This is a genomic window from Glycomyces endophyticus (assembly GCF_039531525.1).
Classification (GTDB): domain Bacteria; phylum Actinomycetota; class Actinomycetes; order Mycobacteriales; family Micromonosporaceae; genus Glycomyces; species Glycomyces endophyticus.
The window spans coordinates 114,059-169,865 of record NZ_BAAAQF010000006.1 but is presented as its reverse complement, the minus strand read 5'-3'; the positions used below and the strand labels follow the sequence as shown (position 1 = coordinate 169,865).

Here is a 55,807-nt window from a genome sequence, read left to right as displayed (position 1 = left end):
TGGCCGGTGCGATGACGGGCTTCGAGAACGGCCCGTACGTGTGGGTCTTCCTGCTCTCGGGCGCGTGGCTCGACTTCCTGGTCTGGCTCATCCGCCCCGAGCTGCGCCGCCGCCGCGACCTCATCGTCCTCGCGGGCGCGTGGGCGGTCCCGGTGTGGGCGGCGTTCATGATCGCGACCGGCGCGCACGCCGGGACATGGCCCGTCGCCGAGATCGGCCTCGGCGCGCCCGTCGTGGCCGCGGCCGCCGGGTGCCTGTTCATGCTGGTGGTCCAGCCCGAGCACCGCGACGCGGTCCGCCGGACCCCGGCCGAGCCCTCGCCGTTCGACGACGTCATCGCCCGCGCGAAGGCCATGACCGCGAACCGCCCGCCCGAGCAGTAGGCGCCGCGGCCGCCGGCACCGGTCGGCGGCCGCGCCCCGCTACCGCAGCGCCGCGAGGCTCGCGGCCATGAGCTCCGCGGAGATGAGCGCGGTGCTCGTGCCCTTCGTGCGGCAGGCGTAGGCGCCCGCGATCCGGCCCGCGTCGAGCGCCGCCGCGAGGTCGCGGCCCTGGCCGCGGGCCCACAGCAGCCCCGACACGAACGCGTCGCCCGCGCCGTTGGAGTCGACCGGCGCCCACGACGCCCACTCGGGCGAGACCGCGCCGAGCTCGGCGACCGGGTCGATCGCCCGGTACCGCTCCACGGACCCGCCGCGTTCGAGGACGTACCCGCCGTGCTCGCCGTCGGTCGCGATCACCACCGAGGCCCGGCCGTGGTCGACGATCCAGCGCATCGCCCGCTCCGGGTCGCCGCCGAGGCGCGCGGCCGAGAGGGTCACCAGGTCGGCGCGGCGCGCGAAGTCCTTCTGGTGCTCGGCCTCGCCGTCCCAGCCGTGCAGGTCGGTCGAGACCGTGACGCCCTCGGGGATCGCCGCGAGCACGTCGCGCGTGTGGTTGGGGATCGACACGTGGACGTGCTTCGCCTCGGCCACATGGGGTCCGAAGAACGACTCGGGCATCCGCAGGCCGGGGTCGTGGCGGTAGTCGTAGAACGAGTAGCGCCGGCCCCCGGCGTCGACGAGGTTCACCGACCGCGACGTCCCGTTCGGCGAGACCAGGAACCGGAAGTCGAGGCCGTGCTCCTCGTAGTGGCGGCGCACCAGCGCGCCCTGCTCGTCCTCGCCGATGTAGTCGATGAACCGCGTGGCCAGGCCCAGGCGCAGGCAGCCGAGCGCGACCCCGTTCCCGGTGTGCGCCACGTAGTCCCGGATCGGCTCCACGCCGAGGGAGTCGCCCTCGCCGATGGCGATCTCGGGGACCCGCACGATCGTGTCGACGCCGACGCCGCCGACGACCAGGATGTCGAGCATGTATTTGCTTCCTTTGCAATGTATTGCGGAAATCTCTGGAATGAGTTGCGAAGGCAACCTTAGGGCAGTCGCTGTGCCAGGGTCAATGCCGATTCTCATCGATAGGGGGGACGCAATGGTCAAGCTGGCCGTGATCCATTATTCGCAGACCGGGAACGTCTACGAGATGGCGAGGACCGCCGCGTCGGTCGGCGAGGACGCCGGCGCCGAGGTCCGCCTGCGCAAGGTCGCCGAGCTCGCGCCGCCCGAGGCGATCGCCTCGAACGAGGCCTGGGCCAACCACTTCGAGGCCAGCGCCGAGGTCGCGGAGGCGACCCTCGACGACCTCGACTGGGCCGACGCGGTCCTGTGGGGCACGCCGACCCGGTACGGCCTGCCGACCTCGCAGGTCAAGCAGTTCATCGACATGACCGGTCCGCTGTGGCAGCAGGGCAAGCTCGCCGACAAGGTCATGTCGACCTTCACGTCGACCCAGACCAGCCACGGCGGCCAGGAGTCGACAATCCTGGCGATGAACAACACGTTCTACCACTGGGGCGCGGTCATCGTCAGCCCCGGCTACACCGACCCGCTCCAGTTCGACGTGGAGATCGGGAATCCCTACGGCGCCAGCCACATCGGCCTCAAGGGTCCGGTGAGCGAGAAGAACCGCACCGCGGTGGCGATCCAGACCCGCCGGGTCCTGGACATCGCGAGGCGGCTGCACGGCTGAAGGCGCGGCGGCGGGCCCCGGGGCGCATCGCCCCGGGGCCCGCAGCCGTCCGGTTCACCGGGCCTCGACCACGCCGCGCCGGATCGCGTAGGCCAGCGTCGCCGCGGCCAGCGCCGGGCCCCAGACGTAGAACGGGAAGGCCCACACCATCTCCAGGGCGTCCTGGCGGACCGACAGGGCCACGAACGGGACCGACACGAACGTGAACAGCGCGGCCACCACGGTCGCGGGGACGATAGCGACCTTCGGCGGCACCGGGCGGCCCTTGACCACCGGCATCCAGAACGGCCAGCGGGTGCCCCACCGGTAGGTCATGCCCAGGCACAGGACGCCGCCGCCGAGGGCCGCGAAGCCGAGGCACAGGCCCCACACGCGGGTGGCGGGGTCGATCATCGACGAGTCGAGCGGGCCGCCCATCCACGCCCACGGGGTCAGCCACGTCATGCGGGTGAGCCCGTAGGGGAGTGCGCAGGCGAACGCGATCCAGCTGGCGGCCCGGCCCCAGCGTGCGGCCCGCTCGGGGGCGAGCCAGGCCGGCGCGGGGCGGCCCTCGCGCCCGCGGAGGACCAGGGACAACGTGAGGGCGCTCCAGATCGCGCCGCCGGCGACGACCCAGGTCTGGACCAGCATGTAGACGCCGATCTCGGCGACGCTGGCGCCGAGCATCCGCAGGAACTCGCCGACGGCCGCGTAGTCGACGACGCCGGTGAGGCCGAGGGCGACGAGTGCCGCGAGGACCGCGGCGGCGGCGATGAGGCGCCCGGCCGCGCCGCGGGCGAGCATGACCGGGACCGCGGCGACCACCAGCGGCAGAAAGAACGCGCAGAGGTACCCGGCGAAGGCGATCGGCGAGGTGGTGCTCAGGAGCATCCCGAAGACGACCGCGTACAGGGCGGTGAGGGGCCACAGGCCGGGGCGGGCGCGGGCGGCGAGGAGGCCGAGGACGCCGGCGGCGGCCAGGGCGGCGGGCGCGGTCCAGGCCGGGACCGCGTCGGGGAGGGTGAACGTGGGTTCGTACAGCTCGTGGCTGAAGGGGCCGCCGGCGGGGTCGAGGAGCTGCCAGAGGCCGATGGGGATCGCGGTGAGCGACCAGAGGAACGCCGCGGTGGCGGCGGCGCGCCCGGTCCGCTGCCGGGGCCGGGTGGTGGGTGCCGTTGTCATGCCTTCAGCCTCGCCGCCGCCGGGCTCCGGTTCCTCCCGCGCGGGGGCGAGCGGCCTCCCCCGCGCGGGGGAACGCGCCGGGGGAGGGGCCCGGCGGCGGCGGTGCGCGCCCGAAACCGACCGAAACTCGCGCTTCCCTTCCCCGCAAAGCGATTGCAATACCGGATCGGGAAGGTCACGGAGCCATCACAAACAGGAACGGGTGTGGTCACGGTGTCTGGCATAGCCCCCCGGCCTGCCATAGGGTGTAACTCGGATCACGTCAACCTCCATATCCACCTGCGGATCCATCTCGAACACTCAATAGGAGAAGAAATGGCTCGCTTTCCCCGAGCACTGCTCGCTGTAGCCACCGTCGGTGTCACGGCGTTCTCGCTCGTCGCCTGTTCCGACGACGACGGCGGCGACGACACGTCGACCGGTGGCGCCTGCACCGAGAGCGACGAAGGTCTGAAGGTCGGCACGATCCTGCCGCAGACCGGTTCCCTGGCGTTCCTCGGCCCGCCCGAATTCGCCGGCGTCGACCTCGCCATCGAGGAGATCAACGAGGCCGGGGGCGTGCTGGACAACTGCGTCGAGGTCTTCCACGAGGACTCCGGCGACACGTCCACCGACATCGCCACCCAGGCCGCCGACGCCCTCATCGCGCAGGGCGTGCACGCCGTCATCGGCGCGGCCTCCTCGGGCGTCTCCTTCCAGTTCATCGACAAGCTCTACGAAGAGGGCATCGTCCAGGTGTCGCCGGCGAACACGTCGCCCGACTTCACCTCGTACCCGCGCGGCGACTACTACTTCCGCACCGCGCCCTCGGACATCCTCCAGGGCCGCGTCCTCGCCGACACGGTCATCGCGGACGGGCACGAGAAGATCGCCATCCTGGCCCTCCAGGACGCCTACGGCACCGGCCTGGCCGACGCGGTGGAGCAGAACATCACCGAGTTCGGCGGCGAAGTGGTCCTGAAGACCATCTACGACCCGACCGCGACCGAGTTCTCGGCCGAGGTCAGCGCGGTCGCCGAGTCCGGCGCCGACGCGGTCGTCCTGGTCACCTTCAACGAGATCGTCAACCTGGGCCCGGCCCTCGCCGAAGGCGGGCTGAGCGCGCAGGACCTCGGGTGGTACCTCGTCGACGGCAACCTCGCCGACTACTCGGAGACCTTCCCGGAGGGCTTCCTGGACGGTGCCAAGGGCACCTTCCCTGGCGCGGACACCGCGGGCATCCAGGAGCGCCTCCTGGAGATCGACCCGGACCTGACGGACTTCACGTACGGTCCCGAGTCCTATGACGCCACCTCCCTCGTCGCGCTCGCCGCGATCGCGGGCGACAGCATCGACTCCGAGACGATCAAGGACAACCTGGTCGACGTCTCCGGCGGCGGCACCAAGTGCACCGGCTTCACCGAGTGCTACGAGCTGCTGGCCGAGGACAACACGGCGGACATCGACTACGACGGCTACTCCGGCCCGATCGAGTTCTCGCCGGAGGGCGACGTCACCGCCGCCACCATCGGCGTCTACCAGTACCTGCCCGACAACACCTACGAGAACCTCGAGTACCGCTTCGGCGAGCTGAACTAGCTCTCCAGGCGCACACCGAAGAGCCCCCCGGGACCACAGGACCCGGGGGGCTTCTCCGTGCGTTCGTTCGAGGCCTGCGGGCCGGACCGGTCGTCCGGCCCGCAGGCAAGTGCTCTAGCCCGCGCGCCCGAGGGTGCCCAGGTACAGCTCGACGACCTTCGGGTCGTCGATCAGGCCGTCGCCCGGACCGGTGTAGGCGCTGCGGCCCTGGTCCAGCACGTACCCGCGGTCGCAGATCTGGAGGCACCGCCGCGCGTTCTGCTCGACCATGACCACCGTGACGCCGGTCTGGTTGATCTGCTTCGTGTTGAAGAAGACCTCGTCCTGCATCGCGGGGGACAGGCCCGCCGACGGCTCGTCGAGGAGCAGCACCGACGGCTCCATCATGAGCGCCCGGCCCATCGCCACCATCTGCCGCTCGCCGCCCGAGAGCGACCCGGCCCGCTGCGCGCGCCGGTCCCCGAGCACCGGGAACAGGTCCGTCACGAACCCGAACCGCTCCTTGAACGCCTTGGGCCGCAGGAACACCCCCATCTCGAGGTTCTCCTCGACCGTGAGCGCCGCGAACACGTTGTTCGTCTGCGGCACGAACCCGACGCCGAGCGGCACCAGCTGGTGGGCCTTGCGGTTCGTGATGTCCTCCCCGCGCAGCACCACCTTCCCGGAGGTGATGCCGACCAGGCCGAACATGGCCTTCAGCAGCGTCGACTTCCCGGCCCCGTTGGGGCCGATGATGCCGACGAGCTCGCCCTCGTTCGCGTACAGGTCCGTCGCGTTCAGGATCGACACGCCCGGGATGTACCCGGCGACGACCTCGTCGGCGCGCAGGAGCGCCTCGCCGGAGGCCGCCAGGTGGCCCTCGCGGCTGCACACCTCGGTCGCCGACTCCACGCTCTCGTCGATGGGGGCGCCCGTCGGGCCGATCCCCTCACTCGTCTCGTTGTCGCTCATGTCGTCTCCTAATGCTGGGCCGCGTCGTGGTGGGCGCCCAGGTACGCGTCGATCACCCGCTGGTCCGCCGAGATCTGGTCCGGCGTCCCCTCGGTGATGAGCTGGCCGGCCGCCATGACGGCCACCCAGTCCGCGATCTCGTGGACCATGTCCATGTCGTGCTCGACGAACAGCACGGTCATGCCGTCCTCGCGCAGGTCCTTGATGTGCTCCAGCAGCGACTGCTTCAGCGCCGGGTTCACCCCGGCCATCGGCTCGTCCAGCATGATCATCTTGGGCCGCAGCATGAGCGCCCGCGCCATCTCCAGGAGCTTGCGCTGGCCGCCCGAGAGCTCGCCGGCGTAGTGCTCCTGCTTGTCGATGAGCTTGAACCGCTCCAGGAGCTCCAGCGCCCGCTCGCGGTTCTCGGCCTCCTGCCGCTTCCACAGGGACGGGATGAGCCCCGCCCACATGCGCTCGCCGATCTGGTCGGCCGCGCCGATGAGCATGTTGTCCAGCACCGTCATGCGCGTCAGGGCCTTCGTCAGCTGGAACGTGCGGACCATGCCCGCCCGCGCCACCTGGAAGGACCGCATCCGGTCGGCCCGGTTCCCGTCGAAGTCCCACGAGCCCCGGCTCGGCCGGTCGAACCCGGTGAGCAGGTTGAAGAACGTCGTCTTCCCCGCCCCGTTCGGGCCGATGAGCGCGGTGATGGTGCCCCGCTGGATCTCGATGTGCTCGACGTCGACGGCCACGAGACCGCCGAACGCGCGCCGCACGCCGGTCGCCGACAGGATCGCGTCCTGCTTCGGCGCTCCCGGCTCGGGCGGCACCCCCGCGAGCGCGGCGCCTGCGGCGGCCTTGCCCGCCTTCTCCTTATCGGACATCGAACAACAGCTCCTTCCGGTTGCCGATGAGTCCCTGCGGCCGGAAGATCAGCAGCAGGACCATCCCCAGGCCCAGCAGGAGGAACACCAGCGGGCCCACCTGGGTCATCTCCAGCACGCTCGGGGAGATGACGTCGGCGCGGATCGCCTCGCTCAGCCCCTGCGAGAGCATGTTGTAGAGGAACCAGAACAGGGCCGCGCCGAGGACGGGCCCGAAGACCCGGGCGGCGCCGCCGAGGATGAGGACCACGTAGAAGTAGAACGTGAAGTCCGTGGTGAACGTGTCCGGCTGGACGTTGGCGCGGCTGAGCGCGAACACGAAGCCCGCCACCGCGCCGATGATGCCGCCCAGGACCAGCGCCTGCATCTTGTACGCGAAGACGTTCTTGCCGAGGCTGCGCACGGCCTCCTCGTCCTCGCGGATGCCCTTGAGGACCCGGCCCCACGGGCTGTGCACGAGCAGCGCCAGGATGCCGCAGAAGAACAGCACCAGGGCCCAGCCCACGATCATGATCCACGTGTCGCGGTAGGAGTACTGGAGCTCGAAGATCCCGAAGTCCACGGCCAGGCGGCCGTTGTCCATCGACACGAACAGGAACGACCACGTCGACCCGCGGTCCCAGGGGATGAGGGCGAAGAACGACTCCGAGAAGCCGCGCATGCCGTCCGAGCCGCCGGTGGTGTCGGACCAGACCGTGGCGCGGGCGAGCCGCCGCACGATCTCGGCCGCCGCGATCGTGACGATCGCGAGGTAGTCGGCGCGGAGCCGCAGGGTGGGTATGCCCAGCAGCAGCGCCATCACGACCGCGGCCCCGAGGCCGACGACGATGCCCCACCAGAACGGCAGGCCCCACGCGACGACGCTGAGCGCCAGCCCGTACGCGCCCATGGCGGCGAACGCCGCCTGGCCGAAGTTGAGCAGGCCCGTGTACCCGAACTGGAGGTTCAGGCCGATCGCGCCGAGGGCGTACACGAGCATCGTCGGCCCGATGGCCTGCGTGAGCGCCTGGCTGAATACGAATTGCCAATCCATCGCGGCCTCCTAACCGATTCGCTCGCGGCGGCCGAGGATGCCCTGCGGCCTGGTGAGCATGATGATGATGAGGACGGCCAGCGCGCCGACGTACTTCAGCTCGGGCGCGACCACCAGGGTCGACATCTGCACGAACACGCCGATGAGCATCGCGCCGACGAACGCGCCGAAGGCGGTGCCGAGACCGCCGAGGACGACCGCGGCGAACACGAGCAGCAGCAGGTGCTGGCCCATGTCGAACTTGACGCCGTCGCTGATCGACAGGAACACGCCGGACATGGCCGCGAGCGCGCCGCCGATCGTCCACACCAGGCGGACGACCTTGTTGACGTCGATGCCCGTGGAGGCCGCGAGCGACGGGTTGTCGGCCACGGCGCGGGTCGCCTTGCCGAGCCGGGTGAACACCAGCGCGAGTCCGACCAGGATGCACACGGCGAGGGCGATGAGGCCGGTGACGACCTCCTTCGGGGTGATCACGAGCCAGCCGAAGTCCCAGGGGGTCTGGCCGACGTACTCGGTGTACCGCAGGCGCTCGCCGCCGATGAAGAACAGCGTCGCGTTGCGGATGAGCAGGGCCACGCCGATGGAGATGATCATCATCGAGACCAGGCCGGTCCCGCGGCGCCGCAGCGGGGACCACAGGCCCCAGTCCTGCGCCCAGCCGAAGGCCGCGCCGAGGACCACCGCGGCGATCGCGGCGAGCCACACGGGGACGCCGAACGTGACGTTGAACAGCAGCGCCATGACGCCGCCGAAGGTGACCAGGTCGCCGTGGGCGAAGTTGGTGAGGCCGGTGGTGCCGAACACCATCGACAGGCCGACCGCCGCGAGGGCGATCATGAGGCCGAAGTGGAGGCCGGAGACCAGGAGGCTGATCGCGCGGGTCGCCCCGCCCTCGCCCTCGACCTCGCTGACCTCGTCGGCGGCCGCGTCCTCGGCGGCGCCGTCGTCGCCTTCGGAGGACTCCTCGCCGGGCTCGCCGCCGCTCTCGGTCTCGGAGGGCGTGCCGCCGCCGGGGCTCTCACCCGGGGTGCAGCCGTCGACCTGGGTGTCGAGCGGGAACAGTGCGGTGCGGTCGCCGGTGACGGTGACCTCCAGCTGCGGCTTGCAGTTGCGCACGACGAGGCCCTCGGGCAGGGTCGACTCGTCGAGGGCGACGACGTAGTCGCCTTCGGCCTCCAGCGGCACCGCCCAGGTGCCGTCCTCGGCCGTCACGACCGTGGCGATCTCGGTGCCGTTCGCGTCGGTCACGGTGATCGACACGCCCGGTACGGGCTGCTCCTGCTGGTCGTCGAGTGTGCCGTGGACGCCGAGCGCTTCCTGTGCGCTCGCGCTGCTGCTCACCCCCAGACACAGCAACAGGCCGGCCAGCGCAGCCGACAGCAGCATCAATGCTCGTCTCAATGGGCCCCCTCGGGAGGTTTGGGCGTCGGAACCCGCCGCGTGCAACGTTCGAGAAACACGAAACGGCGGGAGTGAGTCGGATCTTAAAGAGACCTGGCTTACAACAGCACCTGTCGTTATAGAACCGTTGCAAATGTGGCGCGAATGTTACCGCGGCGCCGCCAGGGGCTCCTCCGTCGTGCCATGTGGCCGTTTCGGTCTGGTTCGGCACCAGTGAACACTGCATGGCGTTTCGCCCCTCCACCGCACCCCTGTATCGGCGGCCCGGTGCCCTGGGGCCACCGCGCCGATACTGGGTGTGAGAGGATATTGCCCGCTCGGGGCAGTAGCTCAGCTGGTTAGAGCAGGGGACTCATAATCCCTGGGTCGCGGGTTCAAGTCCTGCCTGCCCTACGACCACGTGCGTCTGAGGCCCCGCGCCGGCGCGGGGCCTTCTTCGCATACGCACCGCTTCCCGGGATTGCCCGAATCCGTTATGGTCGGAATCCGCATCAGTCCCTCCGACCCGGGAGCAGCACCCCATGGCAGAGCCTTCCAACGCCTCCGACATCACGACCTACGACGACCCTTCGCAGAAGGGGAACTGGACGAAGGCGGGCGAGGCGACCCCCGGCGTCAAGCAGTACCTGAACAGCGCCGGCGTCATCGAGCGGGCGATCGCGGAGGACGAGGTCTCCGCGGGGAACGCCGCGGTGACCGTCATGGCGGACATCGGCTCCCTCGCGCTCGAGGGCGCCGCCGCGTACGCGAACCCCCTGGGCATGCTCGTCAACGTCGGCCTCGACTTCGTGCTCGGTTTCTTCGAGCCCGCGAACAAGCTCCTCACCTGGCTCTCCGGCGACCCCGACAAGATGAGCGAGCTCCAGGAGCGGTGGCGCCAGTTCAAGGACGTCCTCATCTCCCTCCAGGGCGACGTGGACGCGGCCTGGCAGGACGCGCTGAAGACCTCCGACTCGCCGACGACCGAGGCCGCCAAGGACAAGGTCAACGGCATGGCCGCCGCGCTCGGCGGCATCGCCAACGCGATCTCGCAGCTCGAGTCCCACATCGGCATGGCGCAGATGCTGTCGAAGGCGGTCTACGAGCTCATCAAGGCGCTCCTGTCGGCGCTCATCGAGCAGGTCATCATCTACGGCCTGTGGGCGATCGCGGCGTCGTGGGCGTCCGGCGGCGCCTCGATCGCGACGTTCATCATGTGGGTGACCCGGTCCACCGCGATGGAGACCGCGACCATGGCCATGCGCGTCTCGCTCGCGAACTTCACCGGCAGCCAGCTCGCGCACCTCGGCACCGAGATCCTCTCCTCCACGTTCCGGCAGTCCTCGGCCGAGATGCTCCAGTGGGCCGGCGGCATGATCACCAACTGGGCCGGCGGCACCCAGGCCACCGGCGCGCCCGGCCGCGGCAACACCACGCCCGCGTCCGACAACCCCTCCGGCGACATGGCGACCTACACGAGCGTCGAGCCCGACGAGTTCGACGGCGTCGCCGACAAGCTCAAGGCCCTCCAGGGCAACGCCGACTCGCTGTCGCAGGCGGTCAACAGCGACACCGAGACCGACTTCTTCACGTGGGGCCTCGCCTGCAAGGGCTGGGTCGAGGGGTACAACTCGAACCGGGTCGAGCTCGCGGGCGACGTCGCCCTCATCTCGCCCGCGCTCGAGGGGAACGCCACGCGGTTCACGGAGGTCGCGACCGCGTACCGCGACGCCGACATCCAGGCCGCCGAGGACATCAAGGTCGCCGGAGGGAAGTAGTGCAGGACCTCGACCGCAAGGCCATCCCGAAGGACCTCGCAGGGTCCTACCGGCGCAACGGCGGCTTCTACGCCGACGCGCTGGGCCGGCCGCTGCGCTCGAAGCCCCTGCTCCACCGGGACGGCGCGGTCGAGGCACTCCCGTCCCCGCACCCCGCCTCCACCGGCCGGCCGCTCCCGCCGGAGGGCTCGGGCGTGCTCGAACTGGTCCTGGACGCGGCCGCCACCATGCCGGTCGCGGCCGTGGACGGGACCCCGGTCGCCGTCGGCGACGGCACCGTCCACGTCGTGCTGCCCGCCGGCCCGCACGCGGTCGACGTGCAGAGCGGCACCGCGTCCAGCCCGGTCGTCGTCGAGATCGAGGACGGCCGGACCGCGACCCTGGTGTGGCGCGAGGAGGCCGACCGGCTGACCGTCCACTTCGGTCCCAAAGTGGTCGATGCGTCGATCCCGGTCTCCCGCGTGTACCTGTACGAGTGGGCCGTCGTGACGACCGTCGTCTGCGGCCTGCCGCTCGGCGTCGTCAACCTGTTCAGCCTCGACTCGACCGCGAGCCGCGTCGTCCTCGCCGTGGTCGCGGTCCTGATCCTGGCGCTCGTCCCGCTGGCCCCGTGGCGCCGGCGCGAACGCGCCCGCCTCGCCGCGATCCGCCTCGAGCACCAGGGCCCCGGCATGTCGCGGCCGGTCCGCCACCCGTGGGACGGCCCCGACGCCGCCGACCGGCCCGCGCTCGTCGGCGACCGGCCCGCGTCCCTCCCCGACCACGCCCCCGGATACGGCGCGCTCCTGTTGCGCGCCAAGGCCCACCGGCACCTGTGGCGGGACGGCGACGGCGTCGTCGCCCGCGACGCCGAGCTCGCGGGCCTGCGGGCCGCGCCCCCGCGCGTCCGCGTCGACGGCCTGGAGCTCCCCGCGACCTGGGGCAACTGGTGGTACCCGGTGCGCCCGGGGACCCACACCGTCGAGTTCGAGGCCGACGGCGCCGCCGAGCGCCTCGAGTTCACCGCCGCGGAGGGCGCCGCCACCGCCGTCCGCGCCGAGGCCCACCTGTACGCCCACCGCGAGGACGACCGCATCGTCCGCGAGGCCGCGAGGCTGCGCCTCGAACCCGAGGCGTTCCGGCCCGAGTGGATGCACGACCCCGAGAAGCGGCTCGCGTACTGGAACTGACGTTCTGAGAGAGGAGAGCCGTCATGTACGGCGACATACACAGCAAACTGGCCGAGGCCCAGCGGCTCGCGGCCGAGACCGAGGCCGAGGCGGTGTCCGAGGACGGGGCCGTCCGCGTCGTGGCCGGCCCCGGCGGCGACGTCAGGATCATCGACCTGCGCATGAACGCGTTCGAGCTCAGCGGCTTCGAACTCGGCGAGATCACCACCGCCGCGGTCAAGGCCGCCACCGACGAGGCCGACCGCGAGCTCTCCGAGGCGATCCGCCGCACCCTCGCCGACGTGTTCGCCGCCGAGCGCGAGGAGCGGCAGTGAGCGACCAGCAGCGGCCCACCCCCGACCAGATCATGGCCGAGTTCGAGCGGATGCGCTCCGAAGCCGAGGCCACCCTCCAGCGGTACGAGCAGGTCAGCGCCGAACTCGGCGCCGACGCCGTCGAGGTCGTCTCCGAGGACGGCCTCCTCAGCGTCAGGCTCGACGCCAACGGCAAGGTCGACGCCATCGTCATCAACGAGGGCGCCATGCGCCACCGCCAGTCCATCGGCCCCGCCACCGTCGCCCTCATCCGCCGCGCCCGCGACCTCTACGCCCTCAAGACCGCCGAGATGGCCCGCCGCCTCGTCGGCGACAAGATCGACGTCGACGCCGTCCTCGCCCAATACCTCCCCAAGGACGGCCAAGGCCCCGGCCGCACCCCCCGCTGACCGAACCGACGAAGGCCCCGCCTACGGCGGGGCCTTCCTCGATCCCGAACGCCTGCAACGGTCCCGGTCGCCCGGCGACCTGGTCAGACAAGCTTTTCCAGATAGATCAGCTCGACGCCGGTCACTCCGGGGACGCGTCGGAACTCGCTGTACCCGCAGCGTTCGTACAGGCGGAGGTTCCTCTCGCTCTTGAACCCGGTGAAGAGCTCGAAGCGCCTGACGTCCCGCGTGGCGGTGGCCTCCAGAGCCGAGATGAGCCTCGTGCCGAACCCCTGGCCCTGGCGGTCCGGCGCCACGGCGAAGCGGCCGAGGCACAGACTGGCCTCGTCGACGCGGGCTCGGCCCGTGGCGACGATCCGCCCGTCCACCACCGCCTTGACGACGGTCGAGGCGGCGATCGCGGCGGCGACCTCCTCCAGCGTCTCGGTCAGCGGCGGCAGGAACGGCTCCCCGTAGAGCTGCGCCTCGGCGACATACGCCGCACGCTGCAAGGTGAGGATCTCGCCCGCATCCGCGGCGTCGGCCGCGGTGAAGAGGGGTTCGCGCATGTGCGGAGCCTAGGCCAGGCCCCGCACATGCGACAACGCGAATTCCGCGACTACCAGGGGACCGTGGTGTCCGCGTGGTATTCGAGGCCTTCTTGGAAGAAGCCGCCGTTGGGGCCGTCGTCGTCGAGGAGGGCGAGGTCGATGGCGACCTTGGCGGAGAGGGCGGGGTCGCGCCAGCCCTGGTTGTGGTTGAGGTCGGTCTTGGTGTAGCCGGGGGTCATGGCGTTGACCTTGACCGGGCCGTCCTTGAACTCCTTGGCGTAGGAGACGGTGAGCATGTTGAGGGCGGACTTGGAGGCGCCGTAGGCGCCGGCCTGCATCTGGGCGAAGTCGTGGTCGCCGGTCATGAAGGTGAGGGAACCGACCTCGCTGGAGATGTTCACGATGCGGGGGGCCGCCGACTCGCGGAGGAGCGGGAGGAAGGCGTTGGTCACCGCGATCACGCCGATCACGTTGGTCTCGAAGACCTTCCGCGCGGTCGTGGTCGTGAGCTCGCTCGTGTTCCAGCCGCCGTCGGCCAGGGCGATCCCCGCGTTGTTCACCAGGATGTCGAGCGACTCGACCTGCGCCGCGGCCTTCGCGATCGTGTCCTCGTCGGTGACGTCGAGGTGGAGGAACTCCGCGTCCACGCCTTCACCGCGGAGCTGCTCCACCGCCGCCTCGCCCAGCTCCACCGAGCGGGCCGCCGCGTAGACCTTGACGCCCTTCGCGCCGAGGCCCTTGGCGATCTCGTATCCGATTCCCTTGTTCGCGCCCGTGACGAGCGCCGTCTTCTGTGCCATGCACCGAGCCTGCGCCCGATTCCGGGACCTGCAAAGAGCACTGCTTATGGTGGTACATCCGGTACCTGGTTCCGCGGCGTGAAGCGGGGGATCATTGGCGCATGGACCGCCAGCAGCTCGCCGACTTCCTCCGCACGCGCCGTGCGGCCATCACGCCCGAAGGCGTCGGGCTGCCCAGCGGGCAGCGCCGGCGCACGCCGGGCCTGCGGCGGCAGGAGGTCGCGCAGCTCGCGGGGATCTCCGTGGAGTACTACATCCGCCTCGAGCAGGCGAGGGGCCCGAAGCCGTCGCGGCAGGTGCTCGGGGCGCTGGCGCGGGCGCTGGTGCTCGACCACGACGAGCGCGCGCACCTGTTCCACCTGGTCGACGAGCTGCCGGAGTCGGAGTGCCGGACCGCGGTCAAGGAGGTCCCGGCGGCGATCCGGAACCTGCTGGACGGGCTGAACGACTATCCCGCCTACGTCATGGACGCCTGCTACGACATGATCGCCTGGAACGACATGGCCGAGCGCCTCATGGGCTACCTCTCCGCCCTCGCGCCCGAGCAGCGCAACGTCCTGCGCACGAACTTCTCCAGCGGCGACGTGTCCGCGCGGCTCGCCGACCCGGCCGTGCGCCGGTTCCTCGCCGACAGCGTCTCCGACCTGCGCGCCTCGCTGGCGCGCAACCCCGGGGACCGCAAGCTCAAGGGCCTGGTCGACGAGCTGCTGCGCACCAGCCCGGAGTTCGGGGAGATGTGGGCCGACCACCGGGTCGCCCCGCGCCGGGCCCAGACCAAGCGGGTCGTCCACCCCGAGGTGGGCCCGCTGGAGTTCGACTGCCAGGTCCTCGACGTGCCGGGCACCGGGATGCGGCTGGTCATGTATGTGCCGCAACCGGACTCGGACACGGCGAAGGCGTTCCGGAGATTGGCGCAGCTCACTCCCGCAACCCCCGGTTCACCCGCGTAACGCGGCGGCGACGGACATCACCACGACTTTTCACCTCAGGGACTTTTACTCGTGCGGCGAGTGTTATTACGCTTAGACGCGGAGGAGCCAACCTCCGATCTTGATCAGCGACCGGTACGGCAAGGAAGCAGCCGGTGACAGCCTCAGCGTTCTCACCTCCTTCTCATTCCACCGGAGCCGCACTCATGCGCATGCCACTCTTCGCCATGTCCATCGGCGCGTTCGGCATCGGCACCGCCGAGTTCGCCATCATGGGCATCCTGCCCCAGGTCGCCGCCTCCCAGGGCGTCTCGCTCGCCCAGGCCGGCCTCGCCGTCTCCGCCTACGCGGTCGGCGTCGTCCTCGGCGCGCCCCTGCTCACCGTCGCCACCACCCGCGTCCCCCGCAAGCCCCTGCTGATCGGCCTGATGCTGGCCTTCGCCGCCGCGAACCTCGCGACGGCGCTCGCGCCCGACTTCGGGTTCCTGCTCGGCTCCCGGTTCGTCGCGGGCCTCCCGCACGGCGCGTTCTTCGGCGCGGCCGCCGTCGTCGGCGCCAGCCTCGTGTCCTTCGACCGCCGCGCCCGCGCGATCTCCGGGATCATGTCCGGCCTCACCGTCGCGACGATCATCGGCGTGCCGATCAGCGCCCTGCTCATCGGCCAGATCTCGTGGCGCTGGATCTTCGCGGCCGTCGCCGCGCTCGGCCTGGTCGCCGCCGCCGCCATCTGGGCCACCGTGCCCGACACCCGCGGCGTCATCGTCCAGACGAAGGCCGCCGACGAGATCCGCGCGATCCGCAGCAAGCGCGTCCTGCTCCCGCTCGTGACCGGCGCGGTCGGCTTCGGCGGCATGTTCGCGGCCTACACCTACCTGACGCCGATCCTCGAAGACGTCACCGGCATGAACGCCCTCGCCATCGCGATCACCCTCGCGGTCTTCGGCATCGGCCTCACGCTCGGCAACGTCCTCGGCGGCCACGTCGCCGACAAGGCCCCCATCCCGGGCCTGTTCGCGGCCTTCGCCACGATCGCGACCGTCCTCCTGGCGATGTACTTCACCATGAGCAACCCGGCCCTCGCGATCCTCGGGGTCCTGCTCATGGCGACCTCGTCGTCGCTGGTCGGCCCGATCATGCAGCGGCTCCTCCTCGACGGCGCCCACGAGGCCCCGTCGCTGGCGTCCTCGCTGCACCACGCGGCCTTCAACCTCGCGAACGCCAACGGCGCCTGGCTCGGCGGCCTCGCGCTCACGCTCGGCCTGAGCCTGACCGCGCCGATCCTCGTCGGCGTCGGCCTCGCGCTGGCGGGCCTGGTGCTCTCGATCCCGCTGGCCCGCGCCCACGCCGAGGCGCAGCTCCCGGCGATCGCGCCGGCCGAGCTCGTGACCGCGTCCTAGACGGCACGGCGAAGGCCCCTCGGAACTCGTTCCGAGGGGCCTTCCGCATACGTCAGGGGACCAGGACGACCTTGCCCGTGGTGCCCCGGTTCTCCAGGGCCCGATGGGCTTCGGCGGCCTCGGCCAGCTTGAACGGGTGCACGGCGGGGCGCAGCCGCCCGGCCGCGAGCTCGGCCAGCGAGCGCCGCTCGAGCGCCGGCAGGCCGCCCATCTTCGCGACGATCTTGGGTCCGAGCGCGCCGGAGACGGACAGGCCCCGGCCCACGATCTCCTCCACGGTGGCCTCGGTCGCCTTCCCGGCGGACCAGCCGAACACGACCATCCGAGCGCCGAACCCGAGCCGCTCGAACACGGCCCGGCCGACCTCGCCGCCGACCGAGTCGAAGAACAGGGTCGCCTCGCGGCCCTCCAGGGCCCGGTCGAGCACGTCGGCCCAGTCCGCGGCCCGGTAGTCGATCGCGGCGTCGGCGCCGTTCGCGGCGACCTGCCGCACCTTGTCGGCTCCGCCGGCCAGGCCGATCACATACGCGCCGGCGTGCTTCGCGGCCTGCACCAGGAGCGTCCCGATGCCGCCGGCGGCCGCGGGCACGATCACGACGTCGTCGGCCTGCACGGGCCCGACCGAGAGGATCAGCAGCGCGGTGCGCCCGGTCCCGATCATCGCGACGGCCTCGCCGAAGTCGACGCCCTCGCCGATCTCGTGCACCGACTCGACCTCGCGCACGGCCTGCTCGGCGTACCCCTGGGAGGCGAAGCCGAGGTGCGTCACGACCCGCTTCCCGATCCACGAGGGTTCCACGCCCTCGCCCACGGCGTCGACGATCCCGGCCGCCTCGCGCCCGGGGGTCGTCGGCAGCTCCGGCAGCGGGTACGGGCTGTCCTTGTCGCCGTTGCGGAACACCGTGTCGAGCAGGTGGACGCCGGCCGCCCGGACGGCGATGCGGACCTGGCCGGGGCCGGGCTCGGGGTCGGCGACCTCCTCGTACACGAGGACCTCCGGGCCGCCGAACTCGTGCTGTCGGATCGCGTGCATGTCGCTCGCCTCTTTCCATGTCGGTGGGTGTGCCGCAACCCTATGGGCCCTCCGACTGGCCCCGCATCCGTCGACCGACTGGAGCGTCAGTCGCGCCGGTGGCGGCCCCGCTGCGGGTCAGTCTCTTCCGACAGAGGCAGCGGGTTGATGCCGCAGGCGCGCAGCACCCCGCCGATGTCCCCGGGCAGGTCGACGCCGGTCCAGTGCGCCTGGAGCAGTGCCTTTTCTTCGGAGGTGAGAATTCGCTGCGTGATCCGATTCGCGTGCTTGACGATGAGGATCGAATCGACCTGGATCACGGCTTCCTGCTCATACCGGAGCGACATGATGAGCTGAGATACCGCGTCGACAAGGCTCCGGTCGACCTGCTCGTACAGCCGTCCTGTGCCGAAGGCCGCGTCCATGGCCGCGGACAATTCCATCGCGCGAGACTCCCGGTGGTTTCCACGGGGAGTGAGCCGAAATCGCTGGAAGAATGATCCGGTGACAGGAGGGTCGGTCTCGGAGATCTCCAGGCCCAGTGCTTTCAAGACTCGCCGATAGGCGGAGAGGGCAGCATCGCTTCTCTCCCCTTCCCCTAGGAAAATCACGCCGTCCGAGAGACCGTCAGCGCGCCGCCGCCCCAAAGGCTGGTACTCCGCGACCGGTCCGTGTTCAAGGGGCGCCTCCCGCTGGAACGCCCGGCTGCCGATCGGCCGCGGGTCGAGGTTCAAGGCGGTGAACAGGGCCGCGGCCTGCGCGCGGTGCGCCTGGGCCGCTTCGGCGTCGCCGGCCGCGGCGTAGGCGTCGGCGAGCGCGGCGAGGCTGCGGGCCTGGCGGAGCGGGTCGGGCATGGCCGCGAAGACGTCGACGGCCTGGCGGCCGTACTTGACGGCGGCGCGCATCCGCCCGTCGGCGGCGAACAGCCGGCACAGCACGCGGGCCTTGACCGCGAGGGTCTCGGAGGTCTCGTACCGGCCCAGGCCCTCGACCTTGACCAGTGCGTCGCGGGCGGCGTCGAACTGGCCGGTCTCCAGGTACAACTCGGCAAGCGCGTACGTGTACAGCAGCTGGTGGCGCCAACTGCTCACCTGTTCGACGAGTTCGAGTCCGCGCAGGAGTGCGGCCTCGGCGCGGGAAAGGTCGCCGTCGGCGCTGTGGACTGCCGACTGCCGGAAGTACAGTCGGGCCCGGTAGTACTTGGACGGGTGTCCGCGGAGCATCTCGCCGATCTCGCGGCACAGCTCGTCGGCGGCGGAGATGCGCCCGAGGTCCACGTACAGGCCGGTGAGCGTCAGCAGCGGGTACACGGTGGTCGGGCCCTCGGGGGCGGCCGCGTCGAGTTCGCGGGCCTTGAGCAGCAGCGCCTCGGCCTCGGCGAAGATCCCCATGTGCCGTAGCACCGTGCCCAGCGAGGTGAGGACCTCGACCTGCACGTACCGCTTCCCCGACGCCTCGGCGGCGACCACGGCCTCGCGCAGCAGCGACACGGCCTCGCGGTACCGGCCGAGCTGGATCAGCGTCGTCGCGAGGTCGTTGCGGGCCTTGCCCGTCGCGTCGCCGTGCGGGGTGCGCCGCAGGTTCTCCAGGGTCTTCTCGGCGAACACCTTCGACTGGTGCATCTCGCCGGAGGCGTACGCGACGGCGTCGGCGAGCGCGTACGCGCGCACCGCGTCCATCGGCTCGGCCGACTCCACGCCGGTCTCGATCGCCAGCTGCGCCACCTTCGCCAGCTCGGGCAGCTCGTACGGCGAGTCCGAGCTCTCCTCCCGGTATCCGGCGTCGGCGAACGCGACGAGCCGGGTGAGCAGGCGCGACACCGTGGGGTGCCCGTTCCATTCGAGGAACACCGCGACGATGTTGCGGTACTCCTCGACCGGGAGCCGCGAGGTGCCCTTGGCGTACCACTCCACGACCTGCTCGCGAAGGCGCTGGAGCCCGGCCGGGTCGAACGCCGCCTCGGCCTTCTGCCGCGCGTACTCGCGCACGAGGTCGTGGAACCGGTAGCGGCCGGGCCGGAACTCCTCGACCCGGTGGGCCGCCACGAGGTTGGCGAGGATGCGCTCGGCCGCGGCGGGTTCCCACGTGACGAGCGCGCACGCGAGCCCCTTCGAGAAGTCGGTCCCCGGCAGGCACGCGAGGTTGAGGTACAGCAGCTCCTCTTCGGGTTCGAGGGCCTGGTAGGACAGGTCGAACGCGGCTGCGACGGTCATCGTCGGGTCGCCTTCGACGGCGAGGTGCGCGAGCCGGTCGCGTCCTTCGAGCGCGGTCGCGGTCTCGGCGAGGGTGGCCTGCTGCCCGTCGAGGTTGGTGCCGACGATCCGCAGCGCGAGCGGCAGGCCCGCGCACAGCTGCACGATCCGCTGCGCCGCTTCGGGTTCGCGCGCGACCCGTTCGGCTCCGATGAGGCTCTCCAGGAGCCGCACGGACTCGTCGGCGTCGAGCGTCCCCACGGTGACCTGCCGGACGTCGCGCAGCGCGGCCAGATCCGGGAGGCGCGACCGGCTCGTGACGACCGCGACGCATCCGGCCGTCGCCGGGAGCAGCTGGAGCACCTGCTGGGAGTTGCGGGCGTTGTCGAGGATGACGAGGGTCCGGGTGTCGGCCAGGCGCGAGCGCAGCAGCGCCGACGCCTCGTCCGCGTCGGAGGGGATCGCCTCGGTCGGGACTCCCAGGGCCCGCAGGAACCCCGCGAGCGCGTCCAAAGGTGTCAAAGGCGCGGCCCGGTCGAAGCCGCGCAGGTTCACGTACAGCTGCCCGTCGGGGAACTGCTCCCGGACCCGGTGCGCCCAGTGCAGGGCGAGGGTCGTCTTCCCCGACCCGCCGATGCCGGACAGGACCGCGACCTGCGGCCCCGGGCCCAGGAGCGCGTCCAGTGCCTTGAGCTGGCCGGAGCGGCCGGTGAAGTGGACCGAGTCGGCCGGGAGCTGCGCGGGCGCGGGGAGGCGGCGGCGTCCCGCGGCCGGGGGCGTCGCGGCGGCCTGGAGCCCGGGGTCGTTCCGCAGGATCGCGGTGTGGAGCTCCTTGAGGCGCTGGCCGGGGTCGATGCCGAGCTCTTCGGCGAGCTGGCTCCGGATGGCCTCGTACGCGTCGAGGGCCTCGGCGGGCCGGTCCTCGCGGTACAGCGCGGTCATGAGCAGTTCGGCGGCGTGCTGGCGGTACGGGTGCCGGTCGAGGACGCGGCGCAGGTCGGCGACCACCGAGACGCCGGTGGCCAGTTCGAGTTCGAGTTCGGCGCGGGACTCCTCGGCGGCGGCGCGCTCCTCGTCCCAGCGCAGCGCCCCCGCCTCGATGAAGTGGCCGCTCAGCCCGGCGAGCGCGGGGCCGCGCCACAGGTCGAGGGCTTCGCGGAGGCTCTCCAGGCCCGCTTCGGGTTCGGAGGCGGCGACCTGCTCGCGGGCGATGCGGGCGGCCCGCTGGAACCGGAGGGCGTCGAGCTTCTCGGGGCGCACGCGCAGCCGGTAGCCGTCGCCGACGGTCTCCAGTTCGCTGGTCCCGGCCCGCAGCAGGAGGCCGCGCGCGGTGGCGACGGTGTTCTGGATCTGCCGCTTGGCCGTCGCGGGCGGGTCCTCGCCCCAGACCGCGTCCACGAGGCGGTGCAGGGGGATCACGGTGCCGGGCTCCAGGAGCAGCACGGCGAAGAGCCGGGGGAGGGTCCGGCCCGTGAGCGCAACGGGGCGGCCTTCCCACGTCAGTTGCAGCGGTCCGAGGATGCCGAAGTCCAAGGGCGCCACCTCCCAGGGGAGTCGAGGTGCGGCGGTTCGGAATTAGCGGATCGCTCCAGTCTATGGGCATTTGCTGATCATTTGGGAACGCTCGCAAGGTGAATCGCTCAGTGAACGAGCGGTGGCGCTCAGGAGGCGCGCATGCATGCGCAGCCTGCTCGTGAAGGACTCGTGAACCTGTTGACATGCGGTTATCGGATTCTCGACACAACGAGCACCTATCCGAGGAGGACCGATGTTCACGACACAGCGTCCCGAGGCGCAGACGAGTCCCAGAGAGGCCCGCGCCCGATTCCGCCAGGGGCTGGTCGCGCACACCAGCGGCTGGTCCCACGGGTTCGTCCAGGCCAACCTGGTGAGCGTGCCGCGCCGCCACGCGATCGCCCTGCGCCGCTTCGCGGTCCGCAACCCGCGGGCCTGCCCCCTGCTGGACGTGGTCGCCGCCGGCGACTACTGGACCGACCTCGCCGTCGGCGCCGACCTCCGCCGCGACCTGCCCGCCTACCGGGTGTGGAGCCGCGGCGAGCTCGTCGCCGAGCCGTCGAGCGTGGTCGACTACTGGGGGAGCGACCTCGTGACGTTCCTCGTCGGGTGCACGTTCACGTTCGAGCCGTTCCTGGAGCGGGCCGGCATCCCCCTGCGCCACCTGGAGCAGGGCGTCAACGTCCCCATGTACCGCACCAACCGCAAGGCCCTGGGCGCCACGCGCTTCCGCGGCCCCGTCGTCGTCTCCATGCGGCCGGTCCCCGAGCACCTGGTCGACCTCGCCGCCGGGATCACCATGGACATGCCGTACGCCCACGGCTCGCCCGTCCACGTCGGCAGCCCCGCGGCCATCGGCATCCGCGACCTCGACCGGCCCGACTTCGGCGAGCCGGTGCGCCTGCACCCCGGCGACGTCCCGGTGTTCTGGGCCTGCGGCGTCACCCTGCAGGAGGCCGTCGTCAAGGCGAAGCTCCCGTTCGCGATCTCCCACGCGCCCGGGCACATGCTCATCACGGACCGGCGGGCCAGGCCCAACGGGACCGGCGAGATCAGGATCATCCGGTGAGCGGCGGCACGGTCACACCGCGCCCGCCGAGGCCGCGGCCGGCTCCGGGAGGCGGAACATTCCCAAAAACCGCTCCGCCATCGCCTGATCGCCCTGGACGGTGACGCGCCCGGCGTGCATCGACACGTCGAGGCTGCGCCCGCCGAGGGTGAGCCGCTTCAACGTCTCCGCGTCGGTGCGGATGACCGCGTGCGGGTGCTCGGGCCGGCCGGGCGCGAGGATCAGCTGCGCGTCGATGATCTCCGCGATGAACGGCCGGTCCCCGACCCACAGCTCGAACGCCGCGTCGAAGCCCTGCGCCGCCTGCGGCATGAACAGGCTCCGCATCGACAGGATCAGCGCGTCGGCGCCCATCGGCGCGTCGAGCGGGAACGCCGCCGACCGCGCGCCCCAGCGCAGCAGCAGCACGATCGCCCCTTCGAGCTCGCGGCCCCACTCGGTCAGCTCGTACACCTTCGACGCCGCCGGGGGCGGCAGCCGCCGCTTCCCGATCACCCCGGCGGACTCCAGCTCCCGCAGCCGCTGCGAGAGCACGTTCGCGCTCGCGCCGTGCAGGCCCGAGCGGAGGTCGGTGAAGCGCTTGGGGCCGAGCAGGAGCTCGCGGACGATGAGGAGCGACCAGCGCTCGCCGACGAGGTCGAGCGCGTGGGCCGCGGGGCAGCCTTCGCCGTAGGTGCGCACCGGTGGCCTCCAGAATTCCTGCGGGGGAGCGAACCCGCAGGTGAATCGCAATGCGGTAGTTCCCGTTCATCCTATGGTCCCGTTCCGCGAGCGACAAGTCCTGGTAAATGACCGGAAGATCTCGGAACGGTAACGTGAGGTCGGTAAAAGATGGGTTACCGAGCGCCCGTCGCGCTTGCGGCGGCGCGGATCGTGCGGCACCATTCAGGGCGTGCCTGAACTGACCGCCTCCTCGCTGATGGAGCACCACGAAGCCGCCAAGACGCTCGTCTCGCTCCTCGAAGGCAACGGCCGGTTCGTCGCCGGCGAGCCGCGATACAAGCGCGACATCACGTCCGCGCGACAGCACGCGCTCGGCCAGACGCCGACCGCCGCCGTCTTCACCTGCATCGACTCGCGCGTCACCGCTGAGTCCGTGTTCGACTGCGACTTCGGCCAGCTCCTGGTCGTGCGCACCGCCGGCCACGTGCCCGACCGGGCCGCCGTCGGCTCCCTCGAGTTCGCCGCCGCTGAACTAGGCGTCTCCCTCGTGATCGTCCTCGGGCATGAGCGCTGCGGCGCCATCAACGCCGCCCTCCACGCGGTCGAGGACGACACCCACGACCCGCGATCCGACTACCTCGTCGAGCAGCTGTGGCAGCCCGCCTCCCAGGCGCTCGCCGAGGCCTCGGAAGGCGAGGACGCGGCCCCGAAGGCCCTGCGCCTCCAGGTCCGCCGCACCGTCGCCGACCTCGGCCGCCGCGCGAACCTCGACGGCGTCCTCATCGCCGGCGCCGTCTACGACCTCGACACCGGCGAAGTGACGCTCATCGAGGAGAACTGACCGCCCGCGGCTGTCACAATCGGGGTATGAGCGACCAACCCTTGACCGGGGCCGAGATCGAACTCGCCCTCTCCGAACTGCCCGGCTGGAGCCACGAGCACGACCACCTGGTCCGCACGTGGACCTTCGACGGCCACCTCCAGGCGCTCGCCGCCGCCACCGGCGTCGGGCTCCTCTCCGAGCGCCGCAACCACCACGCCGACCTGACCATCGCCTACAACCGGCTGACGGTCTCGGTGACCTCGCACTCGGCCGGGAACAAGGTCTCCGCCAAGGACACCGACCTCGCCGGCGCGGTCGCCGAGCTCCTCGACTGAGGGCCGCACCCGCACCACCCGCCCCGCACCGGAAACCAATGTGTACGAACGGTGCGGGCGGGGAACCCCCGCGGGCAACACGACCCCGGGAGCACGTCATGGACGCTTTCGCCATCCGCCCCACCCGAGCGCACCGTCGCATGGCCCTCTACCGGCTGTCCCAGGCCCGCAGGCGCGGCGCCATCGACGACGCCGAGTACCAGCTGCGCCGCCAGCTCGCGCGCCGAGCCGAGACCCTCGCCGACCTCCAGGCGCTCCTGGAGGACTTCGCCACCGACTACGAGCAGGGCCGCGACCACTGGCGCTACGGGCGCTGGCGCCGCCCCGTGCGCGAAGGCCACGAGCTGGAGATCCAGCGCTTCATCGGCATCGCGATCATCGTCATCGCGCTCGTGGTGGTCTTCGCCGTCGTCTACGGCGTGATCGCGGTCGTCGACCGCGTGAACTGAACCGGACGGCGCTGCCGCATCGGCCTCGGCAGCGCCGCCCGGCGTCTCACTCAGGCGCGGTGAGCGCCTGAAGCTTCTCCTTGAGCCCGTCGAGGGCGTCGATGATCCACGGCATCTCCACCGGGTACCTGGACACGAGGGCCGCGAGGCGCTCGGAGTCATTCTCCCCGTAGATCCCCGTGACGGCGACCCGCACCGTCAACGACTCCGGGTCGTCGCCGAACGCGCTGCCCGGCAGGACCACGATCCCGAACCGCTCCAGCAGGACCCGCGCCAGGTCCGCACTCGTGGCGATACCCCAGCGCGCCGCCAGTGAATCCCGCAGCGGCCCGAAATCCGGCCACACGTAGAACCCGCCCTGCGGCGGGGCCACCTCGCACCCGGCTGCGGTGAACACCTCGGCGACGGCCGTCGCGACCGAGCCGTGCAGGCGCCGCGCCAGCGCCACCCGCTCGACCAGCTCCTGCGGGTCGGACCAGGCGTACGCGGCGGCGTGCTGCATCGGCATCGGCGTCGAGGACCACAGCTCGGAGGCGATGCCGCGCACCGACTCGCGCAGCCGCTCGCCCAGCGGCGAGTCGGGGAAGCGCGCCGCGCCGACCCGCCAGCCGCCGAGCGCGTAGTTCTTCGACAGGGACGTGGTGGTCACGGTCCGCTCCGGCGCCCACGCGGCGGGGGAGGGGAACGCGCCCGGCTCGAACACGAGGTCGCGGTAGATCTCGTCGGCGGCGATCACGAGGTCCAGCTCCCGCGCGGCCTCGCACAGGGCCTTGACCGACTGCTCGGAGGCGAGCCGCCCGGTCGGGTTGTCCGGCAGGGTCACCACCACGATCCGCGGGTCGCGGCCGGCCCGGCGGGCCTCGCGCACGGCGGCGGTCATGGCCTCGGCGTCGGGGACGCCGCCCTCGCCCGCGGGCACCGGCACCCGGATCGGGTCGCGGCCGAGGAGCTGCGACTGAGCCGCGTACGACACCCAGGCGGGCTTCGGCAGGACCACGTCGCCCCCGGCGGCGTGAAGGAGCGCGAACAGCAGCGGCTTGGAGCCGGGGCCCAGGAGCACCTGCTCGCCGCCGGTGGGGATCGCGCGGCGCGTCCAGTACCCGGCGGCGGCGTCGCGGGCCGCGTCGATCCCGGCCACGGGGCCGTAGGAGATCTGCCCGGCGGCCTGCACGAGGCGCTGCCTGAGCAAGGGGTGCACGGGGATTCCCGCTTCGCCGAACCCGAGCGCCAGCACCTCCTGCCCGGCGGCGCGGCGCGCGGCGATGGCTTCGTTGGCGGCGAGGGTGGCGGAGACGGTCACAGAGGACTCCTCGTTGGAACGGTGTTCGGACGGACACCACCCTCCTCTTCGGGGAGCATCATCGCAAGTATTTCTACCTTTCGCCGAGGATAAGATTTGCTTATGCTCGACGTACGCCGCCTGCGCCTCCTCTACGAGTTCGCCGCCCAGGGATCGATATCCGCAACTGCCGTGGCCACCGGCCAGACCGCCTCCGCGGTCTCACAGCAGTTGGCCGCCTTGGAGAAGGACACCGGCGTGGCCCTTCTCGAACGCACCGCCCGCTCGGCCCAGCTGACCGACGCCGGACGCCGCCTCGTCGAGCACACCGCCCGCATCCTGGAGGCCATCGACGCCGCCGAGACCGACCTCGCCGCCGAGTCCGCCGAACCGCGCGGACGCGTCACCCTCACCGCGTTCCCCACCGTCGCCGTCGCCCTGGCGGGGCCGATCGTGCGGCGCCTGCGCCGCCACCCCGAGCTCCAGATGGTGCTGCGCCAGCAGCACACCGTGTCCGAGTCGCTGGCACGCGTGCGCTCGGGCGAGATCGACCTCGCGCTCATCGACGACTGGTCGGGCCAGCGCCGCCCGGCCGCCGTCGGGCCGCTGACCTTCCACCACCTCGTGAAGGACCCGCTCGTCGCGGTCCTTCCCGCACGGCATCCCCTGGCGGAGAAGGAGGTCGTGTCGGCGCACGCGCTGGCGGGGGAGCCGTGGATCGCCTCGCCCGCGGGCGAGCCGTCGCGCTCGGCGCTCGACCGGCTGTGGCGCGCGGAGGGGATCTCCGCCCCGGTCTCGGAGTTCGAGGGCCTCGACACGATCCTCACGCTGGTCGCGAAGGGCCTCGGCGTCACCGTCGCGCCGTGGATGGCCGCGGCCGAGCGCCGCGACGTCGCCGTGCGCGCCATCGCCGAGGAGCTGCCCGGCCGCGACGTCTACGTGGTCCACCGGACGGCGTCCACGGGCCGCCCGGCCGTCATGACCGTCCTCCAGGCGCTGCACCAGGCCGCCCGCAAGCTCATGACGGCGGCCGAGCGGTTCTGATGTGTCGTACCCCCGCGGCACCCTTGCAGTAGGGGTACCGCGGTCCGACACCCCCGACCTCGGGACCGGGCGCGACGCCGCACCCCCGCGTCATCCTTGTGTGAGAGGGCAGTGGCCCGGCCTCGGCGCGCGGTCAGCCCAGATGCGAAGGCGGGTACGGCGACTCCTCGCCGTCCCACCCGCTGCCCTCGGGCTGCGGCTTCGGGCGGGGCCGCTTCGGCTCCTTCTCTTCGGGCTCCTTCGGCTTCGGCCGCCACCGCACCAGGTACGCCGCGAGCCAGGTCGTGATCGGCACGGCCGCGATGAGCCCGAGCGTGCCCGCGACCGACCTGACGATCTCCGTGGCGATGGTCTGGCTCGTGAGCACCTGCTCCAGCGGCCGGTTCGCCGCGGCGATGAGCACCAGCAGCGGCAGCGACGCGCCCGCGTACGCGAGCACCAGCGTGTTCACCACCGACGTCAGGTGGTCGCGCCCGACCCGCATGCCCGACTTGAACAGCCGCGCGTGACCCCAGCTCGGATTGGCCTTCGCGACCTCGTCCACGGTGGCCGCCTGCGAGACCGTCACGTCGTCGATGACGCCGAGCGCGCCGATGAGGATGCCCGCGAGCAGCAGCCCCGACATGTCGATCGGGTACTGGAGCGAGAGGTTCGTCGTGTTCTCGTCGAGGACCCCGTTCAGCTCCGCGAGGTTCACCGCGGCCTCCGCGAGCAGCACCGTCAGCACCAGCGAGGCGAGCGTCCCGACCACCGCCACGGTCGTCGTCCGGTTCCAGCCGTGCGAGAGGTACAGCGACACCAGCATGATCGCGGCCGCGCCGACGATCGCGACCATCACCGGCGAGGACCCGTCCAGGACCGCCGGGACCATGAACAGCAGCACGATCGCGAACGTCAGCCCCAGGCTCACCAGCGACCGCAGCCCCTTCCAGCGGCCGAACGCGACCACCGCCAGCGCGAACGCGATCACCAGCGCCCACAGCGCGCCGGCCCGGTCGTGGTCGATGACGTGGAACTGCTGGCCCGACACCGCCTCGGGCGTGTAGATGAGGATGACGTCGTCGCCCACGGCGACCACGGGCGCGCCCGGACCGCTGGGGATGTCGGTGACGACCTCCTCGCCGCTCCGGTCCCCGCTGGTGAGGCGCACGACGACCTCGCCGCACACGGTGACGACCTCGGCCTCCTCCGGCGTGCACTCGGTCTCGGCCACGGCGATCACGCGGCCGTCGACCTCGGTCCCGTACTCGTCGGTCTGCGCGTCCTCGACCCCTTGGGGCCACAGCAGGACCAGGCCCAGGATCGTGGCGACCGCGGCCGGGACCAGGATCCACAGCGCGGCGCGGGGGACGGCGTCGTCGGGGACGGCATGACTGTGACTGTGCTTCACCGGATCGTGGTTCACGTCGGTGAGCTTACGGTCCCCCGGCCGCCCGGGCGCGCAGCAGCGCGCCATGGGCGGCCACAGCGGACAATCGCTGTCAAACCGTCTCTATCACCTGCGAATGTTCTCTGTAGCGCTCCAGTCGCTTTGTGTCAGTTCGTCACACGTCTACGGGATCGACCCACCGGACCGCGGAGTAATTGCGCCACAAGTGGAGCAGTGCCGGGTCTCCGTGAACGGCGAGGTCGTCGAACGGCAGCCGGTTCCACAGCGCCAGGTACAGCAGCTCCACCGGGCCCTCGATGACGCAGTGCGGGGACTCGACCTCGCTGAACGTCACGAGCGGACCCGTGTCGGTGGGGTGCACGTACCAGTCGCCGCGTCCCGGCGGCAGATCGGTGGCGTGGATGTGGAGCACTGACGGCCGCAGTGCCCGCACCCTGCTCGACGGGCGGCCGTGGAACCCCAGCAGCAGCTCGTCGATGCCGTCGGCCGCGAAGTCGCGGCCGACCGGTGATATCTCGTCGCCTCGCGCCTGTTCGGCGTCGACGCGGTGGATGGTCGTCTCGTGGGCCTGTCTGCGGACCCAGAAGCGGCGTGAGGACTGAGCGGGGAACACCTGCCAGCACTGGAGGTCGTCGGGGGCGGCCTCCAACACGGCAGCGAGCCGCAGGAGACCCTCTCTGACCCAGTCGACCAGCAGGTCGTCATGGGGCGTGGGCCCCACGATCCGCTGGAAGTCCTGCTTGCGGGGATCGTAGGGCAGGGCTCCGCCCACGATCGCCGCCGCCCAGCGATGGACGGTCCCGATATGGGTCAAGAGATCCTTGACGATCCACCCCGGGCAGGTGGGCACAAGCGCGTTCAATGCGAGTTCCCCACCAGCGACAGCGATCCGCTCCCCTTCGGTCCGCAGCACGTTGATTTGATCGCCGATGTTCATCCCCTGAAGTTTCGCACCTGTGTCGTGAATTACGCAAGTTCGGCTCATGGACCGATACAGAAGCGTTAAACCTGCCCAGCACTGGCGAGACGGACGCGAATCGCCCTCCGGCACACGCGGAACTCCAGCGCACTCCCGTTCGGGGCGTAGGTTCGAGGGATGCAGCACCGGCTCATCGTCGTCACCGACCGGCACGGGTGCCCGCGCCCGCTGGTCGACCAGGTCGCGCTCGCGCTGCGCGGCGGACCGTTCGCACTCGTCCTGCGCGACAAGGACCTCCCGTGGGAGGAGCGCCACCGGCTGGCCGCGGAGGTCGGCATCATGGTGGCCGAGGCGGGCGGGGTCCTCATCGTCGCCGACCCCGAGGGGCCGGTCGCCGCGGCGCACCTCTCCGCGCGCCGGGCGGTGCCCGATCCGCGGCCGGTGCTCGTCGGCCGCTCCGTCCACGCCGGCGAGCCGATCGACCCCGGCCTGGACTACTGCACCTACTCCCCGGTGTGGGCCACGGACTCCAAGCCCGGGTACGGCCCGGCGGTCGGGCCCGCCGCGCTGGCCGACGTCTGCGCGGCGAGCCCGGTACCGGTGTACGCGCTCGGCGGCGTGACCGGGCCCGACCGCGCCCTCGCCGCCCGGGAGGCGGGGGCGGCGGGGGTCGCGGTCATGGGCGCGGTCATGCGCGCCGAGGAACCGGAGCACGAGATCCGCGCGCTCCGGGGCGCCCTGGTCTAGAGCCCGCTCTAGCGGTCGAGGCCGTTGGCGCCGATGACCTTCGAGTAGTACTTCGCGCTCGCCTTGGGCGTGCGCTGCTGGGTCGCGTAGTCGACGTGGACGATGCCGAACCGCTTGTCGTAGCCGAAGGCCCACTCGAAGTTGTCCATGAGGGACCAGGCGGTGTAGCCGCGCACGTCGGCGCCCGCCTCGATCGCGTCGTGGACGGCCGCGATGTGCGAGCGCAGGTAGGCGACGCGCTCGACGTCGTCGATCTCGCCGTCCGCGCCGGGCCCGGTCGGGTACGCCGCGCCGTTCTCGGTGACCATCGTGGCGACGCCGTAGTCCTTGTGGATGCGCACCAGCAGGTCGGTCAGGCCGGTCGCGTCGATCGCCCACCCCATGTCGGTGAACTCCAGGCCCTCGGGGGTCCAGCCCTCGACGCCGACGGTGCCGGGGCCGACGGGGCTCTCGGGCTCCTCGGGGTTCATGCGGAACCAGGACGGGCTGTAGTAGTTGACGCCGAGCAGGTCGATCGGCTGGTTGATCTGTGCCAGGTCGCCGTCCTGCACGAAGGACCAGTCGGTGTGCCGCCGGGTCCGCTCGATCACGTCCGCGGGGTACTCGCCGCGCAGGATCGGGTCGAAGAAGACGCGGTTGGCGATGCCGTCGACGATCCGCACCGCCTCCTCGTCGCCGCGGCAGTGCGTCGGGTTGAGCACGATCGAGACCTGGTCGGCCCCGGCGGCGCGCAGCGCCTGCACCGCCAGGCCGTGGCCGAGGTTCAGGTGGTGCACGGCCGCGAGCGCGGCGGCGGGCTCGGTGCGGCCGGGCGCGTGGTGGCCGTTGCCGTAGCCGAGGTACGCGGCGCACCACGGCTCGTTCAGGGTCCACCAGGTGTGGACGCGGTCGGAGAGGCGCGCGCCGACGATCGCGGCGTACTCGCCGAAGCGCTCGGCGGTCTCGCGCGCGGGCCAGCCGCCGCGGTCCTCGAGCGACTGCGGGAGGTCCCAGTGGTAGAGCGTCGGCATCGGCTTGATGCCGGCCGCCACGAGCTTGTCGACGAGGCGGTCGTAGAAGTCGAGGCCGGCGGGGTTGGCAGGGCCCGAGCCGTCGGGCTGGATGCGCGGCCACGCGATGGAGAACCGGTAGGTGTCGACGCCGAGGGAGGCCATGAGCGCCACGTCCTCGTCGAGCCGGTGGTAGTGGTCGCAGGCCACGGCCCCGGACTGCCCGCGCCAGGTCTTGCCCGGCGTGGCGGAGAACGTGTCCCAGATGGACGGGCCCCGGCCGTCCTCGTTCGCCGCGCCCTCGATCTGGTACGAGGCCGTCGCGGTTCCCCACAGGAATCCCTCGGGGAAGGTCAGCTGCGTCATCGGATGGCACCTTTCTCCGCCGCGCAGCCGGGTGGGGGCGCGGCGCGGATGGAAACGAGTTGCCGGGCGCTGGAATGATACGTCATTGGTATCGCTCCCATCGACCGGGTGCGGACAGATATCGATCCAATCGCACCCGGTAACGATTCAGCAATGCACACTTGACATTCAGTGTTACCCAGAGCACCATTGCCAGCGTCGCCCCAACGGCGGGTGAGGCAGTCCCTACCTGGGGCGGAAGTAGTGAGAGCGCTTCCTTTCAGGCGGGGACAGGGAGGCAGTCGGACTCGCCGGGCGCACGAAACCTGCGAAGAGAGGGAAACCCCGATGAGCAAGACCCGACGTATCTCCTGCCTAGCGGCTGCCGCCAGCGTCCTCGCGCTCGCCGCGGCGGCGTGCGGCGCTCCCGAGGAGGAGGAGAACGACCGCGGCGCCGTCCCGGACGACGCCACCGACTGCGCCAACTACGAGTCGTACGGCGACCTGGAGGGCCAGACCGTCACGGTCCTCGGCTCCATCCGCGACGCCGAGGCCGACGAGATGGTCGAGGCCTGGGAGTACTTCCAGTCCTGCACCGGCGCCACCGTCGAGTACGAGGGCACCGGCGAGTTCGAGTCCGACATGGCCGTCCGCGTCGACGGCGGCAACGCGCCCGACGTGGCGCTGTTCCCGCAGCCGGGCCTCATGTCCAACTTCACCGACACGCTGGTCCCCGCCTCGGAGGAGCTCACCGCGCTCACCACCGAGGGCTGGACCGAGGACTGGGTCAACTACGGCACCATCGACGGCACGCTGTACGCCGCGCCGCACTCCTCGAACGCGAAGTCCTTCATCTGGTACTCGCCGACCTTCTTCGCCGACAACGGCTACGAGGTCCCGGCGACCTGGGACGAGCTCATCGCCCTGTCCGACCAGATCGCCGCCGACGGCATGACCCCGTGGTGCGCCGGCTTCGAGTCCGGCGGCGCCACCGGCTGGCCGGGCACCGACTGGATCGAGGACATCGTCCTCCGCGAGAGCACCGACCTGTACGACCAGTGGGTCAGCCACGAGATCCCCTTCAACGACCCGCAAATCATCGCGGCGATCGAGAAGGCCGGCACGGTCCTCGGCAACGAGGAGTACATCTACGGCGGCACCGACACGATCAGCGCCACCGCCTTCCAGGAGGCGGGCTTCCCGATCCTCGACGGCGGCTGCGCGTTCATGCGCCAGGCGTCCTTCTACGGCGCGATGTGGCCGGCCGACACGAACGTGGCCGAGGACGGCGACGTGTTCGCGTTCCGCTTCCCGGAGACCAACGAGGGCGACAACACCATGCTCGTCGGCGGCGAGTTCGTGGCCGCGTTCTCCGACTCCGAGGCCACCGAGGCGTTCCGCCAGTTCCTCGCCTCCGAGCTCTACCACAACGCCCGTCTCCAGACCGGCCCGTGGAGCACCGCCCGCCTGGGCGTGGACCCGGCGAACGCGACGACGCCGATCAACCAGTTCGCGACCGAGATCCTGACCGACCCGGCCGTCACCGTCCGCTTCGACGGCTCGGACCTCATGCCCGGCTCGGTCGGCGCGTCCTCCTTCTGGACCGGCATCATCCAGTGGGTCGACGGCGACAAGACCGCCCAGCAGATGGCCGACGAGATCGAGGCGTCCTGGCCGTAACCGGCCGGTGCGACTGAACGAGAAGCCGAGCGGGGCCCACCGGCCCCGCTCGGCCCATTGCCCGGACACAACTGGAGCCGCTCGACGTGAACTTCTCCGCTTACATCGACCGATTCGGCCTGCTCGCCGTCGGCCTGGTCGCCTTCGCGGCGGTCCTCCTGGCCCTCTACGGCTTCGCCGAACTCGCCTCGCGACGCGACCGCAACCGCGCGGTCGCCTTCGTCTTCCTCGCCCCGGCCGTGCTCTTCCTGCTCGTCGGCCTGGTGTACCCGGCCGTGCGCACGGTCGTGATGTCGTTCTACGACGCGAAGTCCGAGAACTTCGTCGGGTTCGACAACTACGTCTGGGCCGTCACCGACCCCGACGCCCTCCAGATCCTCGTCAACACCGCCATGTGGATCGTCATCGTCCCGATGGTGTCGACCGCCCTCGGCCTGGTCTACGCCGTCCTCATCGACGGCCGCGCCGGCGAGAAGGTGTACAAGGCGCTGGTCTTCCTGCCGATGGGCATCTCCTTCGTGGGCGCCTCGATCATCTGGAAGTTCGTCTACCAGTACAACGGCGCCGGCGGGGAGCAGATCGGCCTCCTGAACCAGGTCATCGTGTGGCTCGGCGGCTCGCCGGTCAACTGGCTCAACGAGTCCCCGTGGAACAACCTGCTGCTCATGGTCGTCCTCGTGTGGATCGAGGTCGGCTTCGCCACGGTGGTGCTGTCGGCCGCCCTCAAGGGCGTGCCGACCGAGATCGTCGAGGCCGCCCGCATCGACGGCGCGAGCCCGTCCGAGATCTTCTGGAACGTCACCGTGCCGTCGATCCGCTCGGCGATCATCGTCGTCGCGGTCACGGTCTTCATCGCCACGCTGAAGCTGTTCGACATCGTCCGCGCCATGACCCAGGGCCACCACGGCACCGACGTCCTCGCGCACAACATGGTCGAGCAGGCCTTCCGCCTCTTCGAGCGCGGCCGCGGCGCCACCCTCGCCGTGCTGCTGTTCCTGCTCGTCGTCCCCGTCGTCATCTACCAGGTGCGGAACATGCGCCGACAGGAAATGGAGACCCGATGAGCACCCGCACTGCCGACCAGGCCGTCCGTATCGGCGAGACCCGCGGCGAGCGGCTGCGGCGCGTCCTCTCCAGCCGCGCCGCCAGCGTCGTCGCGGTCCTCATCGCGGCGCTGTGGACGATCCCGACGCTGGGGCTGTTCATCTCCTCGCTGCGGCCCGACGAGGACATCCGGACCACCGGCTGGTGGAACTTCTTCGCCGACCCGGGCTCGATCTCGCTCTACAACTACAACTACGTCCTGTACTCGGACTCCCAGGGCGGCGGGCTGATCATCAACCTGATCAACACCGTCGTCATCACCATCCCGGGCGTGGTCGTGCCCGTCGCGTTCGCCGCGATGGCCGCCTACGCGCTGTCGTGGATCAAGTTCCGCGGCCGCAACCTCCTGTACGTGGGCATCTTCGCCCTCCAGGTGGTGCCGCTCCAGATGGCGCTGATCCCGCTGCTGTCGATCTTCAGCTCGGGGCTCCACATCGGCGGGCTGACGCTCATCCCGGCCTGGGACCTCGAAGGGGTGAACACCATCGTCCAGGTGTGGATCGCCCACTCGATCTTCGGCCTGCCGCTGGCGATCTTCCTGCTCCACAACTTCATGCGCGAGCTGCCCGGCGACGTCATGGAGGCCGCCCGCATCGACGGCGCGAGCCACTCGCAGATCTTCCGCAAGGTCGTGCTGCCGCTGGTGACCCCGGCGATCGCGTCGATCGCGATCTTCCAGTTCCTGTGGGTGTGGAACGACTTCCTCGTCGGCCGCACCTTCGCGCCCGGCGAGGCCACGCGCCCGCTGACCGCCGTCCTCGGCGACATGGCCGGCACGTGGGGCTTCGGATGGACGCGGCTCCCGGCCGCGGCCTTCATCGCCATCATCGTGCCCCTCGTGGTGTTCCTGCTGCTCCAGCGCTACTTCGTGCGCGGGCTGCTCGCGGGCTCCGTCAAGGGCTGACGAACGCGGCGAGGCGGGGAGGGGCGCTCGCCCCTCCCCGCCTCCGCGTTACCGGGCCCCCTGCCACAGCTGCTGGAAGAAGTCCGCGTACAGGTCCGCGACGGCCTGGTTCGACACCCGCATCAGGTTGTCGTCGGCGTGCTTCATCGCGTTGCCCTGGAGGTTGTGCGTCCCGGTCCACACCACCGCGCGCCGCGTGCCGTTGAACGACGCCTCGGCGACGATGAACTTGTTCCGGTGGTCGTCGTGGACGCGCACGTTCGCCCCCCCGAGCTTGTCCTCCAGCCATCCGGGATCGCTCGTGTCGGCGTCGAGGACCACGACCCGCACCTGGCAGCCGAGCCCCTGGATCCGGTCGAGCTCCGCGCGCACCGCGGGCCGGTTCGACTGGAAGTTCGCGTGGCCCACCAGCACCCGGTCGCCCGCGGCGCACTTGGTGATCTCCGCGAGCTGCTCCGCGACCGGGTCGGGCCCGCGCGGGAACACCCACGCCCGCGCCAGGTCGCCGGTGGTCCCCTTGTTCTTGTCGGTCCAGCCGTCCCAGCTCCCGGCGTACAGCCGGCCCCAGTACGACGTGTAGAAGTCGTAGAGCTGGCGGTCGCCGTGGACGCCCAGCATGTTGTTCGCCTGCGTCGTGTGCGAGCGCACGAAGCTCAGGCTCGTCACGAAGACCTTGGGCTCGCCGTCCTTCTCGATGAGGAAGAACCGGTTGTGGTCGGGGCCCTTGCGCGTCCCGTCCGCGTTCGGCAGGCACCCGCCCTTGCACTGCTTCACCTTGATGCCCGCGGCCTTGAACTTGTCGATCACCGGGTTGTTCGCCGAGGGGTTGCCGCTGAGCTGCCCCACGACGGCCCGCACGTCGGCGCCGCGCTTCTTGGCGTTCACCATCGCGTCGGCCAGCGGCGTCACCGGCTTCGCGAGCGACCACTGGTACACGGCCGCCCGCACCGTGTCGCCCTCCCCGGTCGCGTTGATCTGCCTCACCAGCTCGTCGATGATCGTCGCGTCCTTGACGGTGCCGCCCGGATCGGTGCGGCACACGGTGTAGCTGCCCGTGCGCGTGCATCCGAGCGACGCCGCGGACGCCGGCGCCGGGACGGCGGCGGCGATCACGAGCGCGCCGGCGGTGGCCAGCGCGAGGAGGGTGCGGTTCATGCCAGGACTCCCATCGGTCGTACCTGGACATGAAGATGTCACGTCTTACGTGACGGGGGGAGACTTCTGTCGGCTATAGGACGTTCGGCGAGGTAGGGCGGTCACGGCCGTGTAATTTCCACGAGGGCGAAATAGCGCAGTTGTCAGGCGGATTCCTGGAAACGTCGGTCGGATAGCCGACGATCTCTCGACAATTGAAGGACCAACCCGGAACTCGTCGTAAGGAGAAAGCCATGAGCTCGTTCGCGGCAAGTGATCTTCCAGAGGAGTTCCGCCACTCGTTCACTGAGCAGGCGGTCCAGCAGCCCGACCACGCCGAGCCCCAGGTCCTCGCCGAGGACCAGCCCCGCCAGCCCGAGCTCGCGGGCAACGCCTGGCTCCTGCTGGGCATCCTGCTCCTGGTCGCCGTCGGCGTCCTGATGCTGCTCATCTTCGCGTCGGGCGGCAACGCCGACTCGTCGATGATGCTCTAGCGCGAGCACAGCGAGACCCCTCACTGCGGTCGCGTCCGGATGGCCGTCGCCTTCCGGCAGTGAGAAGATCGTCCACGTGGAAACCTGGCGCGGAATAGACGCGACTCCCGAGGGCTGGCCCGCATCCGTCGTGGCCGTCGGCGTGTTCGACGGCGTGCACCGCGGCCACGCCGCGCTCGTCCGCACAGCCGCGAAAGCCGCCGCCGAGCGCGAGGCCCGCTGCGTCGTCGTCACCTTCGACCCGCACCCGACCGCCGTGGTCGCGCCGCACGCCGTCCCGGCCCGGCTCGCCTCCCTCGAACGCCGCATCGAGCTGCTCGGCGCGCTCGGCGTCGACGCGGTGTGCGTGCTGCCCTTCACGAAGGAGCTCTCGAAGCTCAGTCCCGACTACTTCGTGCGGCACGTCCTCGTCGGCGCGCTGCACGCCAAGGCCGTCGTCGTGGGGGAGAACTTCCGCTTCGGCCACAAGGCCGCCGGCGACGTCGCGAAACTGGCCGAGCTCGGCGCGGAGTTCGGCTTCGAGGTGCTCCCGCAGGCGCTCACCGCCGACACCGAGGCGTACTCCTCGACCCGGGCCCGGGAGCTCGTCGCCGCCGGCGACGTGGCCGCCGCCGCCGAGGTCCTCGGCCGCGACTTCGGCGTCGAGGGCACCGTCGTCCACGGCGCCGGGCGCGGCGGGACGGCCCTGGGCTTCCCCACCGCGAACCTCGACGTCGCCGAGGGCACCGCGATCCCGGCCGACGGCGTCTACGCCGGCTGGTTCTGCCGCGACTCCCGCCGCCACCCGGCCGCGATCAGCGTCGGCACGAACCCGACCTTCGAGGGCTCCGCGCGCACCGTCGAGGCGTACCTGCTCGACTTCGACGGCGACCTCTACGGCGAGCGCGCCCGCCTCGACTTCACCGCCCGCCTGCGCGGCCAGGTCGCCTTCGACGGCGTCGAACCGCTCATCGCGCAGATCGAGACGGACGTCGCAGACACCCGCCGGGCCTTGGAGCTGGACTTATACCGGTGATACGGTATGGAGCGCAATCAAGAGACCAGCCTGCACGACACCGCGGACTGGCCTGACTCGAAAGAAGGGGTGTTCGAACATGGCGCTCGACGCTGTCAAGAAGGCCGAGATCATCAAGGAGTACGCCACCGGTGAGGGCGACTCCGGCTCGACCGACGTGCAGGTGGCGATCCTGACCCACCGCATCAAGGAGCTGACCGCTCACGTCCAGGTGCACAAGCACGACCACCACTCGCGTCGTGGTCTGCTGCTGCTGGTCGGCAAGCGCCGCCGCCTCCTCAAGTACCTGAAGAAGGAAGACATCGCGCGCTACCGCGGCCTCATCGAGCGCCTCGGCATCCGCGACAACGCCTAAGCAGCGACTTGACGAAGGGAGCGTCCCGCGAGGGGCGCTCCCTTCTCCGTACCCCCGCCCCCCAGGACGCGTTATCCCGCCTCACTTTCGCTTCGCGGCTGCCGCCGCGTCGGCCGGGTAACGTAGGGTGGGCGTTGAGCACACGCTCCACCGCAGCGCCTCGCGCGAGGCGCGGCGCGGCCCGCCTGAGACCGCACCGGTCCTCGGTAGTGGCATCCGGAACGCCCCTCGCAGCAGGGGCCCGACTCCGAGTGCTTCGATCGAAGACCGGAAAGCGTGGCGGGAAACGCGCTGTTCCGAACTACACAAGGAGATCGACACTCTATGTCCGATAACGACCGGACACCCGAGGCGTTCAACCTCGGGGATCACCACGCCACCGCCGTCATCGACAACGGCGCGTACGGCACCCGCAAGATCGTCTTCAGCACCGGCCGCCTGGCGAAGCTCGCCCAGGGCTCGGCCATCGTCCAGATGGACGACACCGTGGTCCTCTCGACCACCTCCGCGTCGAAGAACCCGAAGGACCACTTCGACTTCTTCCCGCTGACCGTCGACATCGAGGAGCGGATGTACGCCGCGGGACGCATCCCCGGCTCGTTCTTCCGCCGCGAGGGCCGTCCCAGCGAGAACGCCATCCTCATCTGCCGCCTCATCGACCGCGGCCTGCGCCCGTCCTTCGTGTCGGGCCTGCGCAACGAGGTCCAGGTCATCGGCACGATCCTGGCCGTCGACGCCAAGGACGAGTACGACGTGGTCGCCATGAACGGCGCCTCCATGTCGACGCAGCTCGCCGGGCTGCCGTTCTCGGGCCCGCTGGGCTCGACCCGCGTCGTCCTCATCGACGGCACCTGGGTCGCGTTCCCGACCCTGGAGCAGATCGAGAAGGCCACGTTCGACATGGTCGTCACCGGCCGGGTCCTCGACTCGGGCGACGTCGCCATCATGATGGTCGAGGCCGAGGCCACCGACAACACCCTCAACCTCATCGCCTCGGGCGGCACCAAGCCGACCGAGGAGGTCGTGGCCGAGGGCCTGGAGGCCGTCAAGCCGGTCATCGCCGAGCTGGTCCGCGCCCAGGCCGAGCTGGCCGCCGTCGCGGCCAAGCCCGTCGCCGACTACCCGCGCTTCCTCGACTACCAGGACGACGCGTACGCCGCCGTCGAGGCCGCCGTCTCGGCCGAGCTCGACCAGGCGCTGCAGATCGCCGACAAGACCGACCGCCAGGACGAGCTCGACCGCGTCAAGTCGGTCATGCTCGAGAAGCTCGGCGCCGACTTCGAGGGCCGCGAGGGCGAGCTGTCCGCGTCGCTCCGCTCGCTCACCAAAAAGCTGGTCCGCAAGCGCGTGATCAACGAGGGCGTCCGCATCGACGGCCGCCTGCCCGCGTACATCCGCCCGCTGGGCGCGGAGGCCGGCATCCTGCCGCGCGTCCACGGCTCGGCCCTGTTCGAGCGTGGCGAGACCCAGATCATGGGCGTCACCACGCTGAACATGCTGCGCATGGAGCAGGCCATCGACACGCTGTCGCCGGTCAGCAAGAAGCGCTACATGCACAACTACAACTTCCCGCCGTACTCGACCGGTGAGACCGGCCGCGTGGGTTCGCCCAAGCGCCGCGAGATCGGCCACGGCGCGCTCGCCGAGCGGGCGCTCGTGCCGGTGCTGCCGAGCCGCGAGGAGTTCCCGTACGCGATCCGCCAGGTCTCCGAGGCGCTGGCGTCGAACGGCTCGACCTCGATGGGCTCGGTCTGCGCGTCCACGATGTCGCTCATGAACGCCGGCGTGCCGATCAAGGCCCCCGTCGCGGGCATCGCGATGGGCCTCATCTCCGAGGAGACCGAGGAGGGCACCAAGTACGTGACCCTCACCGACATCCTCGGCGCCGAGGACGCTTACGGCGACATGGACTTCAAGGTCGCCGGCACCGCCGAGTTCGTGACGGCCCTCCAGCTGGACACCAAGCTCGACGGCCTGCCGTCGGACGTGCTGGCGCAGGCGCTCCAGCAGGCCAACGACGCCCGCAACGCGATCCTCGACGTCATGCTCGACGCGATCAGCGAGCCGGGCGAGCTGGCGAGCACCGCGCCGCGGATCACGACCCTGAAGATCCCGGTCGACAAGATCGGCGCGATCATCGGCCCGAAGGGCCAGACGATCAACCAGATCCAGGACGACACGGGCGCGGACATCACCGTCGAGGACGACGGCACGATCTACGTGTCGGCGGAGAACGGCGAGGCCGCTCAGGCCGCGGTCGAGACGATCAACGCGATCGCGAACCCGACCCTCCCGAACGTGGGGGACCGGTTCCTGGGCACGGTCGTCAAGACCACCGACTTCGGCGCGTTCATCTCGCTGGTGCCGGGCCGCGACGGCCTCCTGCACATCTCGAAGGTCGGCGACGGCAAGCGCGTCGAGCGGGTCGAGGACGTCCTGGGCGTCGGCGACAAGATCGAGGTCGAGATCGGCGACATCGACAACCGCGGCAAGATCTACCTCGACAAGGTCTACCCGGAGGGCGAGGAGCCCGAGGGGTACAAGAAGGGCCGCCCGGCCGAGCGCAAGGAGTCCCGCGGCGAGCGGGGCGACCGCGGCGACCGCGGCCCCCGTCGCGACCGCGAGCGCTCCGGCGAGCGCGGTGGCGAGCGTCGCGACCGGCCCGAGCGGGGCGAGCGCTCTGAGCGCCCCGAGCGCGCCGCCGAGGGCGGGGACGGCGAGCGCCGCCGCCGCCGCACCCGCCGCACTGACGACGCCGGAGGCTCGGAAGAGTAGATGAGTCGCTCCCAGACTCGCACGCTCATAGACGACCCGCTGGGCGGCACGGTCAAGCTGACCGTGCTGCCCGGCGGTTTGCGTGTGCTGACCGAAACCGTCCCCACCATGCGCTCGGCCTCGGTCGGCGTGTGGGTCGGGGTGGGGGCCCGCGACGAGGCCCCCGAGCTCGCCGGCGTCTCGCACTTCCTGGAGCACTTGCTGTTCAAGGGCACCGCGAAGCGCACGGCCACGGAGATCGCCGAGGTGATCGAGGCCGTGGGCGGGGAGTCGAACGCGTACACCGCGCGGGAGCTGACGTGCTTCTACGCGCGGGTGCTCGACGACGACCTGCCGATGGCGGTCGACGTCCTCGGCGACGCCATGTGCTCCTCGCTGGTGACCCCCGCCGACGTCGAGGTCGAGCGCGACGTGATCCTGGAGGAGATCGCCGCGTCGGCCGACGAGCCGTCCGACGTCGTCCACGAGCTGTTCTCGCAGGCGCTGTTCGGCTCCGGCCCGCTCGGGCGCGACATCGCGGGCGACCCGAAGACCGTGCGCGCGCTGACCCGCGCGCAGATCAACGACTTCTACCGGCACCACTACCAGGCCCCGAACCTGACGGTGTGCGCCGCGGGCGGCGTCGACCACGGCGAGACCGTGAAACTCGTGCAGGAGGCGTTCGGCCCCCTGCTGGGCGGCACGGCCGTGCCGCGGCAGCGCCGCCACGACGAGTCGGTCCTGGCGGCGCCGCGGCCGCTCCTGGTGGAGCGCCACGACACCGAGCAGGCGCACCTGGTGGTCGGCTGCCGCACGTTCTCGCGGCACGACCCCCGCAAGGACGCCTTCGAGGTCCTCAACAACGTCCTCGGCGGCGGCATGTCCTCGCGGCTGTTCCAGTCGGTGCGCGAGAAGCGCGGCCTGGCGTACACGGTGTACTCGTTCACCTCGTACTTCGCGGACACGGGCATGTTCGGCGTCTACGCCGGCTCCAACCCCGACAAGGTCCACCAGGTGCGCGAGCTCGTGAACGCGGAGCTGGAGCGGATCGCCTCCGAGGGGATCACCGACGACGAGCTCGTGCGCGGCAAGGGCATGAGCCGCGGCGGCATGGTGCTGTCGATGGAGGACTCCGGTTCGCGCATGAACGCGCTGGGCCGGGCCGAGCTGCTGTACGGCGAGCACCTGAGCCTGGAGCGGGAGCTGGCGGACATCGAGGCGGTCACGTCCGAGCAGATCCGCTCGGTGGCCGCGGAGATCCTGTCGCAGCCGATGACCACCGCGGCCGTGGGGCCGTTCGACCAGAAGGACTTCCGATGATCAGGGTCGGCGTACTCGGCGCCCGGGGCCGCATGGGCCGGGCGGCGTGCGAGGCGGTCGACGCCGCGGACGACATGGAGCTGACGGCCACGGTGGGCCGCGACGAGTCCCTGGACAAGGTCGCCGGCGTCGACGTGGTCGTGGACTTCACCCTGCCGGGCGTCGTCATGGACAACCTGGCCTGGTGCACCGACCGCGGCATCCACACGGTCGTCGGCGTCTCCGGGTTCGACGCGAAGCGCCTGGACGCGGCCCGGGAGATCCTCGCGGCCGACCCCGAGGTCGGTTCGGTGATCGCCCCGAACTTCGGGATCGGCGCGGTCCTGATGATGCAGTTCGCGGCGAAGGCCGCCAAGCACTTCGACTCGGCGGAGATCATCGAGGCGCACCACCCGCGCAAGGTGGACGCGCCCTCGGGCACGGCGGTGCACACGGCGCGGCTCATCGCCGCGGCGCGCGCGGACGCCGGGCTCGACGCGATGCCGGACGCGACCGAGACGGACCCGCAGGGCGCGCGCGGCGCCGACGTCGACGGCGTGCACATCCACGCGGTCCGCTCGGCGGGGTACGTCGCGAGCCAGGAGGTCCGCTTCGGCGGGCCCGGCGAGCGGTTCGTCATCTCGCACGACTCGCTCGACCGGGAGTCGTTCATGCCGGGCGTGCTGCTGGCGATCCGCGAGGTCGTCAAGCGCCCGGGCCTGACCGTGGGCCTCGACGACCTGCTCGATTGAACCGACTCGACACGCATGAAGGCGCCCGCCGGAAACGGCGGGCGCCTTCGCGTCTGCGCGTTACTCGGCGGCGGTGCCGGTGTCGGACACGGCCGCGTCCTCCTCCTCGGCCTGCGGGGTCGGGCTGGTGGTCGGCTCGGCGCCGCCCTGGCCGCCGTCGGTCGTCGGGGCCTCGCTCGGCGTGGAGGCGTCGGAGCTGGGGGAGGTGGACTCGCTCGGCTCGGGTTCGCCGGACGGCGCGTCGGAGGTGGGCGCGTCGGTCGGCGCCTCGGAGGCGCTCTCGCTCGGGTCGGCGGAGTCGGTCGAGGTCGGGTCCGTCGTCTCGGTCGGGGTCTCGCTGACGGTGGTCTGCGTGTCGTCGCCGATGAAGCGGCCGGGGTCGCCGGTGAAGACGCCGAGGAGGAACAGCGTGCCGACGGTGATGCCGAAGACGAGGACGCTGGAGACGAGGATCGCGATCAGGGTGCGCTTGCGCGACTGGGACCGCGTGACGTGGCCTTCGGGTTCGAGGTCGGGGACGTGCATCGGGACGGTGTCGTCCTGCGTCGAGTGGAGCTGGTCGGCCTCGGGGACCTTCGCGGTGGCGGTGGCGCCGCCGGGTTCGAGCTCGACCGTGGCCGCGGTGGCCTTGCCGCGCGCGGTGGGGGCCATGGCCGCGATCTGGGTCTTGATCCGCTCGCCGGTGCTGCGCATCGCCCGGAGGATGAGGACGGCGCCGATGGAGGAGCAGATGCTGAGCACCGCGGTGCCCGCGACCGTGCCCCAGATGTTGAGGAGTTTCGCAAGGAGCGCGCCGACGACGGTCGCTCCCGCTGCGGCCAGGACCTGACCGATGCTCAACTCCAGGCCGGGCTCTTTCTCCTTGCGGCCCTTGCTCTCCGAGCGGTACTGAGTCAACGGCCCTCCCCCTGGGCGTTATCGATCCGTGATGCGGGCGGACTCACCAGGATACGGGCCGTGCACGGGACGACTACGGTTTGTGCCCGAACTAACGGGACCCGCGGGCGGTGCCGGTGGAGTGCCGCCGCAGGGCCCGCCACTGCCACAGCCACAGCAGCGCGACGACGGCGGCGAGGGTCGCGACGCCCGCCGCGGCGAACGCCCAGCCGTTGCGCTCGACCGCGGTCGCGCGCAGCTCGTAGTCCTCGCCCGGGGCCATCGTCCAGGTGACGGTGCGGCCGTCGAGCTCCCCGTTGTGGTCGGTGACCCGGGCCGGGAAGTTCACGCTGATGAGGATCTCGGCGTCCTCGAACGCCTCCGGGTCGATGAACCCGGCCGCGCGCAGGTCCCAGTACCCCTCGAGCCCGTACTCGCGCCCCTCGTGGGAGATGCGCAGGTATCCCCACTCGTCGCCGCCGAACTCCGCGAAGTCGGACAGCGGCCGGTCGGTGAACGTCGCGGTCTGCCCCTGGAAGCCGTCCTCGGTGTACGGGGTCCGCTCGGTGCCGGGCACGCCGTCGAGGAGCGCGTCCAGGAACGCGTCGAGCTCCGACCGGTTCAGGCCCTCGTCCTGCGCCCGCTCCAGGAACTCCTCGCTCCACGCCGCGGTGAACTCCCCGCCCACCGTGTCGTCGGGCCGGACCTCTAGCCCCAGGTCGAGCCGTACGCACCCGGAGGCCGCGACCAGCAGTCCCACCGCGGCCGCCGCCCCGAGCACCCGGCGCGCATGTACTCCCAGCATGGTCCGAGCCTAAGCCCGTGAATCGGACGAAACAGCGCTTTCGCGCACGCGAGGCCGCGAATTGTCGGACCCCCGTGCCAGGGTGTCGACCCGGGGCCCTGCGAACGGGAGTCCCCGGCTCCGCCCCTGCCCGCGAACCGGCGGCGAGGCGACCACCGCGGCCCGCCGGAGCCGCCGGTCCGCGCCGCTTCGCACCGCCGCGGCCTCTCGCCCTCCGCCGTGCCCGCTAGTCTGTGGGGGAGGAGGACCCGTGTGCGCAGTCGATGAGGCGACCCTGGCGTCGCGACCGGACCCCGAGACCCCGCGCCGGCGCGGGAACCCCGTGAAGCGCTGGGTCACCGGTGCCGTCGCGCGCCCCTGGTTCGCCCCGATCGCGATCCTCGCCTGCTTCGCCGCGGCCGCCGCCGGCGTCGTCGCGACGAACCCCACCGACGACACCGGGCCGACCAGCTGCCTCTTCAAGCTCGCCACCGGTTTCGACTGCCCCGGCTGCGGCGGCACCCGCGCGTTCTACTACGTGCTCACGCTCAACCTGCCCGAGGCCGCGCGGCACCACGTCATGGCCGTCTTCGCCGCCCCGTTCATCGCCTGGATGTTCCTCGCCTGGGCCGTCCCGCGGCTGGCCCCCAGGCGCACCTGGCGGCTCCCGACCTTCCACCTCACCCCGGGCCTGCTCACCGTCTTCCTCTCCGCCTGGGCCGCGTTCACGATCCTGCGGAACCTCCCGTGGGAGCCGTTCACGTTCTTCTACGTGTAGACGCGAAGCGGCCCGGCCGCCCCTGCGCATCTGCTCGGCTGGCGAGCTGCGCCGGAGTGACCGGGCCCCTCGTGGGTGTTGAATCGAAGTCCTAGGCGAACGCGCTCGCCCGGTGCAGGTAGATGTCGCCCGACACCGAGCGCGCCCGCACCTCCAGGCTCGTGCCGTCGCTCGACGGCGCCGGCGAGGTGTCGCCGGTGGCCAGCTCGGAGGTCACCGAGCCCGCCTTCGCGTCCAGGTCCACCCAGATGTCGGTGCCGGGGACCACGCCGAGGCTGATCCGCCCCGAGACCGTGTTCGCCTTCACCGAACCGGAGCGCAGCGCCCCGAGCTCGATGCCGCCCGACAGGGTGTTCACGTTCGCGTTCGAGTCCAGCCGCTCGGCCGTGATCGAGCCCGCCACCGTCTTCGCGGAGAAGTCCCCGCCGACGTGGTCGGCCTTGACCTGGCCCGAAGCGGTGTTGGCGCGGAAGTCCTCGGTCGCGTCGATGACGCTGATCGAGCCCGACACGGTGTTCGCCTTCACGCTGGTCGCGCTCTCCACGGTCGCCGACCCGGCGACCGTGTTGATCGAGACCGCGCCGAGCTTCCCGTGGAGGCTGATCGGCGCCGAGGTCGTCTTGACCGACACCTCGGAGCGGACCGGGACCCGCACCGACAGGTGCACGCCGATCTCCTTGCGGAAGAACCAGTTCTGCGGCTTCTCCGGGGCGACCACCCGCAGATGGCCGTTCTCGAACGACACGCTCGCGAGGTCGGCCGCGTCGCCGTCGCCGTCGGCGCGGCGCTGCGCGGGCTTCACCTCGACCAGGACCGTGTCCAACTCGTGCGCGGTGACGGTGACCGAGCCGTCGGCGAGGGTGATCGCCGCCGTGACCGGCCCGTCGTGGGTGAATTCGGTGTACTCGTTCATCCTTGGTGCTCCTAAGCCCGGGCGTAGCCGGTGATGCGCTGGCTGTACTTCGCGCCGGCGGGCTGGCCCGAGGTGCGCGAGGCGTGGACCGCGTTGTTGATCGCGCGCACCAGCCAGGCGTTGACCGAGGCCCCGTCCTTGGAGGCGACGCGTTCGACGTCCTCCTTGAGCGACTCCGGCAGGCGCAGCGTGATGCGGGCGACGTCGTCGTCCACCGGTGGCGCCGGCGGCGGCGCGGCCTCGGCGGTCTCGCCGCCGCTGACGCGCAGGTCGACCTCCTTGCCGCGCACCCGCAGATCGACCGACGCCGAGGAACCGGCCTGGTCGAGTCCGGCGGTGATCTCGGCGGCGGCCTCGGAGAGGGCCTCCATGAGCGCCAGGCGCGCACCCGCGTCGAGCGCTTCCGACAGCAGTTCCGCAGTCCGCGCGGCGTCCTCCCCGCCCGGCGCGGCGGCGGCGGTGAGGCTCCGGCGGAGCGATTCGATATACGGCGTCAAGTCCATGACACCATGATGACATCATTTCTGACGTCTGTCAAGCGGCGCGCTGGAGCCGGACTGCGGCGGCCCGCCACGCGTGCCACATCAAGAACACGCGATCCCCTCGCGTAGCCGGGCGCGTGCAGGGACACACTCCCCCTCCGAGTACCCTCATGGAGTCGAGAACCAGCAATAACAGGCCACGAACACGAAACGAGGGGGACCGGGGATGCCCGAGATCGTACCGATGGACGTCCGACTCATCGCCTGGACGCACTTCGAGGCGCCGGACGACGTCCCCTGGGACACCGACGCCGACGGCGGCCAGGCCCTCGCCGAGTTCGCGGGCCGCGCCTGCTACCAGTCCTGGACCAAGCCCAACCCCAAGACCGCCAGCAACGCCGGGTACCTCGACCACATCCTCCAAGTCGGCCACCTCTCGGTCCTCGAGCACGGCACCGTCAGCTTCTACCTCAGCGGCATCTCCCGCTCCCTCACCCACGAGCTGATCCGCCACCGGCACTTCTCGTACTCCCAGCTGTCGCAGCGCTACGTCCCCGAGCGCGACGCGCACATGGTCGAGCCCGAGGTGATCGCCGCCGACCCCGAGCTCCACGAGCGCTTCCTCGCCGCGGCCGACGCCGCCCAGAGCGCCTACGACGACCTCCTCGAAGGCCTCGAGAAGAAGTTCGCCGACGTCAAGAACGGCACCCTGCGCCGAAAGCAGGCGCGCCAAGCGGCGCGATCGGTCCTCCCCAACGCCACCGAGACCCGCATCGTCGTGACCGGCAACTACCGCGCCTGGCGGCACTTCGTCGCCATGCGCGCCTCCGAGCACGCCGACGTCGAGATCCGGGCGCTGGCCGTCGAATGCCTCAAGCAGCTCAAGGACAAGGCCGCGAACGTCTTCGCCGACTTCCAGATTACGAAGCTCGACGACGGCACCGAGGTCGCCTCCAGCCCCTACGTCACCGAGGGGTAGAGCCGCCGGGCGCACCGCCCGCACCGCCGCACACGGCCCCGCGCGACACCGCGGGGGCCGGTTCGCGGCCGCGGGCGCACGAAACTTGAGACAGTTAAACGAAGCGAGCGGCCGGGCGCAGCGCCCCCGCCGCCGGAATCAGCATTGGTGTAAGCAGATGCGCAACGCAACGCGCCCCTTCGGGCGCACACTCGCGGCCATGATCACGCCGTTCACCCCCTCCGGGGAGCTCGACGTCCCCGGCACGGCCGCCCTCGCCCGCCACCTCGTCGACGAGCAGGGCTGCGAGGGCCTCGTCGTCAACGGCACCACCGGCGAGTCGCCCACCACGACCGACGCCGAGAAGGCCCAGGTCATCGAGACCGTCGTCGAGGCCGTCGGCGACCGCGCCCACGTCATCGCCGGCGCCTCGACCTACGACACCCGCCACTCGGTGCACCTCGCGCAGGCCGCCGAGCGGGCCGGCGCGACCGGGCTCCTCCTCGTCACCCCGTACTACAACAAGCCCACCCAGGCCGGCATCGCCGCCCACTTCGAGGCCATCGCCGACGCCACCGAGCTGCCCGTGATGCTCTACGACATCCCGCCGCGCTCGGTCCTGGGCATCGGCGAGGACACCTTCGAGCGTCTCGCGCGCCACGACCGCATCATCGCCGTCAAGGACGCCACCGGCGACCTCGTCAAGGCCCAGCGCGTCCGCGTCGCCACCGGCCTCGCCGTCTACTGCGGCGTCGACGAGCTCAACCTCGCCGCGTACGCCACCGGCCAGGTCGGCGTCGTCTCCGTCGTCGCCCACCTCCTCGGCCGGCAGATCAACGCCATGTTCGACGCCTACGACGAAGGCGACACCGCCGAGGCCTCCCGGATCAACGACGCGATCCTCCCCGCCGTCTGCGCCCTCATGGGCCAGGGCCCGGGCGTCGTCGCCGTCAAGTCCGGCCTCGTCTCCGCGGGCCTGCCCGCGGGCGGGCCGCGCCTGCCGCTGCTCCCGGCCGAAGCCGAGCTCACCGCTCTCATCGCCGCCCGACTCGCCGACCTGAAGGAGGCCTGATGGGCCTGACCCGTCCCAAGAACCTCAGCGCGCCCGGCGCCCTCCCCGACGGCGCCCTCCGGACCATCCCGCTCGGGGGCCTCGGCGCCATCGGCCGGAACATGACCCTGTTCGAGTACGACGGGCGCCTGCTCATCGTCGACTGCGGCGTCCTCTTCCCCGACGTCGACCAGCCCGGCGTCGACCTGATCCTGCCGGACTTCACGCCGATCCTCGACCGCCTCGACGACATCGAGGCCATCGTCGTCACCCACGGCCACGAGGACCACATCGGCGCGATCCCGTTCCTGCTGGAGCACAAGAACGACATCCCCGTCGTCGGCTCCCGGTTCTCCGTCGCCCTCGTCGAGGCCAAGCTCCGCGAGCGGCGCATCAAGCCCGCCGGGATCGTCGTCGCCGAGAACGAGACGCTCCAGCTCGGCCCGTTCGGCTGCGAGTTCCTCGCCGTCAACCACTCCATCCCGGACGCGCTCGCCGTCGCGATCCGCACCGAGGCCGGCCTGGTGCTCCACACCGGCGACTTCAAGATGGACCAGCTCCCGCTCGACGGGCGCATCACCGACCTCGCCGGCTTCGCGCGCCTCGGCGACCAGGGCGTCGACCTGCTCCTCTCGGACTCCACGAACGCCGAGATCCCCGGCTTCGTGACCTCCGAGCGCCAGATCGGCGCGGTCCTCGACAAGCTGTTCGAGGACGTCAAGGGCCGCATCATCGTCGCGTCCTTCGCCAGCCACGTCCACCGCGTGCAGCAGGTCCTCGACGCCTCGCACGCCCACGGCCGCAAGGTCGCCTTCGTGGGCCGCTCGATGGTCCGCAACATGGCGATCGCCCGCGACCTCGGCCTCATGCACGTCCCCGAGGGCCTCCTCGTGAGCATGGACGAGGCGGTGCGGCTGCCCGCCGACGAGATCGTCTACATGAGCACCGGCTCCCAGGGCGAGCCGATGAGCGCCCTGGGCCGCATGGCCTCCGGCGACCACCGGCACATCACCGTCGAGCCCGACGACACCGTCATCCTCGCGTCGTCCCTGGTGCCCGGCAACGAGACCGCCGTCTACGGCGTCATCAACCGCCTGGCCCGGACCGGCGCCACGGTGATCCACAAGGACGTCGCGAAGGTCCACGTCTCCGGCCACGCCCCCGCGGGCGAGCTGCTGTACGTGCTCAACGTCGTCAAGCCGTCGAACATGATCCCGGTCCACGGCGAGGCCCGGCACCTCCAGGCGCACGCGCGCCTCGCGATCGAGTCCGGCGTCCCCGCCGACCAGGTCATCGTCATCGAGAACGGCGACGTCGTCGACCTCATCGACGGCCGCGCCCGCCTCGTCGGCCACATCCCCAACAACCTCGTCTACGTCGACGGCCTCTCCGTCGGCGACGTCGGCGAGCCGGTCCTCAACGAGCGCCGCGTCCTCGGCGACGGCGGCTTCATCGCCGCCACCGTCGTCATCGACTCCGAGAACGGCAAGGTCGTCGGCGGCCCCACCGTCTCGGCGCGCGGCTTCTCCGAGGACCCGAAGGCCTTCGACGGCGTCCTGCCCCTGATCGGCGACGCCATGGAGCGCGCCGCCCAGGACGGCATCACCGACCCGCACCAGCTCCAGCAGATCCTCCGGCGCGTGGTCGGCAAGTGGGTCAACGACACCTACCGCCGCCGCCCGATGATCGTGCCGCACGTGTTGGAAGTCTGAGGCAGACACGCATACGCGGCGGGGCCGCACCCGAACGGGTGCGGCCCCGCCGCGCGTTCATGAACGGTCCGACACCGAACGGGGTGTGAGGGCTCACTATGTTCACGCGTGTCGCAACGGCGCGGCAACACCACTTCCGAGGCGGTATACTTTACGGTATGACCATGACTACGATCAAAGTACCGAAGGTCCTCCGCGACCGCCTGCACCAGCTGGCGGTCGCGGACGGGCTCACGCTCGCCCAGGAGATCGAACTCCTCATGAAGAAGAACGCGCCTAGGCCAGAGCCGAGATTCGGAGGGTTCCGGAGCGAGAAGCCGCTGACCTCCGACGAGATCGAGGCGAAGCTGACCTCCGGGTTCGGCCGATGAACGCGATCATCCTCGACACGAGTGCAGTACTGGCGCTTTTCGACAGCGCGTACGACGAACACGAAGGTCTGAACGAGGCGGTCCGCAATCGCCAGGGCCCTCTGGTGGTCTCTCCGTTCATCGTCGCCGAATGCGACTACATGCTCAAAGACCAGTACGACGCCGGTGCCGCACGGCAGTTCAACGAGGACGTGGCTCTCGGCGGCATGGAACTCGCCTCGTGGACGCCCAACGACCATGCGGAGGCGCTCCAGATCATGGGGTCGTTCCACGGCGACGACTACATCGGCATCGCCGACGCCTCCAACGTGGTCTTGGCCGACCGGTACAGGACCAACTCGATCATGACGCTCGACCAGCGCCACTTCCGCAAACTCCAGCCGATCTGGGGACCGGACTACTTCACGCTGCTCCCGTACGACTCGGAGTAGTCCGCGCGATTCAGGGCCGCACCCATCGGGTGCGGCCCCGCCGCGTCTTCGGGGCCCGTTCTCAGCCCGGGTGGACCGTCACGGTCGGTTCCGCGCCCGGCCAGCCGGCCGGGGCCGGAGGGGGCGGCGGTGCCGCCGGGTACGCCGGAGGCCTGCGGACCTGCATGAAGAACGTGCTCAGCGCCAGCAGGGCCACGCCCACGATCGCGATGTACACGCCGTTGTCCGCGGCCACCGAGACCGACGCGGCCGCGTCCTCCACCACGGCGCCGTCCTCGTCGGAACCCTGATAGGCCTCGACGTACTGGCGCAGCACCGTGACCGGGTGGTACGTGAACGCCGCTCCCAGCGCCGCGAAGCCGACCGCGGCGATCCGCGACGGCCAGCGCGCGGCCGGGACCCGCAGGGCGCTGACTCCCACCGCGGCGAGGAGCGCCAGCGCCAGGACCACTGTGGGCGTGTCGATCCCGTACGAGGACGCGCCGTACAGGCCCGAGTACGAGTAGAACCCGAACTCGCCGTCGGGGTCCTTGATCTCGATGCGCGGCACCAGGACCGAGACGCACAGCATCGCCAGGCCGACCCCGGCGACCGCCAGGCCGAGCGGCGAGGGGGCTGACGACGGCGGCTTCGGCGGCAGGAGGAGCGGCCCGGTCTGGAACGGCCCCGGACCCGTCTGGTGCGGCGGGAGCGTCGGCTCGGAGGGCGGGGGAGGGGAGACCGAAGGGTCCTGGGGCGGGAGTGCGTTCACCACCGCGATGCTACCGACAGGACGTGCGGCGCAGGGTCCCGCGAACGGCCCGTCCCGCCTGCCCGGTCAGCCCCGCGGGCGGACCGGGAGCGGGTTCGGGGGCTCGGTCCGCAGCTCGTTCACGACCATGTCGGCGGGGGCGTCGAGGACCGTGAGGATCGTCGTGGCGACGGTGTCCTGGCTCATCGCGCGGGACGGGTCGTAGTCCGAGTCGTACTGGTCGCGCAGGCCCCGCTGCATGTCGGTGTCGAAGTGGGACGGGTAGAAGCTCGTCACCCGCACGCCGTTCGGCTGCTCCTCGGCGCGCAGCGCGTCGGCGATCGCCTTGAGCGCGTGCTTGCTCGCCGAGTAGGACGCCAGCCGCGGCGCGGTGTTCAGGCCCGCGCCCGAGTTGAGGAAGAACACGTGGCCGCGCGCCGCGCGCAGCGCCGGGAGCAGCAGCCGGGTCAGCTCCGCGACCGACACGACGTTCACCGCCATCGTCCGCTGCCACCACTCCAGCGTCTCGTCGGCCACCGCGCCGACATTGAGGACACCGGCATTGTGGACCAGCGCGTCCAGGCGCCCGACCCCGAGATCCGCCACCGCCGCCGCCAGGCTCGCCGGGTCGGCGAGGTCGGCGACCAGGGCTTTCGCATGCGGGACGCCTTCCAAGGCGGCGGCGCTGCGGGCGTGCGCGATCACGGTGTCGCCGCGTGCGCTCAGTCGCTCGGCCAGGGTCCGGCCGAGTCCGCGCCCGGCGCCGGTGACCAGGATCGTTTTTGACATGCCGTCACATTAGCCCCTCCCGTGAAGGCCTTCACGACAACGCCGGTCGGGGTGCGGGCGGTAACGTATGCACCATGATGGCCAGGACGAGCGGCAAGGGCGGCACCGCCCGCAAGGGGACCGCCCCCGCGGCGCGCCGCAGGCCCGCCGCCGCCAAGAAGACCGCCGCGAAGCAGGGCCCCGCCAAGAAGGCGGCCCGGAAGGCCGCCCCGGGCGCGGCCAAGCGCACCGCCAAGAAGACCGCCGCCCGCAAGCGCGCCGACGCGATCCCCGGCCCGCTCGAGGCGCTCGGCATGGGCCTGCGCGGCCTCTGGGTCGGCACCGCCCGCACCACCGGCTGGATGGCCCGCTCCGTCGGCAAGGAGGCCGCCACGGCCCGCGAGATCGACCCCGCCCACCGCCGCGACGGCCTCGGCCTGCTCCTCGTCGCCACCGCCATCGTCCTCGCCTGCGCCGTCTGGTTCGACGTCGCCGGCCCCGTCGGCGAGCGCTTCGCGTTCATCCTCGACTGGCTCCTCGGCCTCGCCACCCGCGCGCTCCCGGTCCTGCTGGTGCTGTGGGGCGTCCGCGTGATGCGCCAGACGCCCCCCGAAGGCGCGCACGGCCGCTCGCTCGTCGGCTGGAGCGCGATCTGGCTCTCCAGCCTCGGCCTGCTCCACCTCATCTCGGGCCTGCCCGCCGACATGGGCGAGCGCATGGCCGCGGGCGGCCAGATCGGGTGGCTCGTCGGCGGCGGCCTCGCGCTGGCCGTATCGGCCTATGTGGCCTTCCCGCTCCTGGTGCTGCTCCTGCTGTTCGGGGTCCTCGTGGTGACCGCGACGCCGCTCAACCAGGTCCCGTCGCGCCTGGCGCACCTGTGGGGCCTGGCGACCGGCCGGGTCGAGACCTATGAGGACGACGACGAGGAGGAGCCCGAGGGGCGCATGACGCGCGCCGAGAGCCGCGAGGCCAAGCGCCTCAAGGACGAGGAGGCCCGCCGCGTCCACCACCCGACCACGGTCCTGCCGCGCCTCGCCCCCGACGAGGTCCCCGACCTCGGCGCCGAGCCCGAGGAGCCGGCGCCGCGCCGCACCTCCGCGCCGATCCCCGAGCCCGAGCCGGTGCGCGACCCGCCGAAGCACTCGCAGGCGCCGAGGAAGACCGAGCAGCCGACCCTCTCCGACGGCGCCTCGGACGGCGACTACCGGCTCCCGCCGATGGCGATCCTCCCGACCGGCCCGGCCGCGAAGAAGCGGTCCAAGGCCAACGAGGTGGTCATCGCCGCCCTCCAGGAGGTGTTCGCGCAGTTCAACGTGGACGCCGCCGTCACCGGCTTCACGCGCGGCCCCACGGTCACCCGGTACGAGATCGAGCTCGGCCCGGCCGTGAAGGTCGAGCGGATCATCCAGCTCGCGAAGAACATCGCGTACGCGGTCAAGAGCGCCGACGTGCGGATCATCAACCCGATCCCCGGCAAGTCCGCGGTCGGCGTCGAGATCCCCAACACCGACCGCGACGACGTCGCGCTCGGCGACGTGCTGCGCTCGCCGACCGCGCAAGCCGACCTGCACCCGATGATCGTGGGCCTGGGCAAGGACGTCGAGGGCGGCTACGTCCTCACCAACCTCACGAAGACCCCGCACATGCTCATCGCGGGCGCCACCGGCTCCGGCAAGTCCTCGTGCATCAACTCGCTGCTGGTCTCCACCCTCATGCGGGCCACGCCCGAGCAGGTCCGCATCCTCCTCATCGACCCCAAGCGCGTGGAGCTGTCGAACTACGAGGGCATCCCGCACCTGGTCCACCCGATCGTGACGAACCCGAAGAAGGCGTCCGACGCCCTCCAGTGGGTCGTCAAGGAGATGGACATGCGCTACGAGGACCTCGCCGCCGCCGGGGTCCGGCACGTCGACGACTTCAACCGCAAGGTCCGCGCGGGCGAGGCGAAGACCCACCCGGCGTCGGGCCGCGAGTTCCGGCCGCACCCGTACCTGCTGGTCATCGTCGACGAGCTGGCCGACCTCATGATGGTCGCCGCGCGCGACGTCGAGGACTCGGTCGTGCGCATCACGCAGCTCGCGCGCGCCGCCGGCATCCACCTGGTGCTCGCCACGCAGCGGCCCTCGGTCGACGTCGTGACCGGCCTGATCAAGGCCAACGTGCCCTCCCGGCTGGCGTTCTCGACGTCCTCGCTCGCCGACTCGCGGGTCATCCTCGACCAGCCGGGCGCGGAGAAGCTCGTGGGCCGCGGCGACGGCCTGTTCCTGCCGATGGGCGCCTCCAAGCCCGAGCGCATCCAGGGCGCGTTCGTCTCCGACAAGGAGATCGAGGCGGCCGTGGAGCACGCGAAGGCCCAGATGGACGCCCAGTACATCGAGGAGGTCACCGCGGCGCCGGGCTCGACCCGCGAGATCGACCCGGACATCGGGGACGACCTCGAACTGCTCATCCAGGCGATCGAGCAGGTCGTGACCACGCAGTTCGGCTCGACCTCGATGCTCCAGCGCAAGCTCCGCGTCGGGTTCGCGAAGGCCGGGCGGCTCATGGACCTCATGGAGACGCGCGGCGTCGTCGGCCCCTCGGAGGGCACGAAGGCCCGCGACGTCCTGGTCAAGCCCGACGAGCTCGACGGCGTCATCGCCTCGCTCCAGGGGGAGTAGACGCCGCGGGGGCCGGTCCGAGTGGACCGGCCCCCGCGTTCGGCCGCTATTCGAAGCTGGCCGTCAGCTCGTGCGTCTCGTCGCCGGTGATCGGCATCGAGACGTCCTCCTCGGGCCAGTGGACCGGCCCGTCGGGGTGGAACTTCAGCGTGAACACCAGGCTGTCGGCCGGGACGCCGTACTCCAGGTAGTAGGTGCGCCAGATGCCGTCGCCCCACTCCTCGTCGGTGTGCTCGACCGCGGTCGCCGCCAGCTCGCCCTCCGGGCCCGAGACCTTCAGGGCCTCCTGGGGGTCGATGTTCCACTCCAGGCCCGAACCGGACTGGAGCCACCCGAAGCTCACGTTGAGGACGGCGGCGTCGGTCTTGGCCACCCAGCCCTCGCCGGGCCGGTAGACCTCGCGGGTGAGCGTGAAGTCGGTCGAGTACTGCCAGTCGTCGAACCAGTACTCGTAGCTGCCGCTGGTGGTGCGGCCGTCGACGGAGTTCTCCACGACGTCGGTGGTGACGGTGTCGGTCGAGCCGTTGTAGAGCGCCTCGATCAGGCCGGTGCGGGTCCGTTCGCGCAGGTCCAGGGTCTGGACCCGCTCGGCGTCGGTGATCTCCAGCGTCACCGGCGCGCCCTTCTCGGCCACGGTGAAGTACACCGCGCCTGGCTGGGGCGACTCGCCGGCGAACTCCCACTCGGTG

At 71.2% G+C, this 55,807-nt stretch carries 54 protein-coding genes and 1 tRNA gene (2 of these 55 cut by a window edge); 32 read left to right on the top strand and 23 right to left on the bottom strand.

Going from position 1 to position 55,807, the window contains the following annotated elements:
• Positions 1-383 carry the 3' portion of a hypothetical protein gene (locus tag ABD419_RS10850; RefSeq protein WP_344485804.1) on the top strand. It extends 799 nt beyond the left edge of the window, so only the last 383 of its 1,182 coding nucleotides appear in the window; its start codon lies beyond the left edge, outside the window; the stop codon is at positions 381-383.
• A gap of 39 nt (positions 384-422) precedes the next feature.
• Here the strand turns inward: ABD419_RS10850 and ABD419_RS10845 are convergent, their stop codons facing one another.
• Complete coding sequence (locus ABD419_RS10845; RefSeq protein WP_344485801.1) at positions 423-1,352, bottom strand: carbohydrate kinase family protein; 930 nt, start codon at positions 1,350-1,352, stop codon at positions 423-425.
• Positions 1,353-1,467: 115 nt separating this feature from the next.
• Between ABD419_RS10845 and wrbA the strand changes: the two genes are divergently transcribed.
• Positions 1,468-2,064, top strand: coding sequence for an NAD(P)H:quinone oxidoreductase (wrbA, locus tag ABD419_RS10840; RefSeq protein WP_344485798.1), 597 nt, complete (start codon positions 1,468-1,470; stop codon positions 2,062-2,064).
• A 54-nt stretch (positions 2,065-2,118) separates the two neighbouring features.
• Here the strand turns inward: wrbA and ABD419_RS10835 are convergent, their stop codons facing one another.
• Positions 2,119-3,225, bottom strand: coding sequence for a hypothetical protein (locus ABD419_RS10835; protein ID WP_344485795.1), 1,107 nt, complete (start codon positions 3,223-3,225; stop codon positions 2,119-2,121).
• 315 nt (positions 3,226-3,540) lie between these two features.
• Between ABD419_RS10835 and ABD419_RS10830 the strand changes: the two genes are divergently transcribed.
• A complete protein-coding gene (locus tag ABD419_RS10830) occupies positions 3,541-4,803 on the top strand; it encodes an ABC transporter substrate-binding protein (protein ID WP_344485792.1) in 1,263 nt (420 codons plus the stop codon).
• A gap of 114 nt (positions 4,804-4,917) precedes the next feature.
• Here ABD419_RS10830 and ABD419_RS10825 read toward each other — a convergent pair whose 3' ends face one another.
• The 4 genes from ABD419_RS10825 to ABD419_RS10810 are packed head-to-tail and all read right to left on the bottom strand — an operon-like array spanning position 4,918 to position 8,997.
• Entirely contained in the window at positions 4,918-5,754 is an 837-nt protein-coding gene (locus tag ABD419_RS10825) for an ABC transporter ATP-binding protein (RefSeq protein WP_344485789.1), read from the bottom strand.
• 8 nt (positions 5,755-5,762) lie between these two features.
• A complete protein-coding gene (locus tag ABD419_RS10820; protein ID WP_344485786.1) occupies positions 5,763-6,620 on the bottom strand; it encodes an ABC transporter ATP-binding protein in 858 nt (285 codons plus the stop codon).
• Positions 6,610-7,653 (bottom strand): branched-chain amino acid ABC transporter permease, encoded by a 1,044-nt coding sequence (locus tag ABD419_RS10815; protein ID WP_344485783.1) that lies wholly within the window; start codon positions 7,651-7,653, stop codon positions 6,610-6,612. Before ABD419_RS10815 ends, ABD419_RS10820 begins: the two co-directional genes overlap by 11 nt.
• Positions 7,654-7,662: 9 nt before the next feature.
• Positions 7,663-8,997: an ABC transporter permease subunit gene (locus ABD419_RS10810; RefSeq protein ID WP_344485780.1), complete on the bottom strand. Its 1,335-nt coding sequence runs from the start codon at positions 8,995-8,997 to the stop codon at positions 7,663-7,665.
• A gap of 379 nt (positions 8,998-9,376) precedes the next feature.
• Between ABD419_RS10810 and ABD419_RS10805 the strand changes: the two genes are divergently transcribed.
• From ABD419_RS10805 to ABD419_RS10785, 5 genes are all read left to right on the top strand, one after another.
• Positions 9,377-9,450 (top strand) — tRNA-Ile (locus tag ABD419_RS10805).
• Between the two features lie 128 nt (positions 9,451-9,578).
• Complete coding sequence (locus ABD419_RS10800) at positions 9,579-10,814, top strand: hypothetical protein (RefSeq protein ID WP_344485777.1); 1,236 nt, start codon at positions 9,579-9,581, stop codon at positions 10,812-10,814.
• A complete protein-coding gene (locus tag ABD419_RS10795; RefSeq protein ID WP_344485774.1) occupies positions 10,814-11,983 on the top strand; it encodes a hypothetical protein in 1,170 nt (389 codons plus the stop codon). The genes ABD419_RS10800 and ABD419_RS10795 overlap by 1 nt, the downstream gene beginning before the upstream one ends.
• Positions 11,984-12,006: 23 nt before the next feature.
• On the top strand, positions 12,007-12,297 hold the full coding sequence (locus ABD419_RS10790) for a YbaB/EbfC family nucleoid-associated protein (RefSeq protein WP_344485771.1): 291 nt from the start codon (positions 12,007-12,009) through the stop codon (positions 12,295-12,297).
• Positions 12,294-12,686, top strand: a complete 393-nt coding sequence (locus tag ABD419_RS10785) for a YbaB/EbfC family nucleoid-associated protein (RefSeq protein ID WP_344485768.1) — start codon at positions 12,294-12,296, stop codon at positions 12,684-12,686. Before ABD419_RS10790 ends, ABD419_RS10785 begins: the two co-directional genes overlap by 4 nt.
• Before the next feature lie 83 nt (positions 12,687-12,769).
• On the opposite strand, the gene ABD419_RS10780 is transcribed toward ABD419_RS10785, so the two are convergent.
• Complete coding sequence (locus ABD419_RS10780) at positions 12,770-13,234, bottom strand: GNAT family N-acetyltransferase (RefSeq protein ID WP_344485765.1); 465 nt, start codon at positions 13,232-13,234, stop codon at positions 12,770-12,772.
• A 50-nt stretch (positions 13,235-13,284) separates the two neighbouring features.
• The gene (locus ABD419_RS10775; RefSeq protein ID WP_344485762.1) at positions 13,285-14,016 is read right to left on the bottom strand and encodes an SDR family oxidoreductase; all 732 of its coding nucleotides are present in this window, start codon (positions 14,014-14,016) and stop codon (positions 13,285-13,287) included.
• Between the two features lie 101 nt (positions 14,017-14,117).
• Here ABD419_RS10775 and ABD419_RS10770 point away from each other — a divergent pair, with 101 nt between their 5' ends.
• Complete coding sequence (locus tag ABD419_RS10770) at positions 14,118-14,966, top strand: helix-turn-helix transcriptional regulator (protein ID WP_344485760.1); 849 nt, start codon at positions 14,118-14,120, stop codon at positions 14,964-14,966.
• A 185-nt stretch (positions 14,967-15,151) separates the two neighbouring features.
• Complete coding sequence (locus ABD419_RS10765; protein ID WP_344485757.1) at positions 15,152-16,342, top strand: MFS transporter; 1,191 nt, start codon at positions 15,152-15,154, stop codon at positions 16,340-16,342.
• Positions 16,343-16,394: 52 nt separating this feature from the next.
• Here the strand turns inward: ABD419_RS10765 and ABD419_RS10760 are convergent, their stop codons facing one another.
• Together ABD419_RS10760 and ABD419_RS10755 are read right to left on the bottom strand one after the other, a co-directional pair.
• A complete protein-coding gene (locus tag ABD419_RS10760) occupies positions 16,395-17,375 on the bottom strand; it encodes a zinc-binding dehydrogenase (protein ID WP_344485754.1) in 981 nt (326 codons plus the stop codon).
• A gap of 86 nt (positions 17,376-17,461) precedes the next feature.
• Complete coding sequence (locus ABD419_RS10755) at positions 17,462-21,079, bottom strand: AfsR/SARP family transcriptional regulator (protein ID WP_344485751.1); 3,618 nt, start codon at positions 21,077-21,079, stop codon at positions 17,462-17,464.
• 235 nt (positions 21,080-21,314) lie between these two features.
• Between ABD419_RS10755 and ABD419_RS10750 the strand changes: the two genes are divergently transcribed.
• Positions 21,315-22,130, top strand: a complete 816-nt coding sequence (locus ABD419_RS10750; protein WP_344485748.1) for a putative hydro-lyase — start codon at positions 21,315-21,317, stop codon at positions 22,128-22,130.
• A gap of 12 nt (positions 22,131-22,142) precedes the next feature.
• On the opposite strand, the gene ABD419_RS10745 is transcribed toward ABD419_RS10750, so the two are convergent.
• Complete coding sequence (locus ABD419_RS10745) at positions 22,143-22,811, bottom strand: winged helix-turn-helix transcriptional regulator (protein WP_344485745.1); 669 nt, start codon at positions 22,809-22,811, stop codon at positions 22,143-22,145.
• Between the two features lie 211 nt (positions 22,812-23,022).
• Between ABD419_RS10745 and ABD419_RS10740 the strand changes: the two genes are divergently transcribed.
• From ABD419_RS10740 to ABD419_RS10730, 3 genes are all read left to right on the top strand, one after another.
• Positions 23,023-23,634 carry a carbonic anhydrase gene (locus ABD419_RS10740; protein ID WP_344485742.1) on the top strand — a complete coding sequence of 204 codons (612 nt, stop codon included), beginning with the start codon at positions 23,023-23,025 and terminating at the stop codon, positions 23,632-23,634.
• A 26-nt stretch (positions 23,635-23,660) separates the two neighbouring features.
• Entirely contained in the window at positions 23,661-23,951 is a 291-nt protein-coding gene (locus ABD419_RS10735) for a 4a-hydroxytetrahydrobiopterin dehydratase (RefSeq protein ID WP_344485739.1), read from the top strand.
• Positions 23,952-24,049: 98 nt separating this feature from the next.
• Entirely contained in the window at positions 24,050-24,400 is a 351-nt protein-coding gene (locus ABD419_RS10730) for a DUF1707 domain-containing protein (RefSeq protein WP_344485736.1), read from the top strand.
• A gap of 46 nt (positions 24,401-24,446) precedes the next feature.
• Here the strand turns inward: ABD419_RS10730 and ABD419_RS10725 are convergent, their stop codons facing one another.
• Positions 24,447-25,700 (bottom strand): pyridoxal phosphate-dependent aminotransferase, encoded by a 1,254-nt coding sequence (locus ABD419_RS10725; RefSeq protein ID WP_344485734.1) that lies wholly within the window; start codon positions 25,698-25,700, stop codon positions 24,447-24,449.
• Positions 25,701-25,802: 102 nt separating this feature from the next.
• On the opposite strand from ABD419_RS10725, the gene ABD419_RS10720 reads away from it, so the two are divergent.
• Positions 25,803-26,723: a LysR family transcriptional regulator gene (locus ABD419_RS10720; RefSeq protein WP_344485731.1), complete on the top strand. Its 921-nt coding sequence runs from the start codon at positions 25,803-25,805 to the stop codon at positions 26,721-26,723.
• Between the two features lie 133 nt (positions 26,724-26,856).
• On the opposite strand, the gene ABD419_RS10715 is transcribed toward ABD419_RS10720, so the two are convergent.
• Together ABD419_RS10715 and ABD419_RS10710 are read right to left on the bottom strand one after the other, a co-directional pair.
• Positions 26,857-28,128: a YibE/F family protein gene (locus ABD419_RS10715; protein ID WP_344485728.1), complete on the bottom strand. Its 1,272-nt coding sequence runs from the start codon at positions 28,126-28,128 to the stop codon at positions 26,857-26,859.
• A 139-nt stretch (positions 28,129-28,267) separates the two neighbouring features.
• Positions 28,268-29,050, bottom strand: coding sequence for a maleylpyruvate isomerase family mycothiol-dependent enzyme (locus ABD419_RS10710; RefSeq protein ID WP_344485725.1), 783 nt, complete (start codon positions 29,048-29,050; stop codon positions 28,268-28,270).
• Positions 29,051-29,209: 159 nt separating this feature from the next.
• On the opposite strand from ABD419_RS10710, the gene ABD419_RS10705 reads away from it, so the two are divergent.
• Entirely contained in the window at positions 29,210-29,779 is a 570-nt protein-coding gene (locus ABD419_RS10705; protein WP_344485724.1) for a thiamine phosphate synthase, read from the top strand.
• 8 nt (positions 29,780-29,787) lie between these two features.
• On the opposite strand, the gene ABD419_RS10700 is transcribed toward ABD419_RS10705, so the two are convergent.
• Positions 29,788-31,134 (bottom strand): GH1 family beta-glucosidase, encoded by a 1,347-nt coding sequence (locus tag ABD419_RS10700; RefSeq protein WP_344485722.1) that lies wholly within the window; start codon positions 31,132-31,134, stop codon positions 29,788-29,790.
• Positions 31,135-31,461: 327 nt separating this feature from the next.
• On the opposite strand from ABD419_RS10700, the gene ABD419_RS10695 reads away from it, so the two are divergent.
• The 3 genes from ABD419_RS10695 (at position 31,462) to ABD419_RS10685 (ending at position 34,801) form a co-directional block, all read left to right on the top strand.
• The gene (locus ABD419_RS10695) at positions 31,462-32,793 is read left to right on the top strand and encodes an ABC transporter substrate-binding protein (RefSeq protein ID WP_344485719.1); all 1,332 of its coding nucleotides are present in this window, start codon (positions 31,462-31,464) and stop codon (positions 32,791-32,793) included.
• 86 nt (positions 32,794-32,879) lie between these two features.
• Positions 32,880-33,857 carry a carbohydrate ABC transporter permease gene (locus tag ABD419_RS10690; RefSeq protein ID WP_344485716.1) on the top strand — a complete coding sequence of 326 codons (978 nt, stop codon included), beginning with the start codon at positions 32,880-32,882 and terminating at the stop codon, positions 33,855-33,857.
• Positions 33,854-34,801, top strand: coding sequence for a carbohydrate ABC transporter permease (locus ABD419_RS10685; RefSeq protein ID WP_344485713.1), 948 nt, complete (start codon positions 33,854-33,856; stop codon positions 34,799-34,801). Before ABD419_RS10690 ends, ABD419_RS10685 begins: the two co-directional genes overlap by 4 nt.
• 48 nt (positions 34,802-34,849) lie before the next feature.
• Here the strand turns inward: ABD419_RS10685 and ABD419_RS10680 are convergent, their stop codons facing one another.
• Positions 34,850-35,956: a phospholipase D-like domain-containing protein gene (locus tag ABD419_RS10680; RefSeq protein WP_344485710.1), complete on the bottom strand. Its 1,107-nt coding sequence runs from the start codon at positions 35,954-35,956 to the stop codon at positions 34,850-34,852.
• A gap of 233 nt (positions 35,957-36,189) precedes the next feature.
• On the opposite strand from ABD419_RS10680, the gene ABD419_RS10675 reads away from it, so the two are divergent.
• From ABD419_RS10675 to dapB, 6 genes are all read left to right on the top strand, one after another.
• Positions 36,190-36,429, top strand: a complete 240-nt coding sequence (locus ABD419_RS10675; protein WP_344485707.1) for a hypothetical protein — start codon at positions 36,190-36,192, stop codon at positions 36,427-36,429.
• Between the two features lie 76 nt (positions 36,430-36,505).
• A complete protein-coding gene (locus ABD419_RS10670; RefSeq protein WP_344485704.1) occupies positions 36,506-37,444 on the top strand; it encodes a bifunctional riboflavin kinase/FAD synthetase in 939 nt (312 codons plus the stop codon).
• 79 nt (positions 37,445-37,523) lie between these two features.
• On the top strand, positions 37,524-37,799 hold the full coding sequence (gene rpsO, locus ABD419_RS10665; RefSeq protein ID WP_344485701.1) for a 30S ribosomal protein S15: 276 nt from the start codon (positions 37,524-37,526) through the stop codon (positions 37,797-37,799).
• A gap of 324 nt (positions 37,800-38,123) precedes the next feature.
• Entirely contained in the window at positions 38,124-40,574 is a 2,451-nt protein-coding gene (locus ABD419_RS10660; RefSeq protein ID WP_344485698.1) for a polyribonucleotide nucleotidyltransferase, read from the top strand.
• The gene (locus ABD419_RS10655) at positions 40,575-41,873 is read left to right on the top strand and encodes a M16 family metallopeptidase (protein ID WP_344485695.1); all 1,299 of its coding nucleotides are present in this window, start codon (positions 40,575-40,577) and stop codon (positions 41,871-41,873) included. It abuts the gene before it with no gap.
• Positions 41,870-42,604: a 4-hydroxy-tetrahydrodipicolinate reductase gene (gene dapB, locus ABD419_RS10650; RefSeq protein ID WP_344485693.1), complete on the top strand. Its 735-nt coding sequence runs from the start codon at positions 41,870-41,872 to the stop codon at positions 42,602-42,604. Before ABD419_RS10655 ends, dapB begins: the two co-directional genes overlap by 4 nt.
• Before the next feature lie 60 nt (positions 42,605-42,664).
• Here dapB and ABD419_RS10645 read toward each other — a convergent pair whose 3' ends face one another.
• On the bottom strand, positions 42,665-43,501 hold the full coding sequence (locus ABD419_RS10645) for a hypothetical protein (RefSeq protein WP_344485690.1): 837 nt from the start codon (positions 43,499-43,501) through the stop codon (positions 42,665-42,667).
• 91 nt (positions 43,502-43,592) lie between these two features.
• Positions 43,593-44,285 carry an LppM family (lipo)protein gene (locus tag ABD419_RS10640; RefSeq protein ID WP_344485687.1) on the bottom strand — a complete coding sequence of 231 codons (693 nt, stop codon included), beginning with the start codon at positions 44,283-44,285 and terminating at the stop codon, positions 43,593-43,595.
• Between the two features lie 250 nt (positions 44,286-44,535).
• On the opposite strand from ABD419_RS10640, the gene ABD419_RS10635 reads away from it, so the two are divergent.
• Complete coding sequence (locus ABD419_RS10635; protein ID WP_344485684.1) at positions 44,536-45,042, top strand: DUF2752 domain-containing protein; 507 nt, start codon at positions 44,536-44,538, stop codon at positions 45,040-45,042.
• A 91-nt stretch (positions 45,043-45,133) separates the two neighbouring features.
• On the opposite strand, the gene ABD419_RS10630 is transcribed toward ABD419_RS10635, so the two are convergent.
• Together ABD419_RS10630 and ABD419_RS10625 are read right to left on the bottom strand one after the other, a co-directional pair.
• Positions 45,134-45,955, bottom strand: a complete 822-nt coding sequence (locus tag ABD419_RS10630) for a DUF4097 family beta strand repeat-containing protein (protein WP_344485681.1) — start codon at positions 45,953-45,955, stop codon at positions 45,134-45,136.
• 11 nt (positions 45,956-45,966) lie between these two features.
• Entirely contained in the window at positions 45,967-46,458 is a 492-nt protein-coding gene (locus ABD419_RS10625) for a hypothetical protein (protein WP_106362061.1), read from the bottom strand.
• 205 nt (positions 46,459-46,663) lie between these two features.
• Between ABD419_RS10625 and thyX the strand changes: the two genes are divergently transcribed.
• From thyX to ABD419_RS10600, 5 genes are all read left to right on the top strand, one after another.
• Positions 46,664-47,416: an FAD-dependent thymidylate synthase gene (gene thyX, locus ABD419_RS10620; protein ID WP_344485670.1), complete on the top strand. Its 753-nt coding sequence runs from the start codon at positions 46,664-46,666 to the stop codon at positions 47,414-47,416.
• A 157-nt stretch (positions 47,417-47,573) separates the two neighbouring features.
• On the top strand, positions 47,574-48,467 hold the full coding sequence (dapA, locus tag ABD419_RS10615) for a 4-hydroxy-tetrahydrodipicolinate synthase (RefSeq protein ID WP_344485667.1): 894 nt from the start codon (positions 47,574-47,576) through the stop codon (positions 48,465-48,467).
• Positions 48,467-50,158 carry a ribonuclease J gene (locus tag ABD419_RS10610; protein WP_344485664.1) on the top strand — a complete coding sequence of 564 codons (1,692 nt, stop codon included), beginning with the start codon at positions 48,467-48,469 and terminating at the stop codon, positions 50,156-50,158. The genes dapA and ABD419_RS10610 overlap by 1 nt, the downstream gene beginning before the upstream one ends.
• A 164-nt stretch (positions 50,159-50,322) precedes the next feature.
• Positions 50,323-50,529 (top strand): hypothetical protein, encoded by a 207-nt coding sequence (locus ABD419_RS10605; protein ID WP_344485661.1) that lies wholly within the window; start codon positions 50,323-50,325, stop codon positions 50,527-50,529.
• Positions 50,526-50,960, top strand: a complete 435-nt coding sequence (locus ABD419_RS10600; protein WP_344485658.1) for a PIN domain-containing protein — start codon at positions 50,526-50,528, stop codon at positions 50,958-50,960. Before ABD419_RS10605 ends, ABD419_RS10600 begins: the two co-directional genes overlap by 4 nt.
• A gap of 61 nt (positions 50,961-51,021) precedes the next feature.
• On the opposite strand, the gene ABD419_RS10595 is transcribed toward ABD419_RS10600, so the two are convergent.
• Together ABD419_RS10595 and ABD419_RS10590 are read right to left on the bottom strand one after the other, a co-directional pair.
• Positions 51,022-51,711, bottom strand: coding sequence for a hypothetical protein (locus tag ABD419_RS10595; RefSeq protein WP_344485655.1), 690 nt, complete (start codon positions 51,709-51,711; stop codon positions 51,022-51,024).
• A 66-nt stretch (positions 51,712-51,777) separates the two neighbouring features.
• Positions 51,778-52,479, bottom strand: coding sequence for an SDR family oxidoreductase (locus ABD419_RS10590; protein WP_344485654.1), 702 nt, complete (start codon positions 52,477-52,479; stop codon positions 51,778-51,780).
• A 74-nt stretch (positions 52,480-52,553) separates the two neighbouring features.
• Between ABD419_RS10590 and ABD419_RS10585 the strand changes: the two genes are divergently transcribed.
• Complete coding sequence (locus ABD419_RS10585) at positions 52,554-55,118, top strand: FtsK/SpoIIIE family DNA translocase (RefSeq protein WP_425555994.1); 2,565 nt, start codon at positions 52,554-52,556, stop codon at positions 55,116-55,118.
• Positions 55,119-55,164: 46 nt separating this feature from the next.
• On the opposite strand, the gene ABD419_RS10580 is transcribed toward ABD419_RS10585, so the two are convergent.
• Positions 55,165-55,807, bottom strand: the 3' portion of a protein-coding gene (locus ABD419_RS10580; protein WP_344485651.1) for a hypothetical protein. The gene runs 455 nt beyond the window's last position; 643 of the gene's 1,098 nt are visible here — the last part of the coding sequence; the start codon falls outside the window, past its right edge; the stop codon is at positions 55,165-55,167.

Coding starts and splice junctions, on each gene's coding strand:
- ABD419_RS10845 (WP_344485801.1), bottom strand. CDS start 1,352: ATGCTCGACATCCTGGTCGTCGGCGGCGTCGGCGTCGACACGATCGTG.
- wrbA (WP_344485798.1), top strand. CDS start 1,468: ATGGTCAAGCTGGCCGTGATCCATTATTCGCAGACCGGGAACGTCTAC.
- ABD419_RS10835 (WP_344485795.1), bottom strand. CDS start 3,225: ATGACAACGGCACCCACCACCCGGCCCCGGCAGCGGACCGGGCGCGCC.
- ABD419_RS10830 (WP_344485792.1), top strand. CDS start 3,541: ATGGCTCGCTTTCCCCGAGCACTGCTCGCTGTAGCCACCGTCGGTGTC.
- ABD419_RS10825 (WP_344485789.1), bottom strand. CDS start 5,754: ATGAGCGACAACGAGACGAGTGAGGGGATCGGCCCGACGGGCGCCCCC.
- ABD419_RS10820 (WP_344485786.1), bottom strand. CDS start 6,620: ATGTCCGATAAGGAGAAGGCGGGCAAGGCCGCCGCAGGCGCCGCGCTC.
- ABD419_RS10815 (WP_344485783.1), bottom strand. CDS start 7,653: ATGGATTGGCAATTCGTATTCAGCCAGGCGCTCACGCAGGCCATCGGG.
- ABD419_RS10800 (WP_344485777.1), top strand. CDS start 9,579: ATGGCAGAGCCTTCCAACGCCTCCGACATCACGACCTACGACGACCCT.
- ABD419_RS10790 (WP_344485771.1), top strand. CDS start 12,007: ATGTACGGCGACATACACAGCAAACTGGCCGAGGCCCAGCGGCTCGCG.
- ABD419_RS10780 (WP_344485765.1), bottom strand. CDS start 13,234: ATGCGCGAACCCCTCTTCACCGCGGCCGACGCCGCGGATGCGGGCGAG.
- ABD419_RS10775 (WP_344485762.1), bottom strand. CDS start 14,016: ATGGCACAGAAGACGGCGCTCGTCACGGGCGCGAACAAGGGAATCGGA.
- ABD419_RS10770 (WP_344485760.1), top strand. CDS start 14,118: ATGGACCGCCAGCAGCTCGCCGACTTCCTCCGCACGCGCCGTGCGGCC.
- ABD419_RS10765 (WP_344485757.1), top strand. CDS start 15,152: ATGCGCATGCCACTCTTCGCCATGTCCATCGGCGCGTTCGGCATCGGC.
- ABD419_RS10760 (WP_344485754.1), bottom strand. CDS start 17,375: ATGCACGCGATCCGACAGCACGAGTTCGGCGGCCCGGAGGTCCTCGTG.
- ABD419_RS10750 (WP_344485748.1), top strand. CDS start 21,315: ATGTTCACGACACAGCGTCCCGAGGCGCAGACGAGTCCCAGAGAGGCC.
- ABD419_RS10735 (WP_344485739.1), top strand. CDS start 23,661: ATGAGCGACCAACCCTTGACCGGGGCCGAGATCGAACTCGCCCTCTCC.
- ABD419_RS10730 (WP_344485736.1), top strand. CDS start 24,050: ATGGACGCTTTCGCCATCCGCCCCACCCGAGCGCACCGTCGCATGGCC.
- ABD419_RS10720 (WP_344485731.1), top strand. CDS start 25,803: ATGCTCGACGTACGCCGCCTGCGCCTCCTCTACGAGTTCGCCGCCCAG.
- ABD419_RS10710 (WP_344485725.1), bottom strand. CDS start 29,050: ATGAACATCGGCGATCAAATCAACGTGCTGCGGACCGAAGGGGAGCGG.
- ABD419_RS10705 (WP_344485724.1), top strand. CDS start 29,210: ATGCAGCACCGGCTCATCGTCGTCACCGACCGGCACGGGTGCCCGCGC.
- ABD419_RS10700 (WP_344485722.1), bottom strand. CDS start 31,134: ATGACGCAGCTGACCTTCCCCGAGGGATTCCTGTGGGGAACCGCGACG.
- ABD419_RS10695 (WP_344485719.1), top strand. CDS start 31,462: ATGAGCAAGACCCGACGTATCTCCTGCCTAGCGGCTGCCGCCAGCGTC.
- ABD419_RS10685 (WP_344485713.1), top strand. CDS start 33,854: ATGAGCACCCGCACTGCCGACCAGGCCGTCCGTATCGGCGAGACCCGC.
- ABD419_RS10680 (WP_344485710.1), bottom strand. CDS start 35,956: ATGAACCGCACCCTCCTCGCGCTGGCCACCGCCGGCGCGCTCGTGATC.
- ABD419_RS10675 (WP_344485707.1), top strand. CDS start 36,190: ATGAGCTCGTTCGCGGCAAGTGATCTTCCAGAGGAGTTCCGCCACTCG.
- rpsO (WP_344485701.1), top strand. CDS start 37,524: ATGGCGCTCGACGCTGTCAAGAAGGCCGAGATCATCAAGGAGTACGCC.
- ABD419_RS10660 (WP_344485698.1), top strand. CDS start 38,124: ATGTCCGATAACGACCGGACACCCGAGGCGTTCAACCTCGGGGATCAC.
- ABD419_RS10655 (WP_344485695.1), top strand. CDS start 40,575: ATGAGTCGCTCCCAGACTCGCACGCTCATAGACGACCCGCTGGGCGGC.
- dapB (WP_344485693.1), top strand. CDS start 41,870: ATGATCAGGGTCGGCGTACTCGGCGCCCGGGGCCGCATGGGCCGGGCG.
- ABD419_RS10640 (WP_344485687.1), bottom strand. CDS start 44,285: ATGCTGGGAGTACATGCGCGCCGGGTGCTCGGGGCGGCGGCCGCGGTG.
- ABD419_RS10630 (WP_344485681.1), bottom strand. CDS start 45,955: ATGAACGAGTACACCGAATTCACCCACGACGGGCCGGTCACGGCGGCG.
- ABD419_RS10625 (WP_106362061.1), bottom strand. CDS start 46,458: ATGGACTTGACGCCGTATATCGAATCGCTCCGCCGGAGCCTCACCGCC.
- thyX (WP_344485670.1), top strand. CDS start 46,664: ATGCCCGAGATCGTACCGATGGACGTCCGACTCATCGCCTGGACGCAC.
- dapA (WP_344485667.1), top strand. CDS start 47,574: ATGCGCAACGCAACGCGCCCCTTCGGGCGCACACTCGCGGCCATGATC.
- ABD419_RS10610 (WP_344485664.1), top strand. CDS start 48,467: ATGGGCCTGACCCGTCCCAAGAACCTCAGCGCGCCCGGCGCCCTCCCC.
- ABD419_RS10605 (WP_344485661.1), top strand. CDS start 50,323: ATGACTACGATCAAAGTACCGAAGGTCCTCCGCGACCGCCTGCACCAG.
- ABD419_RS10600 (WP_344485658.1), top strand. CDS start 50,526: ATGAACGCGATCATCCTCGACACGAGTGCAGTACTGGCGCTTTTCGAC.
- ABD419_RS10590 (WP_344485654.1), bottom strand. CDS start 52,479: ATGTCAAAAACGATCCTGGTCACCGGCGCCGGGCGCGGACTCGGCCGG.
- ABD419_RS10585 (WP_425555994.1), top strand. CDS start 52,554: ATGATGGCCAGGACGAGCGGCAAGGGCGGCACCGCCCGCAAGGGGACC.